Source organism: Flavobacterium oncorhynchi, from assembly GCF_002217355.1.
Classification (GTDB): Bacteria; Bacteroidota; Bacteroidia; order Flavobacteriales; family Flavobacteriaceae; genus Flavobacterium; species Flavobacterium oncorhynchi.
In genome coordinates this window covers 173,015-230,685 of the sequence record NZ_MUHA01000001.1, presented here as the reverse complement: position 1 = coordinate 230,685, position 57,671 = coordinate 173,015, and the positions used below count along the sequence as shown (strand labels likewise).

General features: G+C 32.6%; 57 protein-coding genes and 3 pseudogenes (2 of these 60 running past the window's edge). 24 read left to right on the top strand and 36 right to left on the bottom strand.

The annotated features are described in order from the left end of the window. Positions 1-481, bottom strand: partial view of a TonB-dependent receptor gene (locus B0A75_RS01100; protein ID WP_089052441.1) — the beginning only. It extends 980 nt beyond the left edge of the window; only the first 481 of its 1,461 coding nucleotides appear in the window; its start codon is at positions 479-481; its stop codon lies beyond the left edge, outside the window. A 90-nt stretch (positions 482-571) separates the two neighbouring features. Between B0A75_RS01100 and B0A75_RS01095 the strand changes: the two genes are divergently transcribed. Genes B0A75_RS01095 through B0A75_RS01085 form a run of 3 tightly spaced genes read left to right on the top strand, consistent with a single transcriptional unit; the run spans position 572 to position 2,318 of the window. After that, the gene (locus B0A75_RS01095; RefSeq protein WP_089052440.1) at positions 572-1,336 is read left to right on the top strand and encodes an MBL fold metallo-hydrolase; all 765 of its coding nucleotides are present in this window, start codon (positions 572-574) and stop codon (positions 1,334-1,336) included. A gap of 13 nt (positions 1,337-1,349) precedes the next feature. After that, the gene (locus tag B0A75_RS01090) at positions 1,350-1,853 is read left to right on the top strand and encodes a hypothetical protein (protein WP_089052439.1); all 504 of its coding nucleotides are present in this window, start codon (positions 1,350-1,352) and stop codon (positions 1,851-1,853) included. A 45-nt stretch (positions 1,854-1,898) separates the two neighbouring features. Continuing rightward, positions 1,899-2,318 (top strand): hypothetical protein, encoded by a 420-nt coding sequence (locus B0A75_RS01085; protein WP_244284327.1) that lies wholly within the window; start codon positions 1,899-1,901, stop codon positions 2,316-2,318. A gap of 54 nt (positions 2,319-2,372) precedes the next feature. Here B0A75_RS01085 and B0A75_RS01080 read toward each other — a convergent pair whose 3' ends face one another. From B0A75_RS01080 to B0A75_RS01065, 4 genes are all read right to left on the bottom strand, one after another. Continuing rightward, complete coding sequence (locus B0A75_RS01080) at positions 2,373-3,017, bottom strand: alpha/beta hydrolase (protein ID WP_089052438.1); 645 nt, start codon at positions 3,015-3,017, stop codon at positions 2,373-2,375. 108 nt (positions 3,018-3,125) lie between these two features. Continuing rightward, positions 3,126-3,452 carry a hypothetical protein gene (locus B0A75_RS01075; RefSeq protein ID WP_089052457.1) on the bottom strand — a complete coding sequence of 109 codons (327 nt, stop codon included), beginning with the start codon at positions 3,450-3,452 and terminating at the stop codon, positions 3,126-3,128. Positions 3,453-3,456: 4 nt separating this feature from the next. Further along, a complete protein-coding gene (locus tag B0A75_RS01070) occupies positions 3,457-4,707 on the bottom strand; it encodes a dihydroorotase (protein ID WP_089052437.1) in 1,251 nt (416 codons plus the stop codon). Between the two features lie 141 nt (positions 4,708-4,848). Further along, entirely contained in the window at positions 4,849-6,777 is a 1,929-nt protein-coding gene (locus tag B0A75_RS01065) for a vWA domain-containing protein (RefSeq protein ID WP_089052436.1), read from the bottom strand. Between the two features lie 245 nt (positions 6,778-7,022). Between B0A75_RS01065 and B0A75_RS01060 the strand changes: the two genes are divergently transcribed. Beyond that, a complete protein-coding gene (locus B0A75_RS01060; RefSeq protein ID WP_089052435.1) occupies positions 7,023-8,138 on the top strand; it encodes a lactonase family protein in 1,116 nt (371 codons plus the stop codon). Positions 8,139-8,293: 155 nt separating this feature from the next. Here B0A75_RS01060 and B0A75_RS01055 read toward each other — a convergent pair whose 3' ends face one another. From B0A75_RS01055 to B0A75_RS20835, 4 genes and pseudogenes are all read right to left on the bottom strand, one after another. Beyond that, positions 8,294-9,646: a DEAD/DEAH box helicase gene (locus tag B0A75_RS01055; protein ID WP_089052456.1), complete on the bottom strand. Its 1,353-nt coding sequence runs from the start codon at positions 9,644-9,646 to the stop codon at positions 8,294-8,296. 102 nt (positions 9,647-9,748) lie between these two features. Continuing rightward, entirely contained in the window at positions 9,749-10,513 is a 765-nt protein-coding gene (locus B0A75_RS01050; RefSeq protein WP_089052434.1) for a TIGR02757 family protein, read from the bottom strand. A gap of 32 nt (positions 10,514-10,545) precedes the next feature. After that, positions 10,546-10,995: pseudogene (locus B0A75_RS20840) on the bottom strand (ABC transporter ATP-binding protein); the annotation flags it as partial. 216 nt (positions 10,996-11,211) lie between these two features. Further along, positions 11,212-11,424 (bottom strand): annotated as a pseudogene (locus tag B0A75_RS20835) (ATP-binding cassette domain-containing protein); the annotation flags it as partial. 151 nt (positions 11,425-11,575) lie between these two features. Between B0A75_RS20835 and B0A75_RS01040 the strand changes: the two are divergent. Then, positions 11,576-12,307 carry a phosphodiester glycosidase family protein gene (locus tag B0A75_RS01040; protein ID WP_089052432.1) on the top strand — a complete coding sequence of 244 codons (732 nt, stop codon included), beginning with the start codon at positions 11,576-11,578 and terminating at the stop codon, positions 12,305-12,307. 11 nt (positions 12,308-12,318) lie between these two features. Further along, positions 12,319-12,621 (top strand): hypothetical protein, encoded by a 303-nt coding sequence (locus tag B0A75_RS01035; RefSeq protein ID WP_165765071.1) that lies wholly within the window; start codon positions 12,319-12,321, stop codon positions 12,619-12,621. On the opposite strand, the gene B0A75_RS01030 is transcribed toward B0A75_RS01035, so the two are convergent. The 6 genes from B0A75_RS01030 to B0A75_RS01005 form a co-directional block, all read right to left on the bottom strand. After that, entirely contained in the window at positions 12,618-12,920 is a 303-nt protein-coding gene (locus tag B0A75_RS01030; protein WP_089052431.1) for a DUF6787 family protein, read from the bottom strand. The genes B0A75_RS01035 and B0A75_RS01030 overlap by 4 nt on opposite strands. Positions 12,921-12,951: 31 nt before the next feature. Beyond that, complete coding sequence (locus tag B0A75_RS01025) at positions 12,952-13,383, bottom strand: DUF6146 family protein (RefSeq protein ID WP_089052430.1); 432 nt, start codon at positions 13,381-13,383, stop codon at positions 12,952-12,954. A gap of 199 nt (positions 13,384-13,582) precedes the next feature. After that, complete coding sequence (locus B0A75_RS01020; protein ID WP_089052429.1) at positions 13,583-14,140, bottom strand: DUF937 domain-containing protein; 558 nt, start codon at positions 14,138-14,140, stop codon at positions 13,583-13,585. A 104-nt stretch (positions 14,141-14,244) separates the two neighbouring features. Then, complete coding sequence (locus tag B0A75_RS01015; RefSeq protein WP_089052428.1) at positions 14,245-15,195, bottom strand: D-2-hydroxyacid dehydrogenase; 951 nt, start codon at positions 15,193-15,195, stop codon at positions 14,245-14,247. Between the two features lie 175 nt (positions 15,196-15,370). After that, on the bottom strand, positions 15,371-16,441 hold the full coding sequence (gene serC, locus B0A75_RS01010; RefSeq protein ID WP_089052427.1) for a 3-phosphoserine/phosphohydroxythreonine transaminase: 1,071 nt from the start codon (positions 16,439-16,441) through the stop codon (positions 15,371-15,373). Between the two features lie 92 nt (positions 16,442-16,533). After that, a complete protein-coding gene (locus tag B0A75_RS01005; RefSeq protein WP_089052426.1) occupies positions 16,534-17,607 on the bottom strand; it encodes an acyl-CoA reductase in 1,074 nt (357 codons plus the stop codon). A gap of 136 nt (positions 17,608-17,743) precedes the next feature. On the opposite strand from B0A75_RS01005, the gene B0A75_RS01000 reads away from it, so the two are divergent. The 12 genes from B0A75_RS01000 (at position 17,744) to B0A75_RS00945 (ending at position 32,336) form a co-directional block, all read left to right on the top strand. Then, positions 17,744-18,097, top strand: a complete 354-nt coding sequence (locus tag B0A75_RS01000) for a 4Fe-4S dicluster domain-containing protein (RefSeq protein WP_089052425.1) — start codon at positions 17,744-17,746, stop codon at positions 18,095-18,097. Positions 18,098-18,272: 175 nt separating this feature from the next. Then, positions 18,273-19,436 (top strand): hypothetical protein, encoded by a 1,164-nt coding sequence (locus tag B0A75_RS00995; protein WP_089052454.1) that lies wholly within the window; start codon positions 18,273-18,275, stop codon positions 19,434-19,436. A gap of 309 nt (positions 19,437-19,745) precedes the next feature. Beyond that, positions 19,746-20,840: a redox-regulated ATPase YchF gene (ychF, locus tag B0A75_RS00990; protein ID WP_089052424.1), complete on the top strand. Its 1,095-nt coding sequence runs from the start codon at positions 19,746-19,748 to the stop codon at positions 20,838-20,840. A 383-nt stretch (positions 20,841-21,223) separates the two neighbouring features. After that, positions 21,224-21,901: a TIGR02117 family protein gene (locus B0A75_RS00985; RefSeq protein WP_089052423.1), complete on the top strand. Its 678-nt coding sequence runs from the start codon at positions 21,224-21,226 to the stop codon at positions 21,899-21,901. Positions 21,902-21,909: 8 nt separating this feature from the next. Then, complete coding sequence (locus B0A75_RS00980; RefSeq protein ID WP_089052422.1) at positions 21,910-22,584, top strand: hypothetical protein; 675 nt, start codon at positions 21,910-21,912, stop codon at positions 22,582-22,584. A gap of 92 nt (positions 22,585-22,676) precedes the next feature. Next, positions 22,677-23,594 carry a YihY/virulence factor BrkB family protein gene (locus B0A75_RS00975; protein ID WP_089052421.1) on the top strand — a complete coding sequence of 306 codons (918 nt, stop codon included), beginning with the start codon at positions 22,677-22,679 and terminating at the stop codon, positions 23,592-23,594. A gap of 114 nt (positions 23,595-23,708) precedes the next feature. Further along, complete coding sequence (locus tag B0A75_RS00970; RefSeq protein WP_089052420.1) at positions 23,709-24,233, top strand: NADPH-dependent FMN reductase; 525 nt, start codon at positions 23,709-23,711, stop codon at positions 24,231-24,233. A 54-nt stretch (positions 24,234-24,287) separates the two neighbouring features. Continuing rightward, positions 24,288-25,217 (top strand): transglutaminase domain-containing protein, encoded by a 930-nt coding sequence (locus tag B0A75_RS00965; RefSeq protein ID WP_244284326.1) that lies wholly within the window; start codon positions 24,288-24,290, stop codon positions 25,215-25,217. Between the two features lie 83 nt (positions 25,218-25,300). Then, the gene (pncB, locus tag B0A75_RS00960) at positions 25,301-26,476 is read left to right on the top strand and encodes a nicotinate phosphoribosyltransferase (RefSeq protein ID WP_089052418.1); all 1,176 of its coding nucleotides are present in this window, start codon (positions 25,301-25,303) and stop codon (positions 26,474-26,476) included. Between the two features lie 164 nt (positions 26,477-26,640). Beyond that, the gene (locus B0A75_RS00955) at positions 26,641-28,509 is read left to right on the top strand and encodes a DNA topoisomerase IV subunit B (protein ID WP_089052417.1); all 1,869 of its coding nucleotides are present in this window, start codon (positions 26,641-26,643) and stop codon (positions 28,507-28,509) included. Between the two features lie 115 nt (positions 28,510-28,624). Next, entirely contained in the window at positions 28,625-29,596 is a 972-nt protein-coding gene (locus tag B0A75_RS00950; RefSeq protein WP_244284325.1) for a PDDEXK nuclease domain-containing protein, read from the top strand. Positions 29,597-29,618: 22 nt separating this feature from the next. Beyond that, positions 29,619-32,336: a DNA gyrase/topoisomerase IV subunit A gene (locus B0A75_RS00945; protein ID WP_089052415.1), complete on the top strand. Its 2,718-nt coding sequence runs from the start codon at positions 29,619-29,621 to the stop codon at positions 32,334-32,336. A 65-nt stretch (positions 32,337-32,401) separates the two neighbouring features. On the opposite strand, the pseudogene B0A75_RS20445 reads toward B0A75_RS00945, so the two are convergent. Beyond that, positions 32,402-34,069: pseudogene (locus tag B0A75_RS20445) on the bottom strand (AAA family ATPase); the annotation flags it as partial. Here B0A75_RS20445 and B0A75_RS00935 point away from each other — a divergent pair. Next, positions 34,025-34,705 (top strand): hypothetical protein, encoded by a 681-nt coding sequence (locus tag B0A75_RS00935; RefSeq protein ID WP_244284323.1) that lies wholly within the window; start codon positions 34,025-34,027, stop codon positions 34,703-34,705. The pseudogene B0A75_RS20445 and the gene B0A75_RS00935 sit on opposite strands and share 45 nt — an antisense overlap. Before the next feature lie 59 nt (positions 34,706-34,764). On the opposite strand, the gene B0A75_RS00930 is transcribed toward B0A75_RS00935, so the two are convergent. The 8 genes from B0A75_RS00930 to B0A75_RS00895 all read right to left on the bottom strand — a co-directional run bounded on the left by B0A75_RS00930 (position 34,765) and on the right by B0A75_RS00895 (position 43,235). Then, positions 34,765-36,549, bottom strand: a complete 1,785-nt coding sequence (locus tag B0A75_RS00930; RefSeq protein ID WP_089052414.1) for a cytochrome-c peroxidase — start codon at positions 36,547-36,549, stop codon at positions 34,765-34,767. 69 nt (positions 36,550-36,618) lie between these two features. Then, on the bottom strand, positions 36,619-38,100 hold the full coding sequence (locus tag B0A75_RS00925; RefSeq protein WP_089052413.1) for a PhoX family protein: 1,482 nt from the start codon (positions 38,098-38,100) through the stop codon (positions 36,619-36,621). Positions 38,101-38,260: 160 nt separating this feature from the next. Beyond that, positions 38,261-38,887 carry a 3'-5' exonuclease gene (locus B0A75_RS00920; protein ID WP_089052412.1) on the bottom strand — a complete coding sequence of 209 codons (627 nt, stop codon included), beginning with the start codon at positions 38,885-38,887 and terminating at the stop codon, positions 38,261-38,263. 2 nt (positions 38,888-38,889) lie between these two features. Beyond that, entirely contained in the window at positions 38,890-40,812 is a 1,923-nt protein-coding gene (locus B0A75_RS00915; RefSeq protein WP_089052411.1) for a DUF294 nucleotidyltransferase-like domain-containing protein, read from the bottom strand. Positions 40,813-41,010: 198 nt separating this feature from the next. After that, entirely contained in the window at positions 41,011-41,784 is a 774-nt protein-coding gene (locus B0A75_RS00910) for a TerC family protein (protein WP_089052410.1), read from the bottom strand. A 24-nt stretch (positions 41,785-41,808) separates the two neighbouring features. Further along, on the bottom strand, positions 41,809-42,180 hold the full coding sequence (locus B0A75_RS00905; protein WP_089052409.1) for a DNA topoisomerase IV: 372 nt from the start codon (positions 42,178-42,180) through the stop codon (positions 41,809-41,811). A 116-nt stretch (positions 42,181-42,296) separates the two neighbouring features. Further along, a complete protein-coding gene (locus B0A75_RS00900; RefSeq protein WP_089052408.1) occupies positions 42,297-42,872 on the bottom strand; it encodes a DUF1572 family protein in 576 nt (191 codons plus the stop codon). Between the two features lie 12 nt (positions 42,873-42,884). Further along, the gene (locus B0A75_RS00895) at positions 42,885-43,235 is read right to left on the bottom strand and encodes a winged helix-turn-helix transcriptional regulator (RefSeq protein ID WP_089052407.1); all 351 of its coding nucleotides are present in this window, start codon (positions 43,233-43,235) and stop codon (positions 42,885-42,887) included. A gap of 99 nt (positions 43,236-43,334) precedes the next feature. Here B0A75_RS00895 and B0A75_RS00890 point away from each other — a divergent pair, with 99 nt between their 5' ends. After that, positions 43,335-44,171, top strand: a complete 837-nt coding sequence (locus B0A75_RS00890; RefSeq protein WP_244284322.1) for a DNA alkylation repair protein — start codon at positions 43,335-43,337, stop codon at positions 44,169-44,171. A gap of 15 nt (positions 44,172-44,186) precedes the next feature. On the opposite strand, the gene B0A75_RS00885 is transcribed toward B0A75_RS00890, so the two are convergent. The 5 genes from B0A75_RS00885 to B0A75_RS00865 form a co-directional block, all read right to left on the bottom strand. Continuing rightward, on the bottom strand, positions 44,187-44,759 hold the full coding sequence (locus B0A75_RS00885) for a pentapeptide repeat-containing protein (RefSeq protein ID WP_089052406.1): 573 nt from the start codon (positions 44,757-44,759) through the stop codon (positions 44,187-44,189). Between the two features lie 79 nt (positions 44,760-44,838). Next, positions 44,839-45,060, bottom strand: a complete 222-nt coding sequence (locus B0A75_RS00880) for a DUF6095 family protein (protein WP_089052405.1) — start codon at positions 45,058-45,060, stop codon at positions 44,839-44,841. Positions 45,061-45,132: 72 nt separating this feature from the next. Next, complete coding sequence (gene murQ / locus B0A75_RS00875) at positions 45,133-45,945, bottom strand: N-acetylmuramic acid 6-phosphate etherase (protein ID WP_089052404.1); 813 nt, start codon at positions 45,943-45,945, stop codon at positions 45,133-45,135. A 427-nt stretch (positions 45,946-46,372) separates the two neighbouring features. Continuing rightward, a complete protein-coding gene (locus B0A75_RS00870) occupies positions 46,373-47,041 on the bottom strand; it encodes a ZIP family metal transporter (protein WP_089052451.1) in 669 nt (222 codons plus the stop codon). Positions 47,042-47,130: 89 nt separating this feature from the next. Continuing rightward, positions 47,131-47,895 (bottom strand): class I SAM-dependent methyltransferase, encoded by a 765-nt coding sequence (locus tag B0A75_RS00865; RefSeq protein WP_089052403.1) that lies wholly within the window; start codon positions 47,893-47,895, stop codon positions 47,131-47,133. A gap of 154 nt (positions 47,896-48,049) precedes the next feature. Between B0A75_RS00865 and B0A75_RS00860 the strand changes: the two genes are divergently transcribed. Next, complete coding sequence (locus B0A75_RS00860; RefSeq protein ID WP_089052402.1) at positions 48,050-49,207, top strand: THUMP domain-containing class I SAM-dependent RNA methyltransferase; 1,158 nt, start codon at positions 48,050-48,052, stop codon at positions 49,205-49,207. Positions 49,208-49,350: 143 nt separating this feature from the next. Further along, positions 49,351-49,587, top strand: coding sequence for a hypothetical protein (locus tag B0A75_RS00855; protein WP_089052401.1), 237 nt, complete (start codon positions 49,351-49,353; stop codon positions 49,585-49,587). A 119-nt stretch (positions 49,588-49,706) separates the two neighbouring features. On the opposite strand, the gene B0A75_RS00850 is transcribed toward B0A75_RS00855, so the two are convergent. The 3 genes from B0A75_RS00850 to rlmD are packed head-to-tail and all read right to left on the bottom strand — an operon-like array spanning position 49,707 to position 52,472. Beyond that, positions 49,707-50,516 carry a DUF6048 family protein gene (locus B0A75_RS00850; RefSeq protein WP_089052400.1) on the bottom strand — a complete coding sequence of 270 codons (810 nt, stop codon included), beginning with the start codon at positions 50,514-50,516 and terminating at the stop codon, positions 49,707-49,709. After that, complete coding sequence (locus B0A75_RS00845; protein ID WP_089052399.1) at positions 50,488-51,045, bottom strand: DUF6452 family protein; 558 nt, start codon at positions 51,043-51,045, stop codon at positions 50,488-50,490. The genes B0A75_RS00850 and B0A75_RS00845 overlap by 29 nt, the downstream gene beginning before the upstream one ends. Before the next feature lie 14 nt (positions 51,046-51,059). Next, the gene (rlmD, locus tag B0A75_RS00840; protein WP_089052398.1) at positions 51,060-52,472 is read right to left on the bottom strand and encodes a 23S rRNA (uracil(1939)-C(5))-methyltransferase RlmD; all 1,413 of its coding nucleotides are present in this window, start codon (positions 52,470-52,472) and stop codon (positions 51,060-51,062) included. Between the two features lie 193 nt (positions 52,473-52,665). On the opposite strand from rlmD, the gene B0A75_RS00835 reads away from it, so the two are divergent. After that, the gene (locus B0A75_RS00835) at positions 52,666-53,679 is read left to right on the top strand and encodes a sensor histidine kinase (RefSeq protein ID WP_244284321.1); all 1,014 of its coding nucleotides are present in this window, start codon (positions 52,666-52,668) and stop codon (positions 53,677-53,679) included. 102 nt (positions 53,680-53,781) lie between these two features. Here the strand turns inward: B0A75_RS00835 and B0A75_RS00830 are convergent, their stop codons facing one another. From B0A75_RS00830 to epsC, 3 genes are all read right to left on the bottom strand, one after another. Continuing rightward, positions 53,782-54,768 carry an aldo/keto reductase gene (locus tag B0A75_RS00830; protein ID WP_089052396.1) on the bottom strand — a complete coding sequence of 329 codons (987 nt, stop codon included), beginning with the start codon at positions 54,766-54,768 and terminating at the stop codon, positions 53,782-53,784. Positions 54,769-54,880: 112 nt separating this feature from the next. Continuing rightward, positions 54,881-55,768, bottom strand: coding sequence for a cysteine synthase CysM (cysM, locus tag B0A75_RS00825; protein WP_089052395.1), 888 nt, complete (start codon positions 55,766-55,768; stop codon positions 54,881-54,883). Between the two features lies 1 nt (position 55,769). Then, positions 55,770-56,561: a serine O-acetyltransferase EpsC gene (epsC, locus tag B0A75_RS00820; RefSeq protein ID WP_089052394.1), complete on the bottom strand. Its 792-nt coding sequence runs from the start codon at positions 56,559-56,561 to the stop codon at positions 55,770-55,772. 190 nt (positions 56,562-56,751) lie between these two features. Between epsC and B0A75_RS00815 the strand changes: the two genes are divergently transcribed. Then, positions 56,752-57,453 carry a DUF1003 domain-containing protein gene (locus B0A75_RS00815; RefSeq protein WP_089052393.1) on the top strand — a complete coding sequence of 234 codons (702 nt, stop codon included), beginning with the start codon at positions 56,752-56,754 and terminating at the stop codon, positions 57,451-57,453. Positions 57,454-57,470: 17 nt separating this feature from the next. Here the strand turns inward: B0A75_RS00815 and B0A75_RS00810 are convergent, their stop codons facing one another. After that, a protein-coding gene (locus tag B0A75_RS00810; RefSeq protein WP_317044183.1) for a DUF2752 domain-containing protein crosses the window boundary here: on the bottom strand, positions 57,471-57,671 show its 3' portion. The gene runs 54 nt beyond the window's last position; the window shows 201 of its 255 coding nt (coding positions 55-255); the start codon falls outside the window, past its right edge — the gene reads right to left on this strand; the stop codon is at positions 57,471-57,473.

The window sequence follows — 57,671 nt, the reverse complement described above, 5'->3', positions numbered from 1 at the left end:
CAGTTTCTCTAAAACGAATGTGAAGAATAATTTCGTTATAAGCTTCGTCGGGTTCAATTTGGTATCTAATTCCTACCCAGCCGTGTCCTTTAAATTGTTTGGCAAAATCTATAGTTGCAACTGTATTGGCATAACTAAAGAAAAGTTTTGTGGGATGTTTTTCTCTGCTTAAACGCTCTTCGATGATTTGCCCTTCGAGAGTTAACATCTTTTTTAAACGTTCTTCGGTTACGTAACGGCCGTCAGTTTCAATTCCGTAAATAGCATCACTAAAATCTTTGTCATAGGCAGACATGGCTTTTGCAATAGTTCCTGAAGAACCTCCGGATCTGAAAAAATGTCTAACTGTCTCTTGTCCAGCGCCAATTTCTGCAAATGTTCCGTAAATGTTTTCGTTTAAATTAATGCGTAAAGCTTTGTCTTTTATAGAGGGAATCTGTTCGATGACCTTGTCACCTTTGAGTTTTATTTCTGTACCCATTTTATTTTAAATAGATTTGTTACAAAGTTAGTAAATTAGGCTTCTAATGAAAGAGAAATAATCCTATTTTTGTAAAAAAATTAAGTTCAATTGAAGGTCTATTTTTTAGGTACTGGTACTTCTCAAGGCATTCCGATTATCGGAGTGGATCATCCTGTTTGCAAAAGCACTGATGCTAAGGACAAAAGGCTCCGCGTATCCATTTGGATTACTTGGAACGAGCACTCATTTGTAATCGATTGCGGGCCTGATTTCAGGCAGCAAATGCTTTCTTGCGGATGTCGTAAACTCGACGCTATTTTATTTACGCACGAACATGCAGATCATACTGCAGGTTTAGACGACATTCGTCCGTTTAATTTTAGACAGGGAGAAATTCCTATTTACGGACATGAGCGTGTATTAGGTAATTTGAGACGCCGTTTTGATTATGTTTTCGAAACTGTGAATAAATATCCTGGCGCTCCAAGCGTAAAAACTATCGAAGTCGAAAATGACAAACCTTTTGCGGTTGGTGATAAAATGGCGATTCCGATAAATGTAATGCACGGAGATTTACAGGTTTTTGGATATAGAATCGATGATTTTGCCTATCTAACAGATGTAAAAACAATTGAAACTTCCGAAGTCGAAAAACTTAAAGGATTGAAAGTTTTAGTTGTGAATGCTTTACGTGTTGAACCTCACGATACACATTTTAACTTGCAGGAAGCACTTGATTTTATTAATCTCGTAAAACCCGAAAAGGCTTATTTGACGCATATCAGCCATGTTTTAGGTTTTCACGAAGAAGTGCAGAAACAACTTCCAGAAAATGTTTTTCTGGCTTACGATAACTTAGAAATTACAATTTAATTATTCCATAAAAATGAAAAAATCCCTAATGCTTTATCTTTTTATCCTTGCGATATTAATGAATGTTTTTACTTATATGTTTTATAGCAGCGAAGTGAAATTCGGGCAGGAAAGATATGATAAAACGACTAAAAAGCTAAGAGACAGTATTCAATTAGTAAAAACTCAATTGGCTGATGCAAATTATTTTTCTCTTGAACATAATGAAAATGCGCAAAATTACTTTGATAACAGCGCTTCTGGAGGAAAAGTGATTTTATTTGAAAAATTGATTCCAGTTGTAACTGAGAAATTATTGGATTTTAACGCAAACCCAAAAGGGAATCCATACACAGGACAAGATCAAATTGGACCAAACAAATTTATTATCAATAAAGTGAAGATTTTAAACCACCGTTGGATTATTGCTGATTACAGTAATGGAGAATTATGGGGGGAAGTCTTGTTAAAATACTTTGTTGATAATGATGATAATATTACCTTTGAAGTAAACCAAACTTGGTTGTATCAAAAATAGGATTGTGTTATCCTGTTTTTTTATTAATTTAAATTTAATAGGATTATGAAAAAAATATTTTTGTTTTTGATTATTGCCGGAACATTTTCTTGTGCAAAAAAGGTTTCTCAGGATAAAGTAATTTCTAGTGAGCCAGAAAAAGAAGCAATTGTAGGTGGAGATTCTGATGCTCACGGATGTAAAGCCTCTGCTGGATACACTTGGTCAACGTTGAAAAAAGAATGTATCCGAATTTTTGAAGGAACAAGGTTAAATCATGCAGAAGATGGAAAAACATACACCACAGCTGCATATGTTATTTTTGATGGAAACAAAGCAGAACTTTTTCTTGATACTCAAAAAGAATCTATTATTTTAGAAAGAAAATCTGAAGGCGATTCTTGGAAAAAAGATGATCTAGAGTTAATTCCTTGGAAAGGTTATGTATTGAAAAAAGATGGTAAAATTATTTATACTGGAGAGTAGAAAGTAAAAAATGAAAAGAAAAAAGTGAGATGTNNACATCTCACTTTTTTCTTTTTACATCAAAAGCCAGTTTTTAAAATCAAAGAAATTCTGTGGCGCAACACCATGACCAACAGGATATTCTTTGTAAGTAACAGGAATATTCAGCCTTTCTAAAATTGCGGGAGTTTTTCTTGCCCATTCAATCGGAATAACTTGATCTACAGTTCCGTGTGAAGCGAATATTTTTAGGTTTTTAAAGTCGTTTTTCTCAAAACCTTCTTTGATGATTTCTGCATTAAAATAACCGCTCATCGCTACAACTCTCTGAATTTTTTCAGGATAAGAAAGTGCAGTTGCATAACTTAAGATTGAACCTTGGCTAAAGCCAATTAAAGTCACATTATTAGGGTCAATAGGATAATTGGCAACTAATTCGTCAATAAAATTGGCAATTATATCTCTTGATGTTTTTGCCTGTTCATTATCTGAAAATTTATTTTGGTCAGCATCAAAATTGATTGCGTACCAAGCGTAAGCACCATATTGTAAATCATAAGGCGCTCTTGCCGAAATGATATAATAATTATCAGGAAGTTCAGTTGCAAACGAAAATAAGTCAGCCTCGTTGCTGCCGTAACCGTGTAATAAAAGTAAAACAGGATTTTTGTCTAAAATAACTTTTGGTTCTCTTATTTTATATTCTAAAGATAGATTCATTTTTTTATTGTGAATTGTAAGTTGTGAAATGTGAGCTTCAGTCGCAGTTTCAAGTTTTAAACTTAGACAAAGTTCTTCAAGTTTGGAATTTAAAATATTGGAATTTTACTAACCGATAGATTTAAACCATTTTTGAAAAAGTTTTCCCACTAACGGAATTGGTTTTGTCTGCCCTTGAATAGCATTAAAAATACCAAAAGTCCAAAGAATTGAAATACAGATCCACATTGGAAAAGTGATAAAAAAGCTGTCGAAATTGCTGATAATTGCTCCGAAAGAAATAAAAGTAAGAGATAATCCTAAAGCTTGACGAATATGAAAAGAAGCAAAGCTGTTTTTGTTTTCAGAATTCATAGACATCGCTATCAAAACGCCAATAATTAAAATATAACTGGTAATAGCGATAGATTTTCCTTCTTCGATTGTATTGTTCATTGTATTATTTTGTAACAAGTTGATTTTGATTTAAAATTCCGTACACAGAACCTTTAATTTCAGTTCCTAAAAAGGCAGAATTTTTAGATTTTGAAAGGATATTTTCTTTAGTAAAAGTCGATTTTCCTTCCGGAGTAAAGAAAGTTAAGTTTGCTTTAGAACCTTCGGTAATTGTGTTGTTTTCAAGTCCAAAAACAGCTCTTCCAGAAGTTAGTTTTGAAACTACAGTTTCTAATGGTAAAACAGTCAATAAAGCTCCAAAAGCACTTTCTAAACCAATAGTTCCGTTTTTTGCCGTGTCAAATTCCATTTTCTTGAATTCGATATCAATCGGATTGTGGTCAGAAGTAATCATATCGATAGTTCCGTCAGCAATTCCGTTAAGTAAAGCCTGTCTGTCAACTTCAGTTCGTAAAGGCGGAGTAACTTTAAAACGTGTATCAAAACCGTCCAGTTTTTCATCTGTTAAAACCAAATGATGTACAGATGCACTTGCAGTTACGTTTAAACCTTTTGCTTTAGCTTCTCTAATTAATTGAACTGATTTTGCTGTAGAAATGGTTGGAATATGAAGTTTTCCTCCTGTATATTCCAGTAAAAATAAGTTTCGAGATATTTGAAGTTCTTCAGCTAAATCAGGAATTCCTTTTAATCCTAAACGAGTCGAAACAATTCCTTCGTTTGCAACGCCGTTTCCTTTTATGTTTGGGTCTTGCGAATAAGTAATTACCAAACCGTCAAAATCCTGAACGTATTGCAGCGCAATTTTTAGCAGATTGGCATTATCAATACTTTTGTTGTAATCTCCAAAAGCAACAGCATCGGCTTTTTTCATGTCAAACAATTCTGCCATATCTTTTCCTTCGCTGGCTTTTGTTAAAGCTCCGATTGGGAAAATTTCTGTTGCAAAACCATTTGCTTTATTTTTTACAAAATTTACCTGAGACTGATTGTCAATAATAGGGAAGGAGTTTGGCTGAAGAGCAATTGCTGTAAAACCGCTTTTTGCCGCAACGTTTAATCCGTTTTCGATAGTTTCTCGGTCTTCATAACCTGGTTCTCCTAGTGAAACACTGCTGTCAAACCATCCTTGAGAAACATGAAGATTATCAAATTTTACCTCTGTTGCATTGTCGTTTCGAAGTGAAACGCCAATTTTTTCTATTAAACCATCTGCAATTAAAAGATCAACAGTCTGGTTATGAAACGGACTTTTTGAGTCGATAATTTTGGCGCTTTTGATGATTATTTTCATATGTAGAGAAATTTATTTTTTTATTTACAGATTCAGCTTTTGTCATTTCGACGAAGGAGAAATCGCATCCAATTTTCTGTGCAGTACGTTCTCAGCTTGTGTGATTTCTCCTTCGTCGAAATGACAAACATGCTAAAAAAATTACTTCACGAATTTTATAATCGCCATTTCTAATGCTAAAAATAACAGTGCAAAGATAACAAACCATTTCCAAATTTGGCTGTCTGTGCGCTCAGTTTGTAAGGTATTAAAAATGGTCGAAATTGTATCTGCAGTTTTAAAGTTAGAAACTACATTGGTATTTACCTGACTTAAATCACTTTCTGATCGTTTGTAATTAAAACTTAAATTTTCAATCCATTCTTTTTTGTCAAAAATGCTGTAATTTCCAGCTGTTTCAGGAAAATCATTAAAAGTCAGTTTTACTTTATTGTTTAATATCTGCTGAATCGGAATGAAAGAATCATCAGTTCCTTTTACTTCTAGAATTGCATCTTTTGTTAGTAAAACATCAACAAAATAAGGTTGATTGTTTCCTATGGTTAAAGCATTTACGCCTGTTTTCTGATTATTTTGTCCCATTTTATAAAATAACGGAACAATTAACGGCGATTGCTGAAAATTTGAATTCTCTGTGTTTATCGGCGCTGAAAAAACGGTAATTCCAGAAACTTGATTTTGAATTGTTGTTACAAATGCAGTTTGATCTTCATAAGATAAAACGGCTGGATAAGGACTTGAAACATCAAATGAATTGTTTGTTTTTGGGTATTGAAAGTTTGTGATTTTATTCTCAAAAACTCCTGAAAACAAAGGATGATCAAAATTGATTTTGGTAATCAATTTATTTTGAGCTTTTAGCGTATTAAATTGAACCTTTCCAAAATTTCCTAAAAAGGAATTTAAATTTGAAATTGAACTTTTTTCAGACGGAATTAGAACTAAATTTCCGCCTTTAGAAACAAAAGCTTTTAAAGTGGTTTGTAAGGCTTGCGGAATCTCAACTAATTCGTTTAAGATGATTGTATTTTGCTTTTCTAAACTATTATAGTCGAGAGAACCAATTGCATAATTATTATAATTGAATTCGGCAGAAGTGTAAATTCTAGATAAGAAATTACTTTTTTCAGGTTCTCCGATGCTGATTACGTTAGTTTTTTTGTTTTTAGAGATACTGAAAAACAGTTTGTTGTCATACGTTAAACCATTGTCTTCAATAGAAGCATAACCATGAAAGGCTTCTTTTGGTATCGTGAAGTTGATTTTCTTTTTCTTCGCATCAAAATTGATAATTGTTTTAGCAATTAATTTGTTTTGATTGTATAAAGAAGTCGAAATAGGCTTAAAATCTTCTCCATAACCCGACAGGTCAACCGTTATTTCGTAAAAATTTTCTAATGTCTGATTGATGTAAACGCTGTCGATAGAAACATTGTTTTTTTGTTCTGCTTGAGGAACTATGAAATAGGGTTTTTCTTCCTGATCAATGTTTTTTACGTCATTTTCGGTCAAGCCAACAGCATCAGAAATAATAACGATATCTTTTTTATGTGCTGATTTATGGGCTTTTATTTTTGCCATAATCGACGAAAGTTCAAATGGCGTTGCGCTGTATTTTAAATTTTGTAATGCACTTTTAGCCGATTTAATATCAGTATTCCAATAATTTTCGGTGTTTGTCAGCAATGAAAATTGCGCAGTTTCAGGCGTATTTTCTAATAATTCCTGAACAGCTCGTTTTAGCAATTCTCCTTTTTTTCCTTTTGCCTGCATACTAAACGAATTATCTAATACAATATACATTTCGTTTGAAGCATTTTTACTGTCTTTGGCTTCAAAAAAAGGCTGTGCAAAGGCTGTAATAATACATGTAAGTAATAATAAGCGAGTTGCCAGTAATAGTCGTTTTTTGATTTTCGAACTTTTACGAGTTTGAATAGCAAGTTCTTTTAAGAAACGAACATTGGTAAAATAGGAGGTTTTAAAACGTCGTAATTGAAATAAATGAACCAAAATTGGAACGATCAATAAAAAAAGGAAGTATAGAATTTCGGGATGTTTAAAATGCATTCTGGCTTCGATTTACTTCACTACGTTTTGTTTTTCGCGAAGATGCTGGTCAAAAATACAAATTTTTTAATTAAACCTTATAAGTAATGTAATGGATTATGAGCAGAACTTAATAAGATAAAACTTAAGCCTACTTATGGGGCTTGTATGATAAATTGCTTTTTGAAAAATGTAACTTTTAAGACTCTATTTGTAATGGCAAAAATGATATAAATGCTTATTTTAGCGTATTCAAAAAATTAAGTATGAAAAAAATATATCTAGTGTTATTTTCAGCTTTAGTATTTACAGTTGCTAAAGCTCAAAATAAATTTAATTTATTAGTAGGAACTTATACGAATACCTGCCCAAGTAACGGAATTTACGTTTATGAATTTAATGCTGATTCTGGAGAATTTAAATTAAAAGGATCTTCAGAAAATGTAGTCAGTCCAAGTTATTTGTCAGTCTCAGCAGATAATAAGTTTATTTATGCTGTAAATGAAAATGGAGATCAAAGTGCGGTAAGTGCTTTTGGTTATGATTCAGCTTTAGGAAAGGTTACTTTTTTGAATAAAAATGATGCTTTAGGAGCAGATCCCTGCCATTTGATTAATGATGATAAAAATGTGATTATAGCAAATTATTCAGGTGGAAGCATCGCTGTTTTTAAGAAAAATGCTGATGGCAGTATTTCTGAGGCGCAGCAATTAGTTCAGCATCAAGGAAAAGGGCCAAATGCAGCACGTCAGGAAAAAGCACATGTGCATATGGTTTGTTTTTCGCCAGATAAAAAGTTTGTATTATCGAATGATTTAGGTTTAGATAAAGTTTTTATTTATAGATACAATCCAATTGCTAAAAACGAAATATTGACGTTAAAAGGAAGTGTGGATGTAAAACCAGCAAGCGGCCCAAGACATTTGACTTTTAGTAAAGATGGTAAATTTGTTTATCTGGTTCAGGAATTAGACGGGACATTGACAACTTTTAGTTATGATAACAAAACTGGAAGTTTAAAAGTAATTGCTGAAACTAGTATTTTACCAAAAGGATTTAAAGGCGGCACTGGGGCTGCAGCGATAAAGATTTCGCCTGATGGGAATTTTTTATACGTTTCTGATCGTGTAGATGTTAATGCAATTTCAGTTTATAAAATTCTAAAAAATGGAAGTATAGAATTAGTAGAACAGCAAAGCACTTTAGGAAAAGGACCGAGAGATTTTGCAATCGATCCAACGGGAAATTATTTGTTAGTAGGACATCAATACACCAATGATATTGTTATTTTTAAAAGAGATATTGCAACTGGAAAAATTACGGATACAGGGAGAAGAATTCAATTGTGTTCGCCTGTTGGGTTGGTTTTTACGAAGATATAGTTTTTTTTGAGGTTCTGAGGAGCTAAAGTTCTAAGATACTAAGATAAAATAAAGGCTCAAAAGATTCAAAGTAAAACTATGAATCTTTTGAGCCTTTTATAATTTTGAAAAAAAACTTAGCACCTTAGTCCCTCAGCACCTTAGCGTCTAAAATTTTATTTGTTGCTGTCTTTTCTCTTCTTATCTCTCGTTTTCAACATATTTCGATTGACAGAACCGTGTGTTTTCTTTTTTGTTTTTGAAGGTCCGCCAAGATTAACTTTTTTATTCTTTTTAGATTTTTCGTGAAAAGCTCCGTCACCTTCAAGTTTTACTTTTTTCATTAAAAACTTAATTGGCTGCTTGTCTTTTTCAGGTTCAATTAGTTTCGATGAAATTTCGACTTCTTCAGGGAAATCGGTAATTTCAAGTTCTTGGTTCATTAAAACTTCGACTTCAACTTTAAATTCTTCTTCTCTAGGGGTTACAAAACTAATTGCGGTTCCAGTTGCATCAGCACGACCTGTACGACCAATTCTGTGCATGTATAATTCTGGTAATTCTGGAAGTTCGAAGTTAATAACGTGAGAAATATCAGAAATATCTAAACCTCTCGCCATAATATCTGTAGTAATCAAACCGCGAAGATTTCCTTCCTGAAATTCAGCCATTGTACTCAAACGGTAATTTTGAGATTTATTAGAGTGAATTACACCAAATTGTCCGTCAAAATCTTCTTCGATTCGGGTATGAAGCATATCCGAGATCTTTTTATTGTTTACAAAAACTAAAACACGATCCATGCTTTCATCAGTTTGAAGCAAATGTTTTAGAAGATTTACTTTTGTATTGAAATTTGGAACATTATAAGTGATTTGAGTAATTTTTTCTAGTGGTGTTCCAGATGCTGCAAGCGTAACTTCTTCTGGGAAATCAAAATAATCATTCAAAATATCATCTACTTCATCTGTCATTGTTGCAGAGAATAAGATGTTTTGACGTTTTGCTTTCATCATTGCCAAAAGCGCCGTCAATTGCGTACGAAAACCTAAATTAAGCATTTCGTCAAACTCATCAATTACTAATTTTTGAGTTTCATCAAAACGAACAACAGCGTCTAAAGCTAAATCCATTGTGCGTCCAGGAGTTCCAACTAGAATATCGACACCTTCGTAAACGGCTTTTTTTTGTGTATTGATGTTTACACCTCCATAAATTCCAAGTGTTTTAACCGACATGTACTTGGTTAGTTTCTCTACTTCTTCAACAACTTGAACTACTAATTCACGAGTTGGTACAAGTACAACAATTTTTGGTGTATTAGTATTTGTGAATTTGTATAATTTTAAAAGAGGCAGTAAATAGGCAAATGTTTTACCGGTACCAGTTTGCGCAATTCCCATCATATCGCGTCCAGACATGATTACAGAGAAAGATTTTTCCTGAATAGGAGTTGGCGTAACAAATCCCAGTTCGTCGATTGCTTTTTGTAAAGATTTTGGAAGATTGAATTTTTCGAAAGTGCTCATTTGCATTAAATTTTGTGCAAATGTACATTAAAATGGCGGTTAGATCACTAAATTTTTCGAATCATCTAACTATTTGTTGCTATAATTGTTTGATTTTCAATTTTAAAACCCTTCAAAAACACCTAAGCCAAACAAAGCAAAATCGTATTTTACAGGATCTTGAGCATCCATTTCTCGTAATTTTTGATCTAATTGAGCAAGTGCTTTACCATCGTTTTGTTTTCGCTCTAAAATACCTAATTTTCTAGCTACATTTCCAGAATGAACGTCAAGCGGGCAAGATAATACGGATGGAGAAATAGATTTCCAGATTCCTAAATCGACACCTTTTGTGTCTTGGCGAACCATCCATCGTAAATACATATTGATGCGTTTTGCTGCCGAATTATTGAGAGGATCTGAAATGTGTTTTTGTGTTCGAGGTAAATGATCGATTTCGAAAAAGATTTTTTTGAACTCGCTTATGCTTTTTTGTAAACTGTCTTTTTCCTGATTTTTAGCAAAAACAGCTTCAAGTCCGTTGTGATTTTTGTAAATGTGCTGGAGACCTTTAATGAATCCGCCAAAATCTTTTCCGTTGAATGTGCGGTGAACAAAAGTTTCTAAATCGGCTAAATTATCTTCAGAATGTGACATGACGAAATCATAAGGCGTGCTGCCCATTAATTCCATCATTTTATGCGAATTTTTGATAATCATTTTGCGATTTCCCCATGCAATTGAAGCGCTTAGAAAACCTGCAATCTCAATATCTTCTTTTTGAGTAAATAAATGCGGAATCTGAACAGGATCACTTTCAATAAAATCCTGATTGTTATATTGAATGACTTTTTCGTCAAGAAATTCTTTAAGTTCTTTTTGGTTCATGTTGAAATGAAATATTCAAATAATTAGAAAATCTAATTACTAATCTGGCCGTCGACCATAATTAATTTTCTATCAGCCATATTGGCTAATTCTTCGTTGTGAGTTACAATTACAAAAGTCTGTCCAAATTCGTCACGAAGCTGAAAAAACAATTGATGTAGATTCTCTGCCGAATGTGTGTCGAGATTTCCAGAAGGTTCATCGGCAAAAATAACATCTGGTTTATTAATTAAAGCTCTTGCAACCGCAACACGCTGTTGCTCTCCGCCCGAAAGTTCGTTTGGTTTGTGATTGATTCTGTGTGATAAACCAAGATATTCTAAGATTCTTTTAGCTTCCTTTTCAGTTTCGGCTTTTGGTTTGTTAGCCATAAAAGCAGGAATACAAACGTTTTCTAAGGCAGTAAATTCTGGTAATAGTTGATGAAACTGAAAAATAAATCCAAGATTCAAATTTCTAAAATCGGATAGTATTTTGTCCTTCTTGCTTTTCTTTTTGAAATATCTTGTATAATAAACGAGCATTAAAATTATTGGTAAAAATAAAGCGCCAATTGTGATTAATCTTATTATTTCGTCAAAGATTTTAGTTCTGAAAAACAGTAAAAAAACAGCCAGAAGTATGATGTAAATCGAACTTGTCCAAGTAATGATTTTAAATGTTCTTTCTTCTTTTGAATTATCAGTTTCAACATCTTGCAGTTTCAAAACATTTTCGCCATTGATCGTTAATGATGAATCAGGATTGCTGTCAGGTTTGTCTAAAGTTCCTAGAATTTGTAGTAAAGTTGTTTTTCCTGCACCAGAAGCTCCAACGATCGAAACAATTTCGCCTTTTTTAATATGTAAATCAACTCCCTTTAAAACTTCAAGTTTATCGTAGAATTTATGTATGTTTTTTGCGTGTATCATGTAGTGAAACTGTTTTTACAAAGAAACAAAGAATCTCTCGATATAAAAATGGGTTGTAACAGAATTTTATGAATAACATTTTTAACGCAATAAATAAGTGGGTTGTGAGAAAAACAACATAAATTAGTAATAAAATTTTTAGATCGTATTTATGAAAGTTTTATTGAATATCAAATTAAAACTATTTCTATTTGCAGCCACAGTATTTATCATTTTTATAAGTGCTAAAGTTTATGATAAAAACTCTTTTGTAGTGTATACAATTGATACTAAAAAGCAAGATTTGAGATTGTTTTGGAAAAATGAAAATGGCGAAAAATTTAAAAGCATTCAGCATTTAAAAGACTGGATTGAAAAGCAAAATCAGGTTTTAGATTTTGCAATGAATGCGGGAATGTATAATAAAGAAAATTCGCCTCAAGGACTTTATATCGAGAAACAAAAAGTATTAACAGCATTAGATACAACAAACGATGTTGGAAATTTTTATTTAAAACCTAACGGAGTATTTTACATAACAACAGGAAATGTGCCGGTAATTTGTAAAACGGAACAGTTTCAAAATAATGAAAAAGTAAAGTATGCAACGCAATCTGGTCCTATGCTGGTTATTGATGGAAAAATACATCCCGAATTTAAAGAGGGGTCTTCTAACTTGAATATTAGAAACGGTGTTGGAATTCTGCCAAATGGGAATGTAGTTTTTGTACTGTCTAAAAAAGAAATAAATTTTTATGATTTTGCAGCGTATTTTAAAGGCTTAGGATGCAGGAATGCGCTGTATTTAGATGGTTTTGTGTCGAGAGCTTATGTGCCTTCGGAAAAGTGGATTCAAACGGACGGAAATTTTGGTGTGTTATTTGCAGTAGTTAGAAAAAAATAAAGATGAATAGGATGGAAATCGAAGAAACAACAGTTGTAGAAGATAACAGAATGTCAAAGTTAATAATTGGTTTAATTTTGGATGGAATTGGTATGATTTCATTTTCAATTCCTTTAATTGGCGAATTTTCAGATGTTATTTGGGCGCCAATTGCGGCTCTTATTATGAGCAGAATGTATAAAGGACGTATTGGAAAAGTGGCTGGAGTTTTGACTTTTCTCGAAGAAATAATTCCGTTTACAGATATTATTCCTTCTTTTACACTTACTTGGATTTATACCTATTTCTTTTCGAATGAACGTATGAAAATTTAGTCTTTAAACAAGAATCCTAGTCCCATGTTTTTAAGCATTTTCTTTTCGAAGTTCCAAAAGAATTTAAACTGCCCAAAAATGGTTCCGATAGCGACCAATAAAACTTGATAAATTGGAAAAATAATAATAAGACGAATTAAGGTAAACCAAACTCCAAAATCTTCTTTGGTAATGCCTAACCAAATGCAAAATGGCTTAGAGAGCCAAGCAGATGCCGATCCTGTAATGGCAAAAACTATAAGTATAATAATGGCTTGTAGATTTGAGGTAATTCCCCAACGTTTCTTTAATCTATTCATTGCTATTTGTAATGATTACAAATATACTATATTATCTTGATGGGACATAACCCCAAAGCTTTTGTTTGTAAGTATTTTGAAAATAAATCATATAATTATAAATAAGGTAATTTACTTCGTAACCATAATGTATATCTCGTCGGTAATCGATCGTCATTTCGTATAAATTTGGATTGTAACGCTGTGGCTGCATAGCTCTATTGTTCCATTCGGTTACGTACAAATAATTTTTATTTTCTAGGTAGGTTAAGGAATAATAATTTCGCGGATAAGCTCTGGAAGCAAGCCAAGTATTAAAGCCGTTATCTATTATTATTACTTCATATTCTAACGAATCATTTGCAATTCTAACAGTATCATTTCCTTTCTTAATAGAATTATCAGCAGCAGCAACATTTTTTGAAGCTGTAGAACACGCAACTATAGTCAGAATAAAAGCGAATATGGAAATATATTTTTTCATGGTATTTAAAATTCAAATCTAAATTTACGAATAAATCAGCAGAAGAGCTTGCTATTTAACTTTTGTATAAGAGGTTCAGAAGTTCAAAACTGTAAATGTTTAGAGATGTTTTTTATAAAAAAAGCTGTTTTACTTTTAGTAAAACAGCTTTTGAAGTTTATATTTTAAGTCTGCGTTCCTTTATAACTAAATGGTTTATTTATTTTCCAAATAATTTTCCTAATAAGCCGCCCAACCCGCCGCTTTTGGTTAAAGCTGCAGCATCAGCAATATCAACTTTTCCGTCGTTATTTTGGTCTAAACCAAATTGCATTCCGTATTTAGAAATAGTATCCATTATATTTGAAGCCTGTCCGCTATTTCCAGAAATAGAGCTGATAATATCTGTAATTTGAAAACTGCTGTCGTTTGGATCTTTTGCCTTATTAACTAACGAATTTAAGATTTGCGGGATCATGTTTGAAGCTACACCAGAAGAATCTGCACTGCTTAAGCCGAATTTTTCGCCCAAGCTTCCAGTTAATTGCTGCGTGATTTGTTGTACTACAGGATTTGAACTGTCTATTGGAGAACTTCCGTTAAACAAACCTGCAAGCTGTTCGCCACCGCCTTCAGATGCGATTTTTTGCAAGCCTGCAAATATTGAAGTACTTGTTTCGCTTATTACTGCTTCGTTATGTTCGTTTGGGATAGCTGTATTGTTTACAACAGCATCACCTCCGTATTGCTGTACTAATTGTGTTAGTTGTTCAAACATGATTAAAAGAGTTTTTAGATTAGAACTCAAATTTAATCAAAAAAAGAAAGGGATTTATTAAACGATGTTAATAAATCCCTTCTAAATAATTTAGATATAATTAATTAGCTCAATAAAGTAATAATTTGTGAAGCTAATTCAGTACCAATTCTGTCTTGTGCTTCTCCTGTTGCAGCACCGATGTGAGGCGTAAGAGAAATTTTAGAGTGCATTAAAATTGCCATTTCTGGTTTTGGTTCGCTTTCAAAAACATCTAAACCAGCAAAAGCAACTTTTCCTGAATCTAAAGCTTTTACTAAAGCTACTTCGTCGATAACCCCGCCGCGAGCACAGTTTACGATTCCAACGCCATCTTTCATGATTTCAAGTTCTTTTTCTCCAATGATATAACCATTTTGAGCAGGAACGTGTAATGTAATGAAATCAGCTTCTTTAAACAATGATTCTAATGATTGAGAAACGATTGTAGTTGTGATAGATTGTCCGTCAAAAAACTCCACTTTTACATCAACTTGCGGAATAAAGCTGTCAGCAGCGATAACTTTCATTCCTAAACCAAGCGCCATTTTTGCAGTAGCTTGACCAATACGTCCAATACCAACAATACCAAGAGTTTTACCTCTTAATTCAGTTCCGTTAGCGTAAGCTTTTTTCAAACCGTCAAAGTTTGAATCTCCTTCAAGAGGCATATTTCTGTTAGAATCATGTAAAAAACGAACACCAGAAAACAAGTGTCCAAAAACCAATTCAGCCACAGATTCTGATGATGAAGCAGGAGTATTAATTACATGAATTCCTTTGCTTTTAGCATAGTCAACATCGATATTGTCCATACCAACTCCGCCGCGTCCAATAATTTTTAGTCCAGGACAAGCGTCAATAATATCTTTACGAACTTTAGTTGCAGAACGAACTAAAACTACGTCAACGTTGTTTTCGTTTACAAAATTTGCTACTTGTTCTTGTGCTACTTTTGTAGTTATAACTTCAAAACCACCTTTTTCTAAGGCTAGAATTCCACTTTTAGAAATTCCGTCGTTAGCTAATACTTTCATTGTGTGTTTATTGTTTATTTGGTTAATCGATTTAACTATTTAATCGTTTATACGTTTAATTGTTTAATCGATGAACCAATATTATAATTTTTTCTTTTTTTTGATATTTAAGTTAGCTGGAAGAAATTAAACAGTTAATCAAATTAACGATTAACCGTATAAACGATTAAACCAGTTAAACTTTGCTTTCTAATGCTTTCATTACATCAACTAAAACCTGAACACTTTCAATTGGCATAGCATTGTAGATAGAAGCTCTATAACCACCAACAGAACGATGTCCTGGTAATCCAGAAATTCCTGCTTCTTTCCATAAAGCATCAAATGCTGCAGTGTGATCAGCATTGTTCAATAAGAAAGTTACATTCATTTTTGAACGATCTTCTACAGCAGCTGCACCTTTAAATAATGGGTTTCTGTCGATTTCAGCATAAAGTAAATCAGCTTTTGCGTCATTTAGTTTTTCAACAGCAGCTATTCCACCTTTTTCTTTAATCCATTGTAAAGTTAATAACGAAACATATACAGCAAAAACAGGAGGAGTATTGTACATACTTTCTGCTTTAATATGTTTAGCATAATCTAACATACTAGGAATTGTTCTTCCGTTTTTTTCTAAAATTTCTTCTTTAATTACTACCAATGTAGTTCCTGCAGGTCCCATGTTTTTTTGAGCTCCAGCATAAATTAAATCAAATTTTGAGAAATCTAATTGACGTGAAAAAATATCAGAACTCATATCGCAGACAACAGGAACTTTAGTTGCTGGAAAGTCTTTCATTTGAGTTCCAAAAATGGTATTATTACTTGTGCAGTGAAAATAATCTGCATCAGATGGTATTTCGTATCCTTTTGGAATATGATTGTAATTTTCTTCTTTCGAAGATCCTACGATAACAGTTTCTCCAAAAAACTTAGCTTCTTTAATAGCTGCTGCTGCCCAAGTTCCTGAATCTAAATAAGCCGCTTTTCCATTTTCTTTCATCAAGTTGTAAGGAGCCATTAAGAATGCTGTACTTGCACCACCTTGTAAAAATAAGGCTTGATATCCTTTTCCTTGAAGTCCTAATAATTCTAAAGCAAGCGAACGAGCTTCATCCATTACAGCAACGAAATCTTTGCTTCGGTGTGAAATTTCAAGAATCGATAATCCTGAATCATTAAAATTTAAAACTGCTTTTGATGCCTTCTCAAAAACTTCCTGAGGTAAAATACTTGGTCCTGCGCTGTAGTTGTGTTTTTTCATGGTTGTTGTTAATAGTCGAAATTTTAAAGACGCAAATTTCGGCAATAGGAGCTGAAAAAGCGATAAATTATTCGAAATATTTGAACATTTTATTACTTTGTTGTTAACAAAAACGTTATAGTATCAACGTTATCTGCATAATCCCACAATTGCGGATTTTGAGTTTGACCAAATGCAGTACTGTTTTTAATCAAATTATTGCTTACAATACATTGTATTTGCTCTTCGTCTGCTTCAAGACGAGTTTGTAAACTTTCAAGATCTTCATAATATTCATAAAAAACGCTCGAAATAGGTGAGGCATAACTAGAATCTTCTTTCAGGGTCAAAAAGCCATTATCAAGCAATTTAAAATTACTCATTAAAAAAACCGCTTTGTTGTAATCGTAATTATTAGCGTATTTTTCATAATGAATAACATCCTGATATTTAAAAACAGCTTGAAAAAACGCATCAAATGAATAGCCTTTTGGTACAAAAAGTTTAGAAACATTTCGGCATCCTAAACCAAAATATCTAAAAATATCTTCGCCAAGAGCTTCTAATTCTTCATGAGTTTCTTTTCCGTTTAGTATCGCAGCCGAATTTCTGTTTTTTCTGATGATTGAAGGTTTGTCTTTAAAATAATATTCAAAATATCGTGCTGTATTGTTACTTCCTGTAGCAATTACAGCATCAAAATTTTCTAATTTTCCTTCAACAAAAGTGATCTTATCTTTTAAATTTTCATCAACAGCAATTAAGTACTTTGCCAAAAACGGCAATAAATGCTGGTCATTAGAAGATGTTTTTATTAAGGCTCTGTTTCCAGTTATTATAACAGATAAAAAATCATGAAAACCAACTAACGGAATATTTCCGGCTAGAATTAAGGCAACAGTCTTTTCTTTTTTATCGCTTTGAGCAAACTCAGACGAATAATTTGAAAACCATTTATCAATGTTTTCTTCCGTTAAAGCATCTGCCCATGATTTTATGGCAAAGAAAACCTGTTCAGGAGTATACCAGCCATTGTGAGATTGTGATAAAGTTATTAGTTTTTCAAAATCATCAAAAAAAGCTTCATTGTATAAAACGTCAGATTTTTTCACGGATTCCTTTTCAGAAAACTGACTTAAAAATTTTCCTAATTCAACAAAAACACTTTTTTTTGTTTCTAATGTCATAATGTTTGTTTATGAAAGGTTTTGATTGTAATTTTGCACAAAAATAAGCTATATTAAGTTATAAGGCAAAGCCGAATAAAATGTTTGACATTTTTAATGGGAATCTGATAACTTTTAACTCGTAATCAAGAATAAAATGGCAATAATTATAACAGACGAATGTATTAATTGTGGGGCTTGTGAACCAGAATGCCCAAATACAGCAATTTATGAAGGAGCTGATGATTGGAGATACAAAGACGGAACTAGTCTTTCAGGAAAAGTAATTTTACCAGACGGAACTGAAGTTGATGCAGAAGATGCACAAACTCCAATTTCTGACGAAATCTATTATATTGTTCCAGGAAAATGTACAGAATGTAAAGGTTTTCATGATGAACCTCAATGTGCTGCTGTATGTCCTGTTGATTGTTGTGTACCAGATGATAATCATGTAGAAGATGAAGAAACCTTGTTAAACAGACAAGCGTTTTTACATGGAGATGAATAATCTTTCTGAATAAATGATAAAAAGAAAATCCTGAATATTATGTTCAGGATTTTTTTTGCTCAAAATTTAAGGTTTTGTGAAGAGGCTATTTTGTTGGTTTTTAGTATTTTGATTTTTGGTTTTCTTAATTTGTAAGAATAAAATTAATACTTTAGTTGAAAATTTAAGATTGCCTATGAGGAAAATTATACTTCTATGTATTGTGTTATTCGGTACTAGTATTTCTGCACAAAACGAAGAGCATTCTATAGTTGTAAAAGATATAGAAACGCAGTTACCTATCGAAAATGCAACGATTGTTGTTTTGAAAACCAAACAGATTTTGTTAACTAATAAAGATGGCAAAGCTGTTTTTGTGTTAAGCGGAGGATCTAATATACAGGTTTCTGAAACTAATTATGAGAGTTTAACTATTCGATGGGCTTCCTTAAAAGAAAGTAATTTTGTAGTTTATCTAAGCAGTAAGAATAATAAACTAGATGAAGTTGTTTTGTCTAAACAATCACCTCAAAAAGTACTTCAAAAAATAGTTTCTAATTCTGTACATATGCTGGCCGCATCTTATAGGCTAAAAGTATATGTAAGAGAGTTTTTTATGCTCGATAACCAGTATTCTTATTATAATGACGGGCTTGTTAATTTTCAATTCGTTGGAAATCAAAAAAAAGCAGAAACAACACTTTTGGTAGAACAAAACAGATCTTATGGGATATTAGATACAGATGTAAGTGCAGATTTAAAAGGTTATAATTTGAATAATATCATGGAAAATTATTCGAACTTAAAATATTTTGAACTGCTTTTAAGTTCAAAAGCAAAAAAGGAATACGATTTTATTATAAAAGGTCATTCCAAGAATAAAGATTACTATGTTATGACAGTTACACCTTTGGAGAAAGCAAAAGAAGCAATTGATAGTTTTGAAATTATTTACGATCCAGAAAAGAAACTTATTCTAGAGTTTACAATTGATGCAACTCCGAAAAATATTGACAAATTGGAAGAAAAGACGACTATAAATTCAAAAAATATTACAAGATCATTTGTAAAAGTAGATTATAGATTTGATGGCAAGAATTATTATTTGTTGAGCTCAAACGAAGAAATAGCTTATAATCTTATTTTAAAAGATGCAGTTAAAAATATTCAAGTGCGTAACAGTTTTACAACAACAAGTTTTAATAAACAAAATTTTACTTATAGGGAAAGTGATGTTTTTAAAGAGAAATCGCTTTTTAATAAAAAGAATAAAATCCTGACCAATTACTGGGATATTTCAGGATTAACAGCTACAGATGAAGAAAAGGCAATTGTAAGTTCCTTAGAGTTTAAAATGTAGTTTTGATTAAAATAACAAAAAAAATCCTGAAGTTTATTCAGGATTTTTTTGTGTAAAATTATTATTTAGAAGCATGATTTCTCGAGTTTTGAAAAAAAAAATGCTGCTGAATAAAAGTAATTTTATTAATAAACATTTTTACTTCGCTTAAGAGCTATTAAATCTTATATTTGCAAAATTTTAAAGTCCAAAAATATCATTTTGGCATAAAGAGAAAGAAAAACTTAAAATTATAATCCATTAAGTAATACTGCTTAGTGGCTTGACTCCAGAAATTTGGAGTCTACTAAAAATAAATAGAAACAACAGATGAAAGCAGGAATTGTAGGATTACCAAATGTTGGAAAATCAACATTATTTAATTGTTTATCTAATGCAAAAGCGCAAAGTGCCAACTTTCCGTTTTGTACAATCGAACCTAATATTGGTGTTGTAAACGTTCCAGATCCAAGAATCAATAAATTGGAAGAATTGGTAAAACCAGAGCGTGTACAAATGGCAACGGTGGATATCGTAGATATTGCAGGTTTGGTAAAAGGTGCAAGTAAAGGTGAAGGTCTTGGAAATCAGTTTTTAGGAAACATTAGAGAGTGTAATGCAATTATTCACGTTTTGCGTTGTTTTGATAATGATAATATTGTACACGTTGACGGAAATGTAAATCCAATTCGTGACAAAGAAACTATCGATATCGAGTTACAGTTAAAAGATTTAGAAACGATCGAAAAACGTTTAGAAAAAGTAAAACGTGCAGCTAAAACTGGAAACAAAGAAGCTCAAACTGAAGAAGCTTTGTTAAACAGAATTAGAGAAGCATTATTGCAAGCAAAATCTGCAAGAACAATTATTCCTCAAAACAATGATGAAGAAGTTCTTATGGAAGCTTTTCAATTAATTACTGCAAAACCAGTTTTATACGTTTGTAATGTTGACGAAAGTTCAGCAGTAAACGGAAACAAATATGTTGATCAAGTTCGCGAATTAGTAAAAGACGAAGAAGCTGAAGTTATTATTCTTTCAGTAGGCGCAGAGGCAGATATTACAGAATTAGAAAGCTACGAAGAGCGTCAAGTTTTTCTAGAAGATATGGGATTAACTGAGCCGGGAGCATCAGTTTTAATTCGTGCAGCTTACAAATTATTAAAGCAGCAAACTTACTTTACCGCTGGTGTAAAAGAAGTTCGTGCTTGGACAATCAATATTGGAGCTACAGCACCACAAGCTGCTGGAGTTATCCATACTGATTTTGAAAAAGGGTTCATCCGTGCCGAAGTGATTTCATACGAAGATTACGTTCAATACGGTTCTGAAGCAAAAGCAAAAGAAGCTGGAAAATTTAAAGTTGAAGGAAAAGAATATGTGGTGAAAGATGGAGATGTAATGCACTTCCGTTTCAACGTTTAATTTTTTTATTAAAGAAAAGAATAAAGAAGAAAGAGAATAGACTAAAACTGCTGGAGAGATTCAGCAGTTTTTTTGTGCCTAAAAGTTAATATTCACAAAGTATGTCATTTCGACGAAGGAGAAATCTTCGCAAGTAGCTCCGCAACGAAAATCGCCAATCTTTGTCGAGTTTCTAGCGGAGATTTCTCCTTCGTCGAAATGACAAACTGTACTTTTGCGTTGTAGTTTTTTTTTAAAATCCGTTCAAATCCGCGCTTTCGCGAAAGCGAATCAGTAAAATCCGTGTGCCATTTCGCAAATGAATTAGCAACTTGAAAAAATTTGGCTCAAAAATTGGTTAGAGAAAAATTAACCAATTACTAATCTAAAACCAATCAATCAAAATGCTAAAAAAAACTTTCAAATTTCTAGGCTGGACACTTTTCGGAATTTTTACTTTTCTGGCTTTGTACATTTCATCAGTTTTAATTATTTCGAAAATCACAGTGAATTCAGATGTTGCAAAAGTTGAAGAAGAAAATGCGATTCCAATTTATATTCTTTCAAACGGCGTTCATACCGATATTGTCGTTCCGATAAAAAATGAAATTAAAGATTGGCGAAATGAAATTCAATTCAATCAAACCCAATCAAAAGATTCAATAATGAATTTTATCGCTTTTGGCTGGGGCGACAAAGGTTTTTATCTCGACACACCAGAATGGTCTGACTTAAAAGCAAGCACAGCATTGAAGGCTGCGTTTGGAGTGAGTTCATCCGCTGTACATACTACATTTTATAAGCAATTACAAGAAGGAGAAGACTGCAAACGTATTTTGATTTCAAAAGAAAATTATCAAAACTTGGTTGCTTATATTTCTGAAAGTTTCGATAATCCATCAAAACCAGAATGGATTGAAGGTCACAGCTACGGAAAAAAAGATGCCTTTTATGAAGCGAAAGGAAGTTACAGTCTTTTTTACACCTGTAATACTTGGGCAAACTGTGCTTTGAAAGCCGCAAATCAAAAAGCGAGTTTATGGACGGTTTACGATAAAGGAATTTTTTGTCATTATAAATAATTACAGATATGAAAAAGTTGATTTTATTTTTAACGATAGTTTCAATGAGTATTTCTTGTAAAAAAGCAGATTTGGCGGCAGAATCTGGAGGTTTAGCATTTTGTTTTGAGAATCCTCAACCCATTAATGATTCTGAACTAAATAGTTTTCCTTCTAAATTTAAAGGATTATATATTAACACAGATTCTACGCTTTTAAGAATTGACGATTATAGAATTTCTAAGGAATATTATTTTAAATTCAGGATTCACAAACAAAAACTAGATTCTTTAAAATCTGAATTTGACCTTGTTGATGGAAAATTAATTTCTAAGGACACAAAATATAAATTTGATGTATTAAAAAAAGGAGATTCAATTGAATTATCTAGAAAAGAGATAGATACGTTGTTTAGGTTGTCGTATAATCAGAGACTAAAACGTATCAATGGGCAGTTGGTTTTAAGTACAAGAGATTCTGTTTTTTGGAAAATAAAAATGATGTCTCTAGAAAAGAATGTTCTTAAAATTAAGAGTATCTACTTACCAGATGACTTAAAGAAATTGGATTCCGTTACTGCTGTAAAAGCAAAAATGATAGATTCGCTTTCTTATTTGATAAAACCAACAAGAAAAGATTTTAAAAATATTCTGAAAATTAAAAATCTAGGCTACGATCAGGAATTTAAAAAAGTTTCAAACTGAGACATGGAAAAAATATAAAATTCCATCACAATACAAGAATTGATTTTTTTTTATAAATGCTTAAATTTGAGAGAATCTCAAAGAATATGCAGATGAAAAATCAAAATGTATTTTCAAAATCCTGGTATTTATTAAAAACGACATTTTTAGAATTTAATGATGACAATGCTATAAAGTTAAGCGCAGCATTATCGTATTATACCATTTTTGCATTACCTCCTTTATTGATAATTATAATTACTATTTGCGGCGTTTTTTTTGGAGAAGAAGCTGTTACAGGGCAATTGTATGGTCAAATCAATAGGTTGGTTGGGAATAATGCTGCAGTACAAATTCAGGAAGCAATTAAAAACGTTCAATTATCAGACAGCAACTTATTTGTAACGATTTTTGGGGTTATAATGCTGTTAATTGGAGCTTCGGGAGTTTTTGCCGAAATTCAGAGTTCGATAAATTATATTTGGGGATTACGGGCAAAACCTAATAAAGGTTTGAAAAAGTTTATTCAAAACAGAATAATGTCATTTTCAATGATTGTAACTGTTGGATTTTTAATGCTTGTAAGTCTAATGCTCAATGCGACACTCGACGTTTTAAATGCGCGATTAAAGCTTTATTTGCCAGATACTACTGTTTACTTGTTTTATATTATAAATTTAGTAATTGTTTTAGGGAGTATTACATTGCTTTTTGCAATTATATTCCGAACTTTACCTGACGGAGTTATCAAATGGAAAGATGCTTTTATTGGCGCTTCCTGCACCGCAATTTTATTTATGATTGGTAAATTTGCGATTGGGCTTTATTTAGGAAATTCAACAATTGCCAGCGTATATGGTGCAGCTGGTTCCGTAATTATAATATTGGTCTGGGTGTATTATTCCGCCATTATTTTATATTTTGGAGCGGAATTCACTAAGGTTTATGCAAAAACTTTTGGTGGCAGTATTTCACCAAATGAGTACTCTGTAGAAATACAAAAAGAGATTTTTGAAATTGAAAACGTCTAAAAAAATAAACCATGTAAGTTATGTAAGTTCATTTAGAATTCTTTGTCTTCAATTAAAGAAGTCAAACTTAAATAACTTTAGATGGTTAAAAAAATAAAATAAAAATACCACAATATGAAAATAATAGCTTTTGGAGGAAGTAACAGTACACAGTCGATCAATAAACACTTGGCAACTTACGCGGCAAGTTTATTTGAAAATGTTGATGTAGAAGTTTTAGATTTAAATGATTTTGCAATGCCTTTGTTTAGCGTTGATTTAGAAAAACATGTTGGCCAGCATGAACTTGCAAAAGCTTTTTTGGCTAAAATAGAAAGTGCTGATCTTTTGGTGGTTTCTTTGGCAGAGAATAATGGTAATTATTCATCAGCATTTAAAAATCTTTTTGATTGGTGTTCAAGGATAATGAAAGAAATTTTTCAGCAAAAGCCAATGTTGTTATTAGCAACTTCACCCGGAGCGCGTGGCGGAGCGTCAGTTTTAGAAATTGCAAATAATGCTTTACCAAGATATGGAGCGCAAATAAAAGCTACATTTTCATTACCGGTATTTAATGCTAATTTTGATTTAGCAGAAAATAAAATCTCAAATGCTGAGTTAGATAAAGAACTTAAAGATATTATCAAATCAAGTTTTTAATCAATGCCGCAAAAAAAGATTGCTTTTATATTCCTGCTGTTAAACAGTATTTTTTTGAATTACACTTTTGCTCAAAAAATTAGTGAAGTTGATAAAATAGTTGCAAAATATCCAAACAAGTTTGCATCAACAGAAAAACTAGCAGAAAAAATTGAAAGAGACTTCAATTCTGATTATGATAAAGCGAGAGCAATTTACAGCTGGATGGCTTTTAACATAAAGTACGATTACAATGCTTTTTTAAATCCGCCCAAAACACAAGGTTTCTCATACTCGACAGAAGCAGAAAAGCAACGCAAAATTAAAGCGTTGAATGATAAAATGCTTCAAAAAGCTTTTACTTCTAGAACAGCAGTTTGTGAAGGATTTACGGCTTTGTATCAACATTTAGCTGAATTGGTTGGTCTTAAATCTGAAATAATTCGAGGAGATTCTAAAACGAGATTGGCTGATATTGGAAGAAAAACAACTTCTTCAAACCATGCTTGGAATACTGTTTTGATCGATAAAAAGTGGCGCTTAGTTGATGTTACTTGGGGACAAGGATATTATGACAGCAACAAAGGAAGGATGGTTAATGATTATACATCTGTTTATTTTGATACTGATCCTGATTATTTTTTTGCAAAACACTTTCCAGATTCAGGTTCTTATTTAGGAAATAAATTAAGTAAAGAAGATTTTCTTAACGGGCCTTTAATTTATAATAAAACAATAGAAGAAGATTATAAAATTAAATCACCAGATTCTGGAATTATTGAAGCTAAGTTTGGAGATAAAATTACTTTTGAAATCAAAAATGTTTCAAAATCCGATCAAGTTTTTTATCTCAATAAAAAGAATCAGCCCGTTAAAATTCAAAACTCAAAAGAAAAACGAGGCAGTTTAGAATTTCAAATCACTTACGATAAAAACATAGGAGATTATATTACCATTTATGTAAATACTAGCAGTATTGTTTCTTTTAAAATAATTAAAAAATAAATACTGAAAGGTTTATTTAGCTGGGTTTTCTTCTTTTATCGAATTGCCGTATCTTAGCCATTCAGGACTTGAATTAATATGCTATGGAAACAACTTTTTTGAAATCGATCTTAGACAATGATTTCTATAAATTTACGATGCAGCACACTGTAATAAAACTTTTTCCAAAGGCAAGAGTTCGTTATGGTTTTATAAATAGAGGAAAACATATTTTTCCGCCTGGATTTGCAGATTTACTTCGAAAATCGGTTGATGCAATGGCTAATTTGCGATTAACTAAAGAGGAAAAACAGTATTTATCTCATCATTGTCCTTATTTAGATCCTACCTATTTCGACTTTTTGCATGGTTATATTTATGATCCTTCAGAAGTTCAAATTAGTCAGGAAGGATCGGATATAAAAGTTACAGTAGAAGGATATTGGTATCGTACTATTTTATGGGAAGTACCTTTGATGGCATTAATTTCGGAGCTTTTTTATAAATCCAATCATTTAATTCGCTTAAACGACGAGGCAATAAAAGAGCTTACCAAGAACAAGATTGACAATTATAACAAGCTTGGAGTTTCGATTTTAGAATTTGGAACACGACGTCGTCATTCTTATGATGTGCATGTTTTGGTAAATGATACGCTTCGAACGTTTGGTTCAGAAAGTTTTATAGGAACCAGCAATGTACATTTTGCGATGGTTAATAATATCAGACCTTTAGGAACTCATGCTCATGAATGGTTTATGTTTCATGCAGCGCAATATGGGTTTAAAATGGCTAATTTTATGAGTCTAGAACACTGGACACAAGTTTATGGAGGGGATTTAGGAATTGCCTTGACAGACACTTATACTACTGAAATTTTCTTTAGCCAATTCGATAAAAAATACTCTAAACTTTTTGATGGAGTTCGTCATGACAGCGGCGACCCGATTGAATTTGCTCAAAAAGTAATTTCGCATTACGTTAAAATGGGAATTGACCCGCAATCAAAAGTCATTGTTTTCTCGGATTCTCTAAATTATGATAAAGTAAAAAGTATAACAGATTTTTGTAAAGGTAAAATCAAGATGTCGTTTGGAATTGGAACCAATTTTACCAATGATGTAGGTTTGCCATCAATGAATATGGTTATAAAATTAACCGAAGTAAAACTTGAAAACAGACATTGGGAAGGCGTTGTAAAACTTTCTGATGAAAAAAACAAAAATACGGGAACGCCTGAAATGATTGCTTTGGCGAAAGAAGTACTCGGAATCAAATAGTGTTTTTTTTGCCGAAAAAGCAGTTTTTCCATAAATTTAGCTCCTGTTTTATTTTAAAATCAATTTAAATAGATTTTAAACTGTTATTATTCATAACAAAAAGAAAATACGCTTTTATTTTTTGTTAAGAAATGGTACATTAGCAAAAAATCCTAAATTCATATATGCTAGAGCAAAATCAATATACCGAAGATAATATTCGTTCGCTTGATTGGAAAGAACATATCCGTATGCGTCCCGGAATGTATATCGGAAAATTGGGAGACGGTTCTTCTCCTGATGATGGTATTTATATTCTTTTAAAAGAGGTTTTAGACAACTGTATCGATGAGTTCGTAATGGGTTCTGGAAAAACTATTGAAGTGACTATCAAGGATAAAACGGTTTCTGTTCGTGATTACGGACGCGGAATTCCGTTAGGAAAAGTAGTCGATGTAGTTTCGAAAATGAATACAGGAGGAAAGTACGATTCTAAAGCTTTCCAGAAATCGGTAGGTTTGAATGGTGTCGGAACAAAAGCAGTTAATGCACTTTCGAACTATTTCCGTGTAGAATCTGTTCGTGATGATAAACAAAAAGCAGCGGAGTTTTCGGCAGGAAATTTAGTTTCAGAAGAAGATGTAATTGATACTACAAAACGTAAAGGAACAAAAGTAACTTTTACGCCAGACGAAACAATATTCAAAAACTATAAATTCCGTTTAGAGTACGTTATCAAAATGGTTAAAAACTATTGTTACTTAAACAATGGTTTGACTATTATTTTTAACGGAGAAAAATATTATTCAGAAAACGGACTTCGTGATTTATTAGAAGAAACAATCAGCGAAGATGATTTAGAATATCCAATTATCCACTTAAAAGAGCATGATATCGAAGTTGCACTTACGCATAGTAAAACACAATACAGCGAAGAATATCACTCTTTTGTCAATGGACAAAATACAACGCAAGGAGGAACGCACTTAGCGGCGTATCGTGAAGCCGTTGTAAAAACGATTCGTGAGTTTTATAATAAGAATTTCGAAGCATCTGATGTTCGTAAATCGATTGTGAGTGCGATTAGTATTAAAGTGATGGAGCCTGTTTTTGAGTCTCAGACCAAAACAAAATTAGGTTCTACAGATATGGGTTCTGACGACGGAACACCAACGGTTTCTGTTCGTACTTTCGTAAATGACTTTATCAAAACGAAGTTAGATAATTACCTGCATAAAAATCCAACAACTGCTGAGGCTTTACTTCGTAAAATTCTTCAGGCAGAACGCGAGCGTAAAGAATTATCAGGAATTAGAAAACTGGCAACAGATCGTGCTAAGAAAGCCAATCTTCACAATAAAAAATTAAGAGACTGTAGAGCGCATCTTCCAGACACCAAAAACCCAAGAAACTTAGAGAGTACGCTTTTTATTACCGAGGGAGATTCGGCTTCTGGATCTATTACAAAGTCGCGTGACGTGAATACACAAGCCGTTTTCAGTTTACGTGGTAAGCCTTTGAATTCATACGGAATGACGAAAAAAATTGTGTATGAAAACGAAGAATTCAACTTATTGCAAGCAGCATTAGATATCGAAGACGGATTAGAAAAATTACGTTACAACAACATCGTAATTGCAACCGATGCCGATGTCGACGGAATGCACATTCGTTTGCTTTTAATTACTTTCTTTTTGCAGTTTTTCCCAGAATTAATCAAAGAAGGACATTTGTATATTTTGCAAACACCACTTTTCAGGGTTCGTAACAAAAAAGAAACGATTTATTGTTATTCTGAAGACGAAAGAAAAGACGCGATCGAAAAACTAAAACCAAAACCAGAAATCACCCGATTTAAAGGTTTAGGAGAGATTTCGCCAGATGAGTTCAAAAACTTTATTGGAGATACTATTAGACTTGATCCGGTTATGATGGATAAACATACCTCAATTGAGCAGTTGTTATCTTTCTATATGGGAAAAAATACTCCGGATAGGCAAGAGTTTATTATCAAGAACTTGAAGGTGGAGATTGATGAGCTTGAAGAAGCTTAGAATTTTAAAGTAGAATCTATTGTCAGACGGTCTTCAAAATAAAATTATTTTCAAACAAGTTGCCGAGTTATTGCAAAATGCCCGACAACAGGTTTTGCACACCGTAAATTCAACAATGACAATTACTTATTTTCAAATTGGAAGAATAATTGTTGAAGAAGAGCAAAATGGGAAAGATAGGGCTGAATATGGAAAACAGCTTTTGCAAAGTCTTTCTCAACAGTTGACAAAAGAGTTTGGTAAAGGTTTTTCAGTTGATAATTTAAGTAATATGAGAAAGTTTTATTTGACTTTCTCAATTTCCGAGTCACTGACTCGGATTTTGCAAATTCAAAAAGCGCAGTCAGTGTCTGCGGAATTTAATGAAATAGATTATCAAACTTTGACTTCATTTTTTAAATTGACATTTACCCATTATGTCTTTTTAATGCGAATTGAAGATGAAAAAGAAAGACGGTTTTACAAAATTGAATCTGAAAAAAATAATTGGAGTGTCAGAGAACTAAAACGCCAATACGATACGGCACTTTACGCACGATTGGCTTTAAGCAGAGATAAAGAAGGAATTTTAAAGCTCTCAGAACAAGGCCAGATTATTGAAAAACCAAAAGATATTATTAAAGATCCTTACATATTAGAATTTTTAGGATTGCCAGAATTGCATCAATATTCAGAATCTCAATTAGAAGAAGAAATCATTAATAAACTAGAGCAGTTTTTATTAGAATTAGGTCATGGTTTTACTTTTGTAGCAAGACAGGAAAGAATTACTTTTGATGATAAACATTTTAGAATTGATTTAGTTTTTTACAATAGAATATTAAGATGTTTTGTACTTATTGATTTGAAAATAGGAGAATTAAAACATCAGGATTTAGGTCAGATGCAAATGTATGTCAATTATTATGACAGAGAAATGAGATTGGAAGATGAAAATAAAACAATCGGAATAGTACTTTGCCAAAATAAAAGTGAAGCCGTAGTAAAATATACATTGCCAGAAAATAATGAGCAGATTTTTGCAAGTAAATATAAAACCGTTTTACCTAGCGTTGAAGTTTTAAAAGAACTTCTTGAAAACAAATAAAATTATAATTAGATATAATTAAATGAAAGACGAAGAAGACGATAACATAATTCCAAACGACGACGAGAATAATTCAGATGAAAATCAATTTGATGAAAATCAAGATGATTCAGATGATATTATAAATGTAGATGCAAAGAATTTCGAAGGACAGCATTTTTACGAAAATCAGGAAGAAGAAGGAGAAGACGTTATTACCAAAGTAACGGGAATGTACAAAGACTGGTTTTTGGATTATGCTTCGTATGTAATTCTGGAACGTGCAGTTCCCGCTATCGAGGACGGATTTAAACCGGTTCAGCGTCGTATTATGCACTCTTTAAAAGAGCTGGATGATGGTCGTTATAACAAAGTAGCCAATGTTGTTGGTCACACCATGCAGTATCACCCACACGGAGATGCGAGTATTGGCGATGCCATGGTGCAAATTGGTCAAAAGGATTTATTGATTGATTGCCAGGGAAACTGGGGAAATATCTTAACGGGTGACGGAGCAGCAGCTTCGCGTTATATTGAGGCACGTTTATCTAAATTTGCTTTGGAGGTTTTGTATTCTCCAAAAATCACTGATTGGGGTGTTTCATATGACGGTCGTCGTGCAGAACCAAATAATCTTCCGGTAAAATTTCCATTGCTTTTGGCACAAGGAGCAGAAGGTATTGCGGTTGGACTTTCGACAAAAGTTTTACCTCATAACTTCAATGAGTTAATCGATGCTTCTATCAAGATTTTAAAAGGAAAACCTTTTACATTATATCCTGATTTCATGACGCAAGGTATTGCCGATGTGTCAAATTATAATGATGGACTTCGTGGCGGACGTGTGCGTGTGCGTGCTAAAATTTCGCAATTAGACAAGAATACATTGGTGATTACACAGATTCCGTTTTCAACCAACACATCTAGTTTGATTGACAGTATTTTGAAAGCCAATGAAAAAGGTAAAATCAAAATAAAGAAAATTGAAGATAACACTGCTGCTGATGTTGAGATCTTAATTCACCTTTTTCCAGGTGTTTCTCCAGACAAAACAATTGATGCGTTATTTGCATTTACTGCCTGCGAAACATCTGTAGCGCCTTTAGGATGTGTTATTGAAGATAATAAACCATTGTTTATCGGAGTTTCTGAAATGTTGAAAATATCAACACACAGAACGGTTGATTTACTTCGTCAGGAATTAGAAATTCAGTTAGAAGAATTAAAAAATAAGTGGCATTTCTCTACTTTAGAAAAAATCTTCATTCGTGAAGAAATGTATATCGACTTCAAATTATATGGAGACAGAGAATCACTTTACAAATATTTATACGATCGTTTTGAGCCTTTCAAAAAATCATTTGTCAGAGAAATTACTGATGAAGATTTACAGCGTTTGACTCAAATTCCGATGATTCGTATTACACGTTTCGATTCTGATAAAGCCGATGAATTGATTTCAAGGTTAGAAGAAGAGATGAAAGAAGTAGAGCATAATCTGGAACATTTGACAGATTTTGCAATTGCATATTTCACTAAATTAAAAGAGAAATACGGAAAGGGCAGAGAACGTCAGACAGAACTTCGTGTTTTTGATAATGTTGAAGCTACAAAAGTAGTTTTACGTAACACAAAACTATACGTAAACCGTGAAGAAGGTTTCGTAGGAACGAGTTTAAAGAAAGACGAATACGTAGGTGATTGTTCTGATATTGATGATGTCATTGTGTTTTTACGAGATGGAACATTAATGATTACAAAAGTAGATGCGAAAACTTTTATTGGAAAAGATATTATACACGCTGCCGTTTTTGATAAGAGTGATAAACGTACTATTTACAACATGATGTATCGTGATGGAAAATCAGGTCCGTCGTATATCAAACGTTTCAATGTTTCGGGTGTGACACGTGATAAAGCGTACGATTTAACAAACGGAACAAATGGTTCGCAAGTTGTGTATTTTTCACATAACCCGAATGGAGAAGCTGAGGTTGTAACTATTTTATTGCGTCAAATAGGAACTATTAAAAAACTGAAATTCGATATTGATTTTGCTAAATTGGCAATTAAAGGACGTGGTTCTAAAGGAAATTTAGTGACCAAATATCCAATCAAAAAAATTGAATTAAAGGAAAAGGGGATTTCGACTTTACTGCCAAGAAAAGTTTGGTTTGATGATACTGTTAAACGTTTGAATGTTGATGCTAGAGGAGAATTGCTTGGAGAATTTAAACCAAGTGATAAAATTTTAGTAATCAGTCAGACTGGAAAATTAAAAGTTATTATTCCAGAATTATCTACTCATTTTGAGGAAGATATGATTGTGTTGGAAAAATGGAAACCTAAAAAACCAATTTCGGCGATTTATTACGATGGAGAAAAAGAACGTTATTTCTTAAAACGTTTCTTGGTAGAAAACGAAGGAAAAGAAGAGAGTTTTATTACAGATCATCCAAATTCGCAGCTAGAAATTGTATCAACGGATTATCGTCCTGTAGCGCAATTAGTTTTTGCAAAAGTAAAAGGAGTTCAAAAAGAAGATCTGCATATTGATGTTGAAGATTTTATTGCCGTAAAAGGTTTTAAAGCTTTAGGGAATCAATTAACGGCAGATAAATTAAAACAAGTTAATTTGTTGGATCCGCTTCCTTTTGAAGAACCTGTAGAAGAAGTTCCAGAAAAACCAGAATTGCCAGAAGATGATTCAGTCGAAACAGAATTAGAAGATGATGGCCAGATTGGTTTGATTTTAGAATAAAAAAACAAAAAACGCTAAGATTGATTTCTTAGCGTTTTTTTATATAAAATTGTCGAAGTCTAATTTTAAAGAGAAACGACTTCTTCTTTAATCCATTTTACTTCGTTGTTTTCGATGCTGACAGATATTGTATCTCCATCTTGCACTTCGCCAGAAATTATTTTTTTTGCTAAAGGTCTTCTTAAATGTGTTCTAATAATACTTTTAATTGGTCTCGCTCCATATTTGGCATTGTAACCATTTTCAGCAAGATAAAGTTTCGCTTCTATCGGAATTTCGACTTTAATATTGATGTTTTTCAGCAAATCCATGAACTCTTTCTTAAGGTGAATTTCAAATATTTTCAATGCATTTTCTTTGCTGATAGGCGCAAAAGGTACAATCTCTGTCAAGCGTCCCAAAAATTCAGGTCTGAAATAATTTGCCATAATTTCCATTAAAGAACTTGAATTCGGAATTTCACCATTATTGAAAGTCGTGACAATATGATCTGCACCAATATTCGAGGTAAAAAGAATAATTGCATTCGAGAAATCACCTTCCTTTCCTAAGCGGTCATGGAGTTTTCCTTCATCCATTATCTGAAGAAAAACATCAAAAACTGAAGGATGTGCTTTTTCAATTTCATCAAATAAAACAATGGAATAAGGTTTTTGTCTGATCTTGTTTACTAACAAGCCGCCCTCTTCATAACGAACATATCCAGGAGGCGCACCATAGAGCAGTGCTGCAGAATGTTCTTCTTTAAATTCAGACATATCAAATCGGATAATTGCATTTTCATCTTGAAAAAGAAATTCGGCTAAAGATTTGGCTAACTCTGTTTTACCAGTTCCCGTTGGACCTAAAAAGAAGAATGATGCAATAGGCTGTCCAGCTTTGCTCAATCCTGATCTCGATTCTAAAATTGAACCTGCAACGGTCGAAATACAATGATCCTGACCAATAACTCTTTGGTTTAATACTTCTTCAATGGTGCTTAGTTTCTGCTTTTCTTCTTCATTTAGTTTGCCTGCGGGAATACCCGTTTTTTGGGCAATGACTAAAGAAAGATCAAATGCTTCAATGTGGCTTCTTTTGTCCAGAGCTCTTATTTCAAGAGTGTTTAAAAGAAGTGTTATTTGATTAATTAAAGCTGTAGAAGATTCTAATTGTTTTGTTTCATTTTCTTCTTCAGTAATCATTAAAAAGGCGGTTTTTTGTAATATGTCTGCTAAAAACCAGTGACATTCTTTAATTAATTGTTCTTCAGATAAATTGGCGTCATTGTTTTTTAAAACGGCTAATTTGTTTTGAAGTGCTCCTTTTTCTTTTAAAAAAGTCTCACCTGAAGTTTTTAAAACCGACATAGTATGATCAATCAAATTAATTGCTGATTCTGGAAGACTTTTTTCTTTTAAATACCTTCTAGATAATCGTATTGATTCTGAAATGGTTTCGTTGTCAATTTGAATTTTATGATGTTCCTGATAAATTTTGATAGATTCTCGAATCATTCGAAATAATGTTTCATCATTTGCCTCTTCTAGTTTGATAATTTCAAACATTCCAGCAAGACCTTGTTCTTTTTCTATTCTTTTTGAAAATTCATCTATCGTCGAGGTTGCAATAATATTTAAACCTTTTGCCATCTCACTTTTTAAAATGTTGGAAACTCCTGAGTCACCGCCATTTTTATCCAATAAAGTATGAATTTCTTCAATGAACTGCTTCAAAATCTGCTTGATCTGCTTAAAGATGAAACATCTTCATTTTCAGGCTTAGGAAAAGATTTTATGACCAGTTCATTGTCGCAAATCAGCCAGCTTCTAGCATCTGTTGAACAACAGGCTAAAGAAAGTAGTTTTTTGAAGAATAATGATCCATATTTAATTATCAAGCCTAAGATTGAAAAAAATATGGAAAATTCGTTCCAAATTAATTATTGGTCAACCTGTGCAGAAGAAGGAAATGATGTTAAAACAGGGACAGTCTTAGAATCTTCAGATTTGACTTTTGTAAGTAATAGTATAACTCTAATGACCAATACAGCTGGTGGTTTAAATAAACAAAGTAATAAAGACAGAATTCTAGCGTATAGAAATGCTTTACTGAGCCGCGGCAGAATCGTAACTTTTGCCGATATTAAAGCCTTTGGATTTAGTCATTTTAAAAGCTCGATTTTAGATATAAAAATCGAAAAAGGAACACGAAAAGAAATTTCGGTAAAAGCAGGTTTTAGCCGAACAGTTGATATTTATATTAAAACAAATCCTGAGGAGAAACAACATTTGTCGGATTCTGAGTGGAGCTATTTATGCGAAAGCTTCATGAAGAATCTTAAAACCAGATCTTCAAATGTGTTTCCGTATCGAATGTTTGTTGATTAAATGTAAAACGGCCAAAAAGATGATTTTTGGCCGTTTTTTTTCTAAAAATTATTTTGGTTTTACTGGTATTTCTTGTCCGTAAGCGTTTTCATAAAAGCAACTAAAGCTTTTTCTTCTTTTACAGTTAGGTTCAATTTATCAAAAGGAAGCGTTTGGTTTTCTACTTCGTAGCCTAAGCCTTGCCCGCCGCCTTTATTGTAAAAAGAAACTACTTCTTCCAGCGTTTTAAAAACTCCGTTGTGCATATATGGAGCTGTAACTGCTGCATTTCGTACAGTTGGAGTTTTAAAGGCACCAACTAATTGCGGCATTTTATTATACAAATAACGACCTTTATCTGGGCTTAATGTTTTTCCTGAAGCTTCCTTTGGAGTTCCAATAACTTCATGCTCCGTTTTAGAATAACTAGGTGGAACTGTTCCGTTAAATAATGGCGTAAAATGACAAGTTGCGCATTTTGCTTTTCCCATAAAAAGGTTCATTCCTTCTATTTCTTCATTGTTAAGACTGTTTTTATTTCCTCTCATGTATTCGTCAAATCGAGAATCGAAAGCGTTTAAAGAACGAACATAACTAGCAATAGCATTTTGAATTTGCCAAGCTTCAGGTTTTGAGGTTTTTGGATACGCTTTTTTAAATAGTTTTACATATTCATTATCCAATTGAATCTTTGCATGAATATTTTCCATAGAACCATGCATCTCATCTTTATTTTGAATAACGTCTACACTTTGTTTTTCTAAATCTAATTGGCGCATATCCCAAAATTGAGCGTTTTGTAAAGAAGCGTAGGTTAGAGTAGGAGTATTTCTGGCTAAATTCGAACCAGTCAAAGAAACGTTTGTTTTTAAGCCGTCTGTAAATGCTTTTTCAGGATGATGACAGGAGGCGCAGCTTCGATCGTTGTTTTTAGAAAGACCTTTGTCATAAAATAATTTTTCTCCTAAAACAGCTTTTTCTTTCGTAAAATTATATTCGTCAGAAAGCACAAAAGCGTTGACATCAAACGCATCTTTATCAAATAAAGTTTCAATAGCTGGGTTTAATGGACTGCTTTTTTTAACATTTTTAATATTTTCTTCTTTCTGAAAAGCTTTAATTTTTTTTGAAATCGGATTTAGATATTCCGTTATAAAAAAGGCACGATTAAAAGCATTGAAATTATTGTTTTCAGTGCAGTACTTTTGCGCTTTTGCAGTTAATTTGTTTAGGTCTGATAATGATGTATTACCGGCGTTAATTTTTTCAAGTGATTTTGAAATTACAATCAAACTTTCGGCCGCTTCTGGAATTGAAGATTGTAAAATTGGACTGTCAAAACCTGTAATTCCTAAGGCAATAACCCTAAAAATATTTTGTTGAATAGCGTCTAGTGCATAATCGTTACTGATCGTAATAACTTCAAAAGTGCTTTTCAGCTGTTTAATATTGGACTGAAAAATATTCAATTCTTTAATTATATCGGGATTGTTTTCAGCATCATATTCTGGATAAATCATTTCTTCGATAACCTGAAAACCATGAGGTTCAAATGATCTGTTTTCTTCAAGTTCCATTTCATCTAAGGCTGGACCATTCATAAATCTCGCTGTCTCAGGTGCAAAGTATTCAATTGCCCATTCAACTTTTTTATAAGCCAGACGTGATTTTTTAAACTGTTCAACAATTTCTTTTTGCGATGAGGTATTTGTAATCAGCTTCTGAAATTTTACAATTTCATTGTTTAACTTGGTTAAGTCAACTAATAAATCTTGTTTTATAGTCGTTTTTGAAAGTTCATTTTTTTGGCATGAAAAGAAAAAACAAAGTGTCAAAAGTAGAAAAGTAAAGTGCTTTAATTTCATAATAGTATTGTAATAGAAACAACCCTTATCTAGAAAATAAGGGTTGTTGATAGATTTTGGCTGTATTTATTATCGTTGTACGTTTCTAATAATTACAGTTTGTCCGCCCTCTTTGTTAGTTTGAGTTCCAGAACCATCAGCGTTTTTAAACGCATCGCTCTGCCAAGTGTGAGGGTGAATATTTACAGTAAAAGTATCAGGAACACCAATGATATCAGATATATCTTCCATTGCTCCAAATTCCCAGCTTCCAAATCTCATTTCACCAGTTTGGTTGTAAAGAGCATTCCAAGCCGTATCCGTTCTTTTGTGGTTCATGTTTAACCAAGGTTTATTTTGTTTTGTAGCGATATTGTATTGCCAGATGTACGAATCGTGTTTAGCATCAGCATAATAGCTGTCACCATCTTCCTGAATGTAAACGAAATTTTCAGTTACACATAAGTTATCTGGGTTGATGATTCCCGTTCCTGGAGTACTGTCACCTTCGACAGCCAATTCTAAAGTTCCTTTAAGCGGATCTGCAGCGTCCATTTTTAATTTATAAACTCTTCCCCACATTGTATATCCATCAACAGGAGCATTGTTTGTTGCTTGACCAGTTGCTGTAAAATATACTTCTCTGTTGTTACTTGCACTTCCTTTTCTGTAATCGACATCTTCAACTCTTGAAAAACGAATTGCTTTTAAGTCATTAACGGTTGTATTAATTACAGCTCCTGTTAAGTTTTTAGCATTTGGAATTTCAACAAACTGAACAGGATAAGAGTTGTTTAGTTTCATTGTAGTTTCTACTTGATTCCCGTCAGTTCTTTTTAAAGCATATAGTTTACCATTACTTAAATCTCCAACAGTAGAACTCATATACATAATCAATTGTCCTGCACTTACGTGTGAAGTTGCATACGATTGATCTTCTCCAATAAGAATAACAGTTTTCCCTGGATAAGCTTCTTTAGGAAGCGGAACAGCATTTTCCATACTTGCTTTTCCTAAAGCTGGTAAAACTCTATCTGTTCTGCTTTTATCTGATGATTGTCCTAACGGATTAATTCCGTGAACCATACTTTCTTGTCCGCTTTCTCCAGCAGTTAAAAAGATAGGACCAAATCCGTGAATTTCTGGTGTTGCTAAAGTTGCAGAGCATAAACGTGTTAAACCTCCAACTCCGTCAACAAGATAATCTCCTTTTACAGGTTTAAAAGTTTTGTCTAAATAAACTCTTGAAACTGATTGCAGGATTTCATGATTTGTAATCATAATATAACCTTCTCCAGTTGGATTTTTCATTAATCCAGCACCATCAGGCTGTGCACCGTAAACAAATTTAGGAGAATCTGGAAGTACGTCAGAACTTGCAATTAACGTGCTTATTTTAAGGTTTTCAAAACCTGTCATCGGAAATACAAAAGCAGGAACTTTTGAGTGTGAAGTAAAGTCGATAGCAGTGTTTACATCTTTTGATGAATCTTTGTCGTCATTTTGGCAGCTAATTACAGAAAGACCTGTAATACCAAGCAATGCAACTGATTTTAAAAAAGTAGTTTTCATATTTGTTTTGTTTTTTTGATTGAGGCAAAGCTATCTTCGAAAAACAAAATATATGTTATGCTAGTTTTTTCTTATTGCTAATAAATAATAAGTCAAAGATTACTAAATGGTAAATTTTTGAGTCTAATGTAAATTTTAGAGTATTAATAAAATCTTAAAATTATTTAAAAAGCTGATTTAAAGAAATTTCTTTTTTCTCTTTTAATTTTTTTACAATTTTCAAAAAAGCAATTGCGGTAATATAAGCATCGCCCAAAGCCGTATGTCGATCTTTTTTTGAAATATCAAATTTATCTGCAAGATCGTCTAAAGTGTAATGATCTTTGCGCTCAAACAAATGAGATTTAATTAGTGTTTTTTTGTATAAATATGCCGTATCTAAAGTTTTATTAGTTAACTGCGGCAAATTATTTCTTTCTAATGCTTTGTTAATCATAGTGATATCAAAAACTGTATGATGTGCAATGATAATAGAATCTCCTAAAAAAGTTAAAAACTGCTGTAAAGCCTCTAGTTCACTTGGGCGTTTTAAAACAAAATCTCTTAATATTCCGTGAATCTGCGCAGTCGATTTGTCGTAATGATCTTGCTGAAGATAAATTTCCAGTGTTTCCTGAACAGAAATTACGTTGTTTTGCAGCACTAAAGCGCCAATGCATAAAATTCGATCATTTTCGTAGTCGAATCCTGTTGTTTCAGTATCTAGAACTACAAATCGGGTTTCTTCGATAGTGATGCTTTCGTCGAAGAGTTCGTCGTCTTTTTTCCAAAAATTAAATAAACCCATCGCTATACTAAATTTGAAATATTAAATCGTATCGAGATAAGTTCTTGAAGTTCTTTTATAGTTTTAAAAGTACGTTTCAGTTTAATTTTTTCCATTTTAGATAAAGATTCCAAAGCAATAAACTGTCCAGAATCGTGGTGTAAAAGTCCTTGTTTGGTTCTAAATTTTAATAAAGCTTTAAAGGAGTAAGAACAGGATAAATAAAGTTCTCTATTATTAGGTTCCAATTCTGCCAGTTTTTCAAAACGCTCTGCAGTATTACTGATAGATTTCACAGAATGGGATAAAATTAATACTCGTGCGGCATCTGTTAAAGGCATTAAAGCTCGTCTTTTAATATCGAAATTATCTTTATTTGCGCCGTCTTGCTCTACAAGAAATTGTCTGAAGAATCCTGTTGGAGATGGATTTTGCAATGCACCACTCACTAAATGAACATAAAATATTGGGTTAGCTTTTATGTCTTCAAAAATAAAATCGGAGAGTTGATTCGCAATTTCGGCATCGCCATACGTCAAACTATAATCAAAGAAAATAAACGATAATAAAACCTCATTTTTTCCTGGATTTGTAATCCAGTGATGCACTTGAGACTTCCATTCATCTAGACTCATACACCATTTAGGGTTCGAAGCCATCATTTCGGCAGGACAATAATCATAACCAATATCAAATAAACCTTTGTTGACCAATGCAGCAAATTTTAAAAAATAAATTTTAGTTTCATCTTTAAAAACATCTGAAACATTTTCATATACAATCGCATTGTCTTGATCTGTATGCAGCATTTGTTCACCTCGTCCTTGGCTTCCTAGAGCCAGCCATGCAAATTTTACAGGCGGCGGACTGCTCATTTTTTCAATGCAAATTTCGATTACACGTGTTGTGCAGGCTTCATTGAGTTCTGTTATGATTTTAGAAATCAATGTCATCGGAATATTTTGATCTAAATACCCTTGAAGAAGCTGCATAATACGATTTCGAATAGGTTTTATTTCTTTAGTTTTTTTAGCTCTTTTCAAAGCTTTAATCAAAACTGCCGGGTTATTTCCAAGAGCAACCATTACATCGTGTTTCGATAAAATTCCAACTGCTTTTGTATTTACAGTTCCATCTTTGGTAAGACATAAATGGCTGATATTGCTTTTCATCATTGCCATTTGAGCCTCAGTAACCGTCATTTTTTTCGGGTACGTAATCACAGGTTTTGTCATGATTGTTTCGGCAGTTGTCATGATTGAATAATCTCCAGTAACAATTTTATTGCGAAGATCTTTATCAGTCAAAATACCAATTGGCAGCATTTCGTCGACAATCAATATGGCGCCTACTTTTTTAGTATTCATGATTTTGGCAATTTCTTTTACTGTTGTAGAAGGACTGCAAGTGACTATTTTTTTTGAATATTTTATGGGCGCTAAGTCGAATGAATCATTGTTTGAATGGCGGTTTTCATTCAATAAATCGTCATCACCGTATAGTTTGTCTTTATGAATATCTGAATAAGGATTTTTAGTATTTGAAGCATAACTTTCAATCAGGAAATTACCAATATTTCTATTTTCAAGGGCATAAGGCTTAAATACGGCTATAGGAATTGCATATAGAATGGTTTCTTCGTGTGCAACGGCTTCCATAATATAATTTTCCTGTGCTAAAAGCGGACGTAATCCAAAAATATCACCTTCGTCACACATATCTAAAACAGTGCTTTTTTGACTTTTTTTGAGTGCAACTGCTCCTTTATGGACGACATAGAAGGAATCGTGCGTTTTTTCATTTTCGGCAAAAATAACAGCATCTTTATCTTTATAAACAATAGAGATTTGTTCCGAGAGCTTTTCGAGATCCATTGGATGCAAAAAATTAAAAGGAGGGAAGTTCTTTAAAAAGTCGGCAACTCTTTGTGAAATGGTATTTTTCATACATCAGATTTGAAATCTAATGTACTATATAAAATAGAAATGTAAAAGGAACACCTGATTATTATTTTGGTTTGATTGTAAAGGTGCATAGGTACAAAGGGGCAAAGAGGCAAAGGTGAAGAGGTAAGGGAAAGTTAAAAAATAGTTTTTTTTAAGAGTAAAAAAAAAGTCCCAAAAAAGGGACTTTTGATTTTACGTTTATTCTTGTCTTCTGCGGATTCTCATATTAATAAATTCCACAGCAAGTGAAAATGAGATGGCAAAATATAAATAACCCTTTGGTACAGCACCAATATGTTCACCCGCAAGAGCAGCGTTTGATAAGTGCATACTTTCTGTAATTAACATGAATCCAATTAAGATTAAAAACGAAAGTCCTAATATTTGAATGGATGGATTTTTGTTTACGAAGTTTCCAACAGGAACAGCAAACAACATCATAACGGCAACCGAAATAATAACTGCGGTTATCATAATAGTCAGTGCGCCGTGTACACCATTTGTCATTCCAACAGCAGTTAAAATGGAATCAACCGAAAAAATTAAATCGATCAATAAAATTTGAACAATAACATTTGAAAATGATTTTTTTGCTGCAGTCTTAATTGTTTGTTCTTCCTCGCCTTTATGGTCAACTTTTTCGCTGATTTCTTTAGTGCTTTTATAAATTAAAAATAAACCTCCAAGGAATAAAATAACGGCTTGTCCAGTAAAATCGCCTTCAAACCAACCCCAATGAATGCTGAAAATTGTCGCTTTCATGGCAATTAAATAGGAGATTCCCATCAATAAAGCAATTCGCATGAACATAGCTAGAAATAAACCTATTCGGGTTGCTTTTTTGCGATCTTCTTCAGGCAGTTTACCTGTAACAATCGATATAAAGATGATGTTATCGATTCCTAAAACAATTTCAAGAAAAGTTAGAGTCAATAAAGCAATCCAAGCATCAGGATTTAAGAATACTTCCATATCAAACGAGTTTATTTATATTATTTAGTCAATTTTAAAAACAGTACCGCGTTGTTTTTCCTCAGAACCAACCATACCAAATTCAAATGTATAAGAATCTTTTGTGGTGTTTAGAATTTTCATGCTGATTGCTTTTTCTTCGGCCATATTTTTTGGATGCTTTTTTTGCAGTACATATTCGCAGTCGCTCACCCAGCGGATAGTTGAAGTATCTGTTTTTCCTTCAAAAGTTTCGATTTCAATATTGTCTTTGCGTTCAAAAACCGTAGTTTTTTTTACGCCGTTTACTTCAAACTCAAATTTGAATTTTCCGGTTTTAAAATCTTTACAATTGTGCTCGGCATTATAACAGGATACCAGCGCTAATACTGGAAGTAAGAATAGTATTTTTTTCATTTAATTTTAATTATTGCGAAGTAGATGTTTATGATTTTGGAAGTATGAATTATTTGAATATGAAGTGAAGATCAAATCATAAATCAAAAATTGTTATTCATCATTCAAAAATCTTTTCATTTCAATTTATTTAATTCATCATCGGTAAAGTTCTTAATTTCTTTCTCTTTGGCAAACTTTTCGGCATTGTAATTTCCTGATTTATTCTTTGGAATCGATAAGCTGTCCCAAGAACTGTTTTTTAGTTGTTTAGCATAAAAAATAATCTGGCCAACATGATAAGGATAATGTGCAAGTTGTCTATTTATGGCTTCGAAAACGGTATGACCTTCATTTCGAATATAAATAATATCCGAAAGCTGTTCTGGTTTTAAACTGTTCAGAGCATTTTCCAGACATTTCCAGCCTTTATTCCAAACTTCTAAAACCTCTTGTTTTGACTGTAAATCATTTTCAAATTCTGAATCACGATTTCGCCATTCCTTTTCGCCATCAGAAGTTAAAAAGTCTGTCCATCGCGAAAGCATATTTCCCGAAATATGTTTTACAATCGCGGCAATACTGTTAGTATCATCATTTGTTTCAAAAAAAAGTTGTTCAGGTTCTAATTGGTTGATCGCTTTTTCGCCAAGTGTTTTGTAATACAAAAATTGTTTTTTAACACTTTCTAAATAAGATTCATCTGTTTTCATGATTTGCGTGTTTTAAGATTGAAGCTCAATTTTATTTTCGGAAATCAGTAATTTTCCCCAATCATTAAGTTTCCATAGTATTTCGACTAATTGTTCTCCAGTTTCGGTCAAAGTATATTCAACACGCGGAGGAAGTTCATTAAAAGAATGTTTTATCAATATGCCGTCTTCTACCATTTCATTTAACTGCTGATTTAAAACGCGTCTGTCTACTTTAGCAATGCCGCGTAAAAATTCACTTGGTCTTTTTTTTCCGTCATTAATCTGCCAGACAATTGGAATTTTCCATTTTCCGCTGATACAGTTTACAGCAATTTCTAATGGACAAATTTTATTTTCTGTGTTTCGTTCCTTTGTTTGCATAAAATTGACTTTTGTGTCCCTATGGGATAAAAATATGCGGTATTGCCAGGCTGATCCAACTTACCGATCTTTACAAAAATAGTCAAAATTTTAAGCAGAATGAGCGAATTAACGAATCAAATTGAAACATTGAATACAACCATGAAACGTAAAGGAGCACGATCTGCAAAAGATATTCCGAGTTCTATTTTAGAGCAGCTTAATAAAGGCGAAATTGAATCGGCGAATTTGATAGAATGGCTTGCTTTTAATCAAACTGCACTTCTCGAAAACCTCTTGAAAGAACTAAATAGAGCTGAATATTTGGAACCTATTTTAATAGATATTAGAAGCTTGAAAAAGCAAACAGTTAATACTATAAATGAAGCAATTGGAACTGGAATATTAAAATTATCTGCTTTAAATAATGATTTAAGCATCCTTTCGGATATTTCTAAACATAAATCAGATTTAGTTAGATGCTGGTCAGCATACACAATAGGAAAAAATCCAAAATATACAATTGAGGAAATGTTAGAGCAAATTCAGTTTTTAGCAGCCGATAAGCATTTTGGAGTTCGAGAAATTTCATGGCTGGCTGTCCGTTCAAATATTGTAAAGAATTTGGATAAAAGTCTTGAAATTTTATTAAAATGGACTTTAAATGAAGATGAAAATATCAGACGTTTTGCAACCGAAGCAATTAGGCCGCGAGGAGTTTGGTGCGAACATATCGAAGCGCTTAAGAAAAAACCGGAATTGGCTTTGAAAATTTTAGATTCTCTGAAATCTGATCCATCAAAATATGTTCAGGATAGTGTAGGGAACTGGCTTAATGATGCCAGTAAATCGCGACCAGATTTTGTTAAGGATTTATGCAAAAAGTGGCAAACAGAAAGCACTGTAAAAGAAACAGCTTATATTATAAAGAAGGGATTGCGAACAATTGAAAAATGAAAGTTGAGCCGTTATTTATACAATCTTAATATCGTATTTATCTAAAAGTCCAATAATTCCCTGAGTCGAAAATTGTGCTTTTCGCATGGCATTAAATTCAGGATCGATTTTGTAATTGTAAGCCGTTCTAAAATCAACTGCGGCCAATTGCGTTTCGTTAAAAATAGCACCGTCTAAATTGCAATTGTCAAAAATAGAATTGGTTAAATTAACACCTACAAAAGTTACTTCTCTAAGTGATGAATTAATAAATTTTGTTTTTGGCATTTTTTTATTAGCAAATGAAGCATAATCTAAAGTGCATTCCTCAAAATGGACTTGAAATAAAAAATCGTCACATTCATTAAAAGCAATTCCTAAAAGTTTGCAATTTCTGAAAGTCACATTTTTTAAACTCGTTCCCGCTAAACTTGTCATAGATAAGTTGCAGTCAATAAATTCAGAGTCTAAAAAAGTATTAGAATTAAAATTACTATTCGAAAAATCACAATTTTTAAACACACAATCTTCAAACTCACGATTGTTTATTTTTTTATCGATGTAAACAACTTTTTCGAATGTTTTTTGAATGTGAATTAGACTTTCCATTTTCTGTTGGATAAATATTAAATAACAAATGAATACTTAATAGGTTCGGAGCTGTTAAGAATTGTTTACTTGACTAAAATTAGTCATTAAATATACCTTTCATAATCGTTTTCAATCCGTAGAAAATTAAAAACATAGAAGCTAAGCAAGCCGCAATTCCAATTCCTAAAACTAAATAATGCCAATTGGTATGTTGATTCATAAAAGCATTGTAAATCAATGAAGGCCCAAGAAACATTAATGGCAGAGCACCAGTTAAATATTTGATTCCTTTTCCTAATAGTTGCTTATTTGTTGCCATTTGAGTGTGTTTTTGTTTCAAGTTTGAAAACTTGATGAAGTTTGCGGTTAAAGGTACCACAAAGAAAACGGTTTACTTATGATAATTATCAACAGCATTTCTAACGCTGCCATATTTTTTTAGTAATTCAGACGCTTGATCATATGAAACTGGGATTTCACCCATAATCATTTTAACACCGCGATCTACAAGTTTTACATTACTTAACTGCATATCGACCATTTTGTTGCCTCTTACTTTTCCAAGCTGAATCATTGCTGCTGTCGAAATCATGTTTAAAACCAGTTTCTGTGCTGTTCCTGCTTTCATTCGCGAACTTCCTGTAATAAATTCAGGACCAACTACAACTTCAATAGGAAACTTTGCTGTTAATGCAAGCGGACTTCCTGCATTGTTAGTAATACAGCCCGTTATAATATTGTTTTGGTTACAGGCTTCTAATCCTCCAATAACATAAGGAGTTGTTCCAGAAGCTGCAATTCCAATCACTACATCATTTTGATTGATATTATAAGACTTTAAATCAATCCAAGCTTGTGTAGGATTGTCTTCTGCATTTTCAACTGCTCGTCTTATAGCGGTATCACCTCCCGCAATTATACCATTTACTAAATCAAAGGGAACACCAAAAGTAGGCGGACATTCTGAGGCATCAACAACACCTAAACGACCTGAAGTTCCCGCTCCAATATAAAATAATCTGCCGCCAAGTTTCAATTTTGCAACTATTTGTGGTATCAAAGCTTCTATTTGAGGTAAAGCTTTTTCTACCGCATAAGGAACAGTTTTATCTTCTTGGTTGATATTTGATAACAATTCATGAACAGACATTTTTTCTAAATGTTCATATTGTGATGAGAGTTCAGTTGTTTTTGTAAATGTCATTTGAGTGTTATTTAGACCAGTCAAAATTAATATTTTTTTATTTTAATAAAGAAAATTACAACACAAAGTCACAAAGAAATGTAATCTTTTTTTGTGCTCTATTTTTTAGCAATAAAGACTGTTTGTCAGAAGTTTTGTTACGCGAATGCGAAAAGCAATATTGTTGAATAGTTAAGATTAATGAAGAAACTAGACTTATTAGCTGGAATATCTAGGATTTTGGCTCGCAATCAGCTTCTTTTTTAATGAAAATCTAAAAAGAGAGAGGCTTTAATTTTTTGTCAGTTATTTAAAATTTCATAAATACTAAAAACATTTGGCAGTATTATTTTTGAAACTTACGAATAAAAAGCAAGTAAGAAAAAGCACCATTTTAATAATAAAAAATGATATTCAGCTATTAAAAAGGAAACGAAATTTTATAAAATTACAAGAAAAATGCTAGTAAAATTCCAAGTACAATCATTGAAACTTTTGCGATATTAAATTTATGTCCTTCGCTGCTTTCAAAAATAATGGTCGATGAAATGTGGAATAGAATACCTATTACTACTGCGGTAATTTCAGTATAATATTCATTTAAAATTGGCAGATATTCAGAAGCAACAGTTCCTAAAGGTGTCATTACGGCAAAAGTAAGCATGAAGGCAAAAATCGCTTTTTTGTCTAAATCGGCATTGATAAAAAATGTGGTTAAAATTACTGCAATTGGTAAATGATGAATTGCAATTCCTAAAGCCAAATCATGATGATGACTTACAGGAAAACCTTCTAAGAAGGCATGAATACAAAGACTTATAAAAAGCAGCCACGGAATTTGCGACATTTTTGCATGACCATGAACGTGCCCGTGTTCTGCGCCTTTTGAGAAAAATTCCAGCACAATTTGAAATAAAATCCCAAGCATAATAAAAATCCCAATATTATGATTGTGAGATTCATAAACTTCGGGCAAAAGATGCATTACGGTTAAAGATAACAAAAATGAACCGCTGAATGCCAGCAGTAACTTTAAATTGGTTTTGTTTTTTGGTTTTAAAAACAAAGCCACTATATATCCTAAAAGTACAGAGAATAAGGGTAGTAAATAGTTCATTTCGTTTCGTGTAATCGTTGATTTGTTTAATCGGTTAATTGTTTTTTGTTTAGCGATTAAACGGTTAAACAATTAAACGATTCCCCAATTTACTTAAAAATCATGATTAATCGTTCGCTTTCGGTTTTATGGAATTTTTTGAGTTTGTAATCTCCAAAAATGTCTAACAGAAAAATTCCTGCTTCATCCATTAAATCTTGAAAGTCTTTCAAAGTTAATGCTTTTACTTTTTCTGTAAAATGATATTTTCTGCCTTGATCTTCAAAGTCAATTTCTTTGAAAATGTGACCGTCTTCAACATATCTTTTTATGTGAAAATCAATTTCGTCAACCGTTTTTACTTCTTCTGGAACTAAAGTTTCAATAACTTGGTTTACATTCATAAAATCAATTACAGCAAAACCATATTCAGATAAGCTTTCTTTGATAGCTTTCAGGGTAGTCAAATTATCGTCGTCACTTTCAAAATAACCAAAACTGGTAAAAAGATTAAAAATGGCATCAAATTTTTCTTCAAAAGGTTCACGCATATCGTGCACTTTAAAGTGCAGCGTTTCGTTGCTGTTTTTATTGGCTTCTGCAATGCTGTTTTCAGATAAATCAGCCCCTAATACATTATAACCAAGTTGGTTTAAGTATATAGAATGTCTTCCTTTTCCGCAGGCTAAATCAAGCACCTTTGCTTTTTCTGGAAGATTAAGGTAATGTGTAAGATTATCCATAAAAACCTGAGCTTCTCGGTAATTTCGATCTTTATAAAGAATGTGATAATACGGAGTATCAAACCATGAAGAGAACCAGTTTTCTGTATTACGATCCTGATTTGGTGTTGATGAGTTTGGTGCTTCAGACATTTATTCTATTTCATTTAATTTAAAGTACCGCAAATTTAGTGTATTTTTGCCGAAAAATAACTATTTCGCAGTGATACTAAATTTTATCATTGCATAATGTAGAGATGCACCGCTGTGCATCTTTTGAGTTTTAGTTTTTTTAATTTATAGAGAAATGGAAGAAAATTTTAGAATGATTGCCAAATGTTTTTTTGGCTTTGAAGAAATATTAGAACAGGAATTACGTACGCTTGGTGCTCAGGATGTTGAAAAAGGAGTGCGAATGGTAAGTTTTAAAGGAGACAAAGGTTTTATGTATAAAGCCAATTTGTCGCTTAGAACGGCGTTGAAGGTATTAAAACCAATTTACTCTTTTAGAGCTAACAACGAGCAGGCATTGTACAAAGGAATTTCTGGTGTAAACTGGTCGAAACTGTTAAATGCTAATCAAACTTTTGTAATTGATGCAACCGTACATTCTACTTATTTTAATCATTCTGAGTTTGTTTCTCAAAAATGTAAAGATGCTATTGTGGATCAGTTTAGAGAAAGAACAGGACAAAGACCAAGCATTGATAAGCAATATCCTGATTTGCGAATTAATGTGCATATCGACAAAGATCAGGTTTCGGTAGCTTTAGATACTTCTGGAAATTCACTGCATCAGCGCGGTTATAGAACGGCTACAAATATTGCACCTATAAATGAAGTTTTGGCAGCTGGAGTTCTGTTGCTTTCGGGTTGGGAAGGGCAAAGTCACTTTTTAGATCCAATGTGCGGATCAGGAACTTTTTTAGCAGAAGCAGCAATGATTGCCTGCAATATTCCGGCTAATATCAATCGTAAAGAATTTGCTTTTGAAAAATGGAAAGACTGGGACAACGATTTGTTTGATCAGATTGTAAATAGTTTGATGAAAAAAACAAAAGAATTCCATTATACTATAAAAGGTTTTGACAAAGCGCCAAGTGCGGTAAGTAAAGCAAAAGATAATATTAGAAATGCTAATCTTGAAGATTATGTAACCATTTCTGAAGACAATTTTTTCGATTCTGAAAAAGAAGTAGAAGGAAAGTTGCATATTGTATTTAATCCGCCGTATGATGAGCGTTTAGATATTCATATGGAGAAATTCTATGCTAGTATTGGTGACACTCTAAAGAAAAATTATCCAGGAACAAATGCTTGGTTTATCACCGCAAACCTAGAAGCTTTAAAATTTATTGGATTAAAACCATCAAGAAAAATCAAACTTTTTAACGGAAGCCTTGAAGCTCGTTTGGTAAAATACGAAATGTACGAAGGCAGTAAGAGAACGAAATTTCAGGTCTAAGATTCTAAGGAGCTAAGTTTCTAAGGTACTAAGAGATTTGGCTTGTGAAATTTAGTTATATATTAATTTTAGGTTCAAAACTAAAGTTCTAAATAAAAAACTTAGAACCTTGGCATCTCAGAACCTTAGCAACTCAAAAAAAAATGACAAAACTACAAATAAGAGCTTTTTTATATCAATTAGGATGTTTTGCAATTCTGTTTATTTTAGGCAGATTTTTAATTGCAACTTATACTGGACTGACAGGATTATGGATTCCGATGACGGCATTTATTGCGGCGACTTTAATTTCTCCAAAATTTCAGGCTGCAAGAACAAAGGATGGAGAGAAGCTTTTTATGAAATGGATTTTTATAAAAGGAATTAAAGAAATTGGATAATTCTTGAAATTTTTAGTAAGAAGGAATTAAGCTTATTGAAGTAGTAAGCTGGATTTCGAATACACATATACAAAAAGCCCCGAATTTTTGAATTCGGGGCTTTTTTATATTAAGATTTTCTATTTTTTAGGAGTTTCTTTTTTGATTTCTGGCAGAACTACTTTCTTCTTGTAAATTGGAATAAAATAAGAAACAGTATAGTTGAATCCTACTCCAAAACTTCCATCGTAAGTTCTGTTGAAACCTGGGATATAAAGATTGTCAAATCCAGAAGGTTTGTTATTCATAACTAAAAGTTTAAGCTGAACACCAAAACCAACAAATACATTATTAAAAACTTTAGCTTTAATACCGCCCGCAACCTCAATCCAGCCAGCGCTTAATCCATTATATTTTTGATTTGCCGTAATGTAGGGCTGTTCTCCCCAATACGGATTTGGATTGTAAATTTTATAGCTGTTTAAGTCTTGACTAAATGAGCTGAAACCAGCACGCATACCAATTGTTATAAGGTTTTCCATATCTAACCAGTTTTGGTACATATTGTAATCAAATCCTGCTTTAATATAAGTTCCTTTTGCGGTAGAATTTAGTCGGTCATCATCAGTTGTTTTGTTTTCAAAACCCAATTCAGCGGCTAAATAATACGTTTTGGTTAAACGATAATCTCCTACAAACTCAATTCCTTTATAATCTTTATCATAAAGCCCTCTTGTTAGTTTGTATAAATCTACTCCAACACGCAAACCATAACGATCTGTTTTTGTTGGGATACTATCTGTTTTTGTTTCCTGAACAGCTGGTTTTGCTGTTTTTTTTGGTTTTTCCTGAACGATTTCTTTTTTTGCAGTTGGTGTTTCTTGAGAATGTCCTAAAAACATTGAAAACACTAAGCAAACACTAAAAATATATTTTAACATGTGTTTCATTTTCTGTTTGAATGTTAGGAGTTAGTATATCAATACTCTGCATCCATTGACCGTCGTTAGCGGGATCAGTTCGAATTATTCCGGCAGTGTTTGAATTATCGCTTGGGTTCAATGTAAAATTAGTTTTAAAACCACAAGCTCTAGATACATAAATGTTTTGCGTTGTATAGTTAAATGTCAATACATCTGTATTTACTGCTGCAGGATTAGTGTTTATGGCATTAAATATAAAACTGTAAGCAGTGGTGGTGCCATCTGTTTTTAATGGAATCGAAATAGTGCTTCCATTTGCTAGATATTTACCAGTGTCAGTACCTTTATCATTAAAAATAATCCCATTTGGATCACCGCCGCCAATACCAACAACTTTTAAGTTTGTTACATTTTTTACAACAGACGGATCTGAAATATTATAAAAAGTAATAACAAGTCGCGGAGTTGTAGGTGTATTTCCATCGCAAATGTCATCTTTTTCACAGCTGGACAGTCCAAACGTAAAAAGAAGTAAAAGTGAGACTATTTTTTTCATTTATAATTTTATAATTATCGAAGTTCTAAAAGTACAACATTTTCAACATGATGTGTTTGCGGGAACATATCAACAGGTCGAACGCGGGTAACTTTGTATTTTTCGTCCATCAATGCTAAATCACGAGCTTGTGTTGCCGAGTTACAGCTTACATAAACTACTTTTTTAGGAGCAATTTTTAAAATCTGATCGATTACGGCCGCATGCATACCATCTCTTGGCGGGTCTGTAATAATAACATCCGGTTTACCATGCTGCGCAATGAATTCTTCGTTGAATACCACTTTCATGTCTCCAACAAAAAACTCGCAATTTGTAATATTATTGCGCTCTGCATTTGCTTTTGCATCTAAAATTGCTTCAGGAACACTTTCTACACCAATTACTTTTTTTGCTTTTTTAGAAACAAATTGCGCAATAGTTCCTGTTCCAGTGTATAAATCATAAACCGTTTCATTTCCTGATAATCCAGCAAAATCACGCGTAATTTTGTATAATTCGTAAGCTTGATCAGAATTTGTTTGATAGAATGATTTAGCATTGATGCTGAATTTCAAACCTTCCATTTCTTCCAAGATATAATCTCTTCCTTTATAAAGTTTAATATCTTGATCGTAAATAGTGTCGTTTTGTTTCGCATTTACCACATATTGCAAAGAAGTAATTTGCGGGAATTTCTCGTATAAATGATCCAAAATAAGTTCACGATTAGCTTTGTCATTTTCGAAAAACTGAATCAAAACCATAATTTCGCCTGTTGAAGCAGTACGAATCATTACTGTTCTTAATAAACCAGAATGTTCTCTTGGGTTAAAGAATGCTAAATTATGCTCATTTGCAAAAGCTCTGATTTCATTTCTAATAGCATTAGAAGGATCTTCTTGTAAGTGACATTTTTGAATGTCAAGAATTTTATCCCACATTTTCGGAATATGAAAACCTAAAGCATTTCTGTTTCCTAGATCTTCCTTGCTTTCAATTTCTTTTTCTGTTAACCAACGGCTGTTAGAAAATGAAAATTCCATTTTATTTCTATAGAAAAACTGCTTTTCAGAACCTAAAATAGTTTCGAATTCAGGAAGTTCAACTTTTCCAATACGCTGTAAATGATTTTTTACTTCGTTTTGTTTGTAATACAGCTGCTGGCTGTATTTCATATTTTGCCATTTACAGCCGCCGCAAACACCAAAATGATCGCAGATAGGCTCAATACGATGCTCTGATAATTCGTGAAATTTTACGGCTTTACCTTCGTAATAGGCTTTTCTTTTTTTGAATGTCTGTACATCAACTACATCACCCGGAACTACATTCGGAATAAAGATTACTTTTCCGTCAGGTGCTTTTGCTACTGACACTCCTTTTGCTCCAGCATCAAGAACCTGGATTTGATGAAAGACAACTTTGTCTGTATTTTTTCTTCCCATAGCGCAAAAATAAGCGTTTGAAAACTTTTATAAATTTAAATTTCAAAAAAAATTATCAAATTGTTGAATTTATTAGTTTAATTGAGTTTAAAAGTTAACTTTGTTTTTAACATTAATCTCAAATACCCCAAGTATAACCTATAGTTTGTCATGTTTTATGAAGTTGTATCACAATCTTTCACAAATCAGCTTTTTGAAAAAAAGTTATGCATTTAAATTCTTGTTTGTCGCGTTTATAGGAATACATATTCCGCTTATTGGGATTTTATTTTTTGTGCTTTTTTTTGAGCATACCGTCTCACCAACTTCAATTTTACTTTTTTCTTTAATTATGACTCTGCTGGCAACGGTAGTTACGCTTTTGATATTAAAACAATTAATCAAGCCAATTTCGATTGCTTCGAGATCTTTGGATGATTATAGAAATAACAGACAGCTTTCGGTATTGCCAACAGAATATACTGATGAAGCTGGGCTTTTGATGTGTAATATTCAAGAATCAATTTATGAGGCAGAAAGTTTTATAAACGAAAAGCAGGATTTAATTTATATGCTTTCGCACGATTTGAAAAATTTTGCAGGAAATCCGCAAGGTTTAGCAGAACTTATTTTGAGTGAAAATCCATCAGAGTCCGTTAAACATTTAGCAGGTTTAATTTGCGAATCGACTAATTTGCAATTTCGATACATCGAGAATTTTATAAAATTATTAAAAGAACAAGATCAAGTCGTAAAAATAAATCCAGAATTTAAGACTATTTTAATCTCGAACATTCTGCCTTTTATTAACGAGCAGGTTGAACAACGTTTGATTGATAAAAAAGTAAACTTAAAAGTAAATGTTGAAATTGACGAGGTAAAACTTAAAATCGACGAAGGCTTATTAGTGCAAGTTTTAGTTAATTTAATCAGTAATGCCGTTAAGTTTTCTTATTTCGACAGCGAAATAAAACTTAGAGTTTTTAAAGAGAATTTAAATGTAATTATTACGGTTACCGATGAAGGAATTGGTTTTGATAAAAATCAGATTGATGAATTGTTTAAAAAATTCACAAAAATGAGCCGTTTAGGAACTGCCAATGAATCATCAACCGGAATTGGATTGTATTTGTGTAAAAAAATCGTCGAGAAAAATAAAGGAAAACTAACCGCTTTAAGTGAAGGCAGAAATAAAGGTGCCGAATTTAAAATTGAATTTGAATTGTAAATTTGGAGATGCTAAGGTACTAAGGTTCTGAGAATCTAAGGTTTTTTGTAAAGTTTAAAACTTAGCACCTTAGCATCTCAGAACCTTAGTATCTTCAAAAAATTACCAGAGCTGATGAACAGACGGTTTTATCAAATCGTTGTAAATTTTATTCATTGCCGAAATTTGTTCAGATGTTAATTGAGGAGTATCATAAACAGATAAATTCGAAAGAATATGCTCTTTTTTTGAAGCTCCGGGAATAATACAGCTTATTTCGTTAAAACTCAAAATCCATTGCAAAGCAATAGGAGCAAGGTTTGGCGTATCAGGAAATAAGGCTTTTAGTTTTTCGACTGCTTTTAAACCTAATTCGTAATCAATACCAGAAAAAGTTTCACCTTTATCAAAGGCATCTCCGTTACGATTAAAATTGCGATGATCCTGAGTATCAAAAGTTGTTTTTGAATCAAATTTACCCGTTAAAAGACCGCTTGCGAGTGGAACACGCGCAATGATGCCGATATCTTTCTTCTTTGCTTCAGAGAAAAATAACTGCGATGGGCGCTGGCGGAATAAGTTAAAGATAATTTGAACCGTATTTACATTTGAATATTCTATTGCTTTTAAAGCTTCTTCGACTTTTTCGACGCTTACACCAAGATTCAAAATTTTGCCTTGTTCTTTTAATCGGTCAAAAAGTTCAAAAATTTCAGGACGGTAATAAACTTCTGTAGGCGGACAATGAAGTTGTATTAAATCTAAAGTTTCTAAACCAGTTCTTCTTAAACTGTCTTCAACAAATTTCTGAAGTACTTTTGGCTGGTAGCCTTCATTTATATGCGGATTAATATTGCGTCCGCATTTTGTTGCTACGTAGATGCGTTCAGAGCGTGAACGAACAACACGGCCAACGGCAGTTTCGCTTAATCCGTTTTCATAAACATCGGCAGTATCAATAAAATTTACGCCATTGTCAATAGCAGTATTTATAAGTTCGTCGGCAGTTTTATCATCAAATCCTGATCCCCATTTTCCTCCAACCTGCCAAGTTCCTAGTGAGATTTCAGATATGTTGAAGTTTGTTTTGCCTAGTTTTCTGTAGTTCATTTTTTTTTTAGGTTCTAAGAGTCTAAGGTTCTGAGGGACTAAGATTTTGTGCTTAGAATCTAAAAAAAACTTAGAATCTTAGTGTCTCAGAACCTTAGTGCCTTATTATAAATTAATCAAATAAATCAGATGATAGATAACGATCGCCGCGATCACAAATAACGGCAACAATAACACCAGATTCTAGCTGTTCGGCAATTTTTAAAGCTACAGCAACAGATCCTCCGCTGCTCATTCCTGCAAAAACGCCTTCTTCTAAAGCTAATCTTTTTGTCATTGCTCTGGCTTCCTCTTCACTTACATCAACAATGGTATCGACTTTTGAAGCATCAAAAATTTTAGGCAGATATTCTTGCGGCCATTTACGAATTCCTGGAATTTGCGATCCATCGCTTGGCTGCGCGCCTACAATTTGAATAGCAGGATTTTTTTCTTTTAAATAAGTAGATGTTCCTATGATTGTACCAGTTGTTCCCATTGCCGAAACAAAATGTGTAACAGTTCCGTCAGTATCATTCCAAATTTCTGGACCAGTAGTTTTATAATGCGCTTTCCAGTTATCGTCATTCGCAAACTGATTCAGCATTAAATATCCGCCTTGAGCGACTTTCTTATCAGCATAATCTCTCGAACCGATAATTCCTTCGCTGGCAGGTGTCAAAATAACCGTAGCGCCATAAGCACGCATAGTTTGTGTTCGTTCTTTTGTAGAATCCTCTGGTAAAACCAATTCGATTTCTATTTGAAATAATTGCGCAATCATTGCCAATGCAATTCCAGTATTACCGCTTGTTGCTTCAATTAGTTTATCTCCTTTTTTAATTTCGCCTCTTTCAAGTGCTGAAGCGATCATGTTGTAAGCAGCTCTGTCTTTTACGCTTCCACCCGGATTGTTTCCTTCAAGTTTAAGTAAAAGTTTTACGTTTTTATTTTTAACCAAATTGACAGTTTCCATTAAAGGAGTATTTCCAATAAGGTTTAACAATTTCTGTGGACCCATTTTATCTTTTTTCTTTTATTTTAACGTCGGTTGTAGTAGTATTCAAAACGATAGAATCTGCAGGAATAGATTTTGTTACCCATGCATTTCCGCCAATAACACTATTTTCGCCTATGATAGTTCCTCCTCCTAATATTGTGGCATTGGCATAAATGCACACATTTGCTTCTACGGTTGGATGTCTTTTCGCATTTTTCATTTCCTTGCTCACGCTCAAAGCTCCTAAAGTAACTCCTTGGTAAATTTTAACGTGTTTTTTAATAACAGAGGTTTCTCCAATAACAATTCCAGTTGCATGATCAATAAAAAACGGCGATGCAATGCTGGCTCCCGCGTGTATGTCAGTTCCTGTTATTCGATGTGCATACTCGCTCATTAATCGTGAGAACAGCAATAAGTCTAGATGATATAATTCGTGACTTAATCTATAAATGGCAATAGCATAAAAACCAGGATAGCCCAAGTAAACTTCGTCTAAGCTATTTGATGCTGGGTCATTTTCTAAAATATATGCCGCATCTTGATTAAGTTTTTCTAGAACTCCAGGCAGTTTTTCAAGAAATCTATCCCAAATAGACTCGCATAAGTTTTCAGGTTTTTGACAAGCTAAAACAGCAATTTCTTTAAAGCGTATTTCGAGTTCATTTATGCTTTCGTCTAATACGGCATTCGAATCAAAAAGGGTATAGAACAGCTTTTCAGTAAAATCTTCGGTTTTGGTTTTGATACCGTAGTTTATTGTAGAATGGCTTTTTAAAGCTTTAATGTTTTGTATGATAGTATCTTTTGTCACAATTATAAAATTGAATGGATATTTTAAAACGTTAAAAGTAAGGTGTTTTTTGTAAATACAGGCACGAATTAACTAAAGAAATTTTGTGCTTCGGGTTGTATTTGTGATAAATGAAAGTTTGCTGAAATCTAAAATATAATATGATTCTTAAGAAGTTAATTGTGTAAATTAGCCTATAAAATTTACAAAAATGAAAAACAATTCAACGTTTAAGAGTGCAATTTCAAATATAGATTTTCCTATAAGTGAGAAAATTTACGGAAAATCAATTCATGACCCAATATTAGGTTTAATTGTCAAAGATCATCCTTCTTTTTGCGATGACGATTGTATAGCTGTAGAGGAGTTGAATCAATATCGCCAGAAATATATTTCGAATTATTTGTCTACTGAAATTGGAGCGCTTTCAGATCTTGAAAAGAATGTTATTTCTTCTTTGAAAGAAGATAAGTCAATAGTAAGTATTGTTGAAGATGAAGTTGAGACGAGGAGTATTGGACAGAAGATTGCTGATCAAGTGGCAGATTTTGGAGGAAGCTGGACTTTTATAATTTCGTTTCTGGCTTTTATTATTATTTGGATTGGCTCGAATGTTTATATTTTGGTCAATAAAGGGTTTGATCCATATCCGTTTATTTTGCTGAATTTGATCTTATCCTGTATTGCAGCTTTGCAAGCGCCGGTGATTATGATGAGTCAAAATCGTCAAGAAGAGAAGGATCGAAATCGTGCCAAAAAAGACTATATGATTAACTTAAAATCGGAATTAGAAATTAGAATGATTCACGATAAAATTGATCATTTAATTATGCATCAACAGCAAGAATTAATCGAAATTCAGAAAGTGCAAATTGAGATGATGAATGATATTTTGAATAAAATTAAGAAGTAAAAAAACGATCAAAATCATCAAAGATAAAAGTGTTTGTAAAAGTAACCGACAAGCATAAAAATGATATTAAGGCTTGCTGCTTTCCAAATTATTTTTTGATAATTTCTTGACTTGTCCACAAAATATAAAACGACTAAAATCAAAAATAAAAGGGTAGTGTAAACTGCCGGATACATATTAAAAGCCGCTAAAAATTCACCTTGAAAAAGTAAGAATAA

Coding starts and splice junctions, on each gene's coding strand:
- B0A75_RS01090 (WP_089052439.1), top strand. CDS start 1,350: ATGAAAAAATCCCTAATGCTTTATCTTTTTATCCTTGCGATATTAATG.
- B0A75_RS01085 (WP_244284327.1), top strand. CDS start 1,899: ATGAAAAAAATATTTTTGTTTTTGATTATTGCCGGAACATTTTCTTGT.
- B0A75_RS01080 (WP_089052438.1), bottom strand. CDS start 3,017: ATGAATCTATCTTTAGAATATAAAATAAGAGAACCAAAAGTTATTTTA.
- B0A75_RS01075 (WP_089052457.1), bottom strand. CDS start 3,452: ATGAACAATACAATCGAAGAAGGAAAATCTATCGCTATTACCAGTTAT.
- B0A75_RS01070 (WP_089052437.1), bottom strand. CDS start 4,707: ATGAAAATAATCATCAAAAGCGCCAAAATTATCGACTCAAAAAGTCCG.
- B0A75_RS01065 (WP_089052436.1), bottom strand. CDS start 6,777: ATGCATTTTAAACATCCCGAAATTCTATACTTCCTTTTTTTATTGATC.
- B0A75_RS01060 (WP_089052435.1), top strand. CDS start 7,023: ATGAAAAAAATATATCTAGTGTTATTTTCAGCTTTAGTATTTACAGTT.
- B0A75_RS01055 (WP_089052456.1), bottom strand. CDS start 9,646: ATGAGCACTTTCGAAAAATTCAATCTTCCAAAATCTTTACAAAAAGCA.
- B0A75_RS01050 (WP_089052434.1), bottom strand. CDS start 10,513: ATGAACCAAAAAGAACTTAAAGAATTTCTTGACGAAAAAGTCATTCAA.
- B0A75_RS01040 (WP_089052432.1), top strand. CDS start 11,576: ATGAAAGTTTTATTGAATATCAAATTAAAACTATTTCTATTTGCAGCC.
- B0A75_RS01035 (WP_165765071.1), top strand. CDS start 12,319: ATGGAAATCGAAGAAACAACAGTTGTAGAAGATAACAGAATGTCAAAG.
- B0A75_RS01030 (WP_089052431.1), bottom strand. CDS start 12,920: ATGAATAGATTAAAGAAACGTTGGGGAATTACCTCAAATCTACAAGCC.
- B0A75_RS01025 (WP_089052430.1), bottom strand. CDS start 13,383: ATGAAAAAATATATTTCCATATTCGCTTTTATTCTGACTATAGTTGCG.
- B0A75_RS01020 (WP_089052429.1), bottom strand. CDS start 14,140: ATGTTTGAACAACTAACACAATTAGTACAGCAATACGGAGGTGATGCT.
- B0A75_RS01015 (WP_089052428.1), bottom strand. CDS start 15,195: ATGAAAGTATTAGCTAACGACGGAATTTCTAAAAGTGGAATTCTAGCC.
- serC (WP_089052427.1), bottom strand. CDS start 16,441: ATGAAAAAACACAACTACAGCGCAGGACCAAGTATTTTACCTCAGGAA.
- B0A75_RS01005 (WP_089052426.1), bottom strand. CDS start 17,607: ATGACATTAGAAACAAAAAAAAGTGTTTTTGTTGAATTAGGAAAATTT.
- B0A75_RS01000 (WP_089052425.1), top strand. CDS start 17,744: ATGGCAATAATTATAACAGACGAATGTATTAATTGTGGGGCTTGTGAA.
- B0A75_RS00995 (WP_089052454.1), top strand. CDS start 18,273: ATGAGGAAAATTATACTTCTATGTATTGTGTTATTCGGTACTAGTATT.
- ychF (WP_089052424.1), top strand. CDS start 19,746: ATGAAAGCAGGAATTGTAGGATTACCAAATGTTGGAAAATCAACATTA.
- B0A75_RS00985 (WP_089052423.1), top strand. CDS start 21,224: ATGCTAAAAAAAACTTTCAAATTTCTAGGCTGGACACTTTTCGGAATT.
- B0A75_RS00980 (WP_089052422.1), top strand. CDS start 21,910: ATGAAAAAGTTGATTTTATTTTTAACGATAGTTTCAATGAGTATTTCT.
- B0A75_RS00975 (WP_089052421.1), top strand. CDS start 22,677: ATGAAAAATCAAAATGTATTTTCAAAATCCTGGTATTTATTAAAAACG.
- B0A75_RS00970 (WP_089052420.1), top strand. CDS start 23,709: ATGAAAATAATAGCTTTTGGAGGAAGTAACAGTACACAGTCGATCAAT.
- pncB (WP_089052418.1), top strand. CDS start 25,301: ATGGAAACAACTTTTTTGAAATCGATCTTAGACAATGATTTCTATAAA.
- B0A75_RS00955 (WP_089052417.1), top strand. CDS start 26,641: ATGCTAGAGCAAAATCAATATACCGAAGATAATATTCGTTCGCTTGAT.
- B0A75_RS00950 (WP_244284325.1), top strand. CDS start 28,625: ATGACAATTACTTATTTTCAAATTGGAAGAATAATTGTTGAAGAAGAG.
- B0A75_RS00945 (WP_089052415.1), top strand. CDS start 29,619: ATGAAAGACGAAGAAGACGATAACATAATTCCAAACGACGACGAGAAT.
- B0A75_RS00935 (WP_244284323.1), top strand. CDS start 34,025: ATGAATTTCTTCAATGAACTGCTTCAAAATCTGCTTGATCTGCTTAAA.
- B0A75_RS00930 (WP_089052414.1), bottom strand. CDS start 36,549: ATGAAATTAAAGCACTTTACTTTTCTACTTTTGACACTTTGTTTTTTC.
- B0A75_RS00925 (WP_089052413.1), bottom strand. CDS start 38,100: ATGAAAACTACTTTTTTAAAATCAGTTGCATTGCTTGGTATTACAGGT.
- B0A75_RS00920 (WP_089052412.1), bottom strand. CDS start 38,887: ATGGGTTTATTTAATTTTTGGAAAAAAGACGACGAACTCTTCGACGAA.
- B0A75_RS00915 (WP_089052411.1), bottom strand. CDS start 40,812: ATGAAAAATACCATTTCACAAAGAGTTGCCGACTTTTTAAAGAACTTC.
- B0A75_RS00910 (WP_089052410.1), bottom strand. CDS start 41,784: ATGGAAGTATTCTTAAATCCTGATGCTTGGATTGCTTTATTGACTCTA.
- B0A75_RS00905 (WP_089052409.1), bottom strand. CDS start 42,180: ATGAAAAAAATACTATTCTTACTTCCAGTATTAGCGCTGGTATCCTGT.
- B0A75_RS00900 (WP_089052408.1), bottom strand. CDS start 42,872: ATGAAAACAGATGAATCTTATTTAGAAAGTGTTAAAAAACAATTTTTG.
- B0A75_RS00895 (WP_089052407.1), bottom strand. CDS start 43,235: ATGCAAACAAAGGAACGAAACACAGAAAATAAAATTTGTCCATTAGAA.
- B0A75_RS00890 (WP_244284322.1), top strand. CDS start 43,335: ATGAGCGAATTAACGAATCAAATTGAAACATTGAATACAACCATGAAA.
- B0A75_RS00885 (WP_089052406.1), bottom strand. CDS start 44,759: ATGGAAAGTCTAATTCACATTCAAAAAACATTCGAAAAAGTTGTTTAC.
- B0A75_RS00880 (WP_089052405.1), bottom strand. CDS start 45,060: ATGGCAACAAATAAGCAACTATTAGGAAAAGGAATCAAATATTTAACT.
- murQ (WP_089052404.1), bottom strand. CDS start 45,945: ATGACATTTACAAAAACAACTGAACTCTCATCACAATATGAACATTTA.
- B0A75_RS00870 (WP_089052451.1), bottom strand. CDS start 47,041: ATGAACTATTTACTACCCTTATTCTCTGTACTTTTAGGATATATAGTG.
- B0A75_RS00865 (WP_089052403.1), bottom strand. CDS start 47,895: ATGTCTGAAGCACCAAACTCATCAACACCAAATCAGGATCGTAATACA.
- B0A75_RS00860 (WP_089052402.1), top strand. CDS start 48,050: ATGGAAGAAAATTTTAGAATGATTGCCAAATGTTTTTTTGGCTTTGAA.
- B0A75_RS00855 (WP_089052401.1), top strand. CDS start 49,351: ATGACAAAACTACAAATAAGAGCTTTTTTATATCAATTAGGATGTTTT.
- B0A75_RS00850 (WP_089052400.1), bottom strand. CDS start 50,516: ATGAAACACATGTTAAAATATATTTTTAGTGTTTGCTTAGTGTTTTCA.
- B0A75_RS00845 (WP_089052399.1), bottom strand. CDS start 51,045: ATGAAAAAAATAGTCTCACTTTTACTTCTTTTTACGTTTGGACTGTCC.
- rlmD (WP_089052398.1), bottom strand. CDS start 52,472: ATGGGAAGAAAAAATACAGACAAAGTTGTCTTTCATCAAATCCAGGTT.
- B0A75_RS00830 (WP_089052396.1), bottom strand. CDS start 54,768: ATGAACTACAGAAAACTAGGCAAAACAAACTTCAACATATCTGAAATC.
- cysM (WP_089052395.1), bottom strand. CDS start 55,768: ATGGGTCCACAGAAATTGTTAAACCTTATTGGAAATACTCCTTTAATG.
- B0A75_RS00815 (WP_089052393.1), top strand. CDS start 56,752: ATGAAAAACAATTCAACGTTTAAGAGTGCAATTTCAAATATAGATTTT.